This window comes from Paenibacillus phytohabitans, from assembly GCF_013141775.1.
GTDB classification, from domain to species: Bacteria; Bacillota; Bacilli; order Paenibacillales; family Paenibacillaceae; genus Paenibacillus_AQ; species Paenibacillus_AQ phytohabitans.
On record NZ_WHOB01000037.1, the window covers coordinates 57340 to 115010 of the forward strand.

Annotated in this window: 57 protein-coding genes (2 of these 57 only partly in view); 11 read left to right on the forward strand and 46 right to left on the reverse strand. The window is 47.2% G+C overall.

The features are described 5' to 3' along the window. On the reverse strand, positions 1 to 958 hold the 5' end (the start) of the coding sequence (locus GC101_RS13670; protein ID WP_171717707.1) for a 3-keto-alpha-glucoside-1,2-lyase-like domain-containing protein. It extends 2651 nt beyond the left edge of the window; 958 of the gene's 3609 nt are visible here — the first part of the coding sequence; the start codon lies at positions 956 to 958; the stop codon falls past the left edge of the window. A gap of 328 nt (positions 959 to 1286) precedes the next feature. Between GC101_RS13670 and GC101_RS13675 the strand changes: the two genes are divergently transcribed. Beyond that, entirely contained in the window at positions 1287 to 1832 is a 546-nt protein-coding gene (locus tag GC101_RS13675) for a MerR family transcriptional regulator (RefSeq protein ID WP_171717708.1), read from the forward strand. A gap of 94 nt (positions 1833 to 1926) precedes the next feature. Here the strand turns inward: GC101_RS13675 and GC101_RS13680 are convergent, their stop codons facing one another. The 13 genes from GC101_RS13680 to GC101_RS13740 form a co-directional block, all read right to left on the reverse strand. Then, entirely contained in the window at positions 1927 to 2307 is a 381-nt protein-coding gene (locus GC101_RS13680; RefSeq protein ID WP_042140525.1) for a hypothetical protein, read from the reverse strand. Between the two features lie 205 nt (positions 2308 to 2512). Then, entirely contained in the window at positions 2513 to 3223 is a 711-nt protein-coding gene (locus GC101_RS13685) for an ABC transporter permease family protein (RefSeq protein ID WP_171717709.1), read from the reverse strand. Then, positions 3220 to 4065 carry an ABC transporter ATP-binding protein gene (locus tag GC101_RS13690; protein ID WP_171717778.1) on the reverse strand — a complete coding sequence of 282 codons (846 nt, stop codon included), beginning with the start codon at positions 4063 to 4065 and terminating at the stop codon, positions 3220 to 3222. Before GC101_RS13690 ends, GC101_RS13685 begins: the two co-directional genes overlap by 4 nt. A gap of 104 nt (positions 4066 to 4169) precedes the next feature. Next, positions 4170 to 5105 (reverse strand): LytTR family transcriptional regulator DNA-binding domain-containing protein, encoded by a 936-nt coding sequence (locus GC101_RS13695; RefSeq protein ID WP_171717710.1) that lies wholly within the window; start codon positions 5103 to 5105, stop codon positions 4170 to 4172. Between the two features lie 102 nt (positions 5106 to 5207). Continuing rightward, positions 5208 to 5615: a collagen-like protein gene (locus GC101_RS13700; RefSeq protein ID WP_171717711.1), complete on the reverse strand. Its 408-nt coding sequence runs from the start codon at positions 5613 to 5615 to the stop codon at positions 5208 to 5210. A 178-nt stretch (positions 5616 to 5793) separates the two neighbouring features. Then, positions 5794 to 6216: a VOC family protein gene (locus tag GC101_RS13705; RefSeq protein WP_171717712.1), complete on the reverse strand. Its 423-nt coding sequence runs from the start codon at positions 6214 to 6216 to the stop codon at positions 5794 to 5796. A gap of 76 nt (positions 6217 to 6292) precedes the next feature. After that, positions 6293 to 7345 carry a sigma-70 family RNA polymerase sigma factor gene (locus GC101_RS13710; protein WP_281365874.1) on the reverse strand — a complete coding sequence of 351 codons (1053 nt, stop codon included), beginning with the start codon at positions 7343 to 7345 and terminating at the stop codon, positions 6293 to 6295. Continuing rightward, a complete protein-coding gene (locus tag GC101_RS13715; RefSeq protein WP_171717714.1) occupies positions 7321 to 7731 on the reverse strand; it encodes a DUF4303 domain-containing protein in 411 nt (136 codons plus the stop codon). The genes GC101_RS13710 and GC101_RS13715 overlap by 25 nt, the downstream gene beginning before the upstream one ends. A gap of 42 nt (positions 7732 to 7773) precedes the next feature. Continuing rightward, positions 7774 to 8520: a hypothetical protein gene (locus GC101_RS13720; RefSeq protein ID WP_171717715.1), complete on the reverse strand. Its 747-nt coding sequence runs from the start codon at positions 8518 to 8520 to the stop codon at positions 7774 to 7776. A 14-nt stretch (positions 8521 to 8534) separates the two neighbouring features. After that, positions 8535 to 9545 (reverse strand): hypothetical protein, encoded by a 1011-nt coding sequence (locus tag GC101_RS13725; RefSeq protein WP_171717716.1) that lies wholly within the window; start codon positions 9543 to 9545, stop codon positions 8535 to 8537. A 68-nt stretch (positions 9546 to 9613) separates the two neighbouring features. Further along, entirely contained in the window at positions 9614 to 10186 is a 573-nt protein-coding gene (locus GC101_RS13730; protein ID WP_171717717.1) for a hypothetical protein, read from the reverse strand. Between the two features lie 31 nt (positions 10187 to 10217). After that, positions 10218 to 11426 carry a hypothetical protein gene (locus GC101_RS13735; protein WP_171717718.1) on the reverse strand — a complete coding sequence of 403 codons (1209 nt, stop codon included), beginning with the start codon at positions 11424 to 11426 and terminating at the stop codon, positions 10218 to 10220. After that, entirely contained in the window at positions 11416 to 11859 is a 444-nt protein-coding gene (locus GC101_RS13740; protein ID WP_171717719.1) for an SMI1/KNR4 family protein, read from the reverse strand. The genes GC101_RS13735 and GC101_RS13740 overlap by 11 nt, the downstream gene beginning before the upstream one ends. Before the next feature lie 151 nt (positions 11860 to 12010). Between GC101_RS13740 and GC101_RS13745 the strand changes: the two genes are divergently transcribed. Next, positions 12011 to 12640 carry a pentapeptide repeat-containing protein gene (locus tag GC101_RS13745; protein WP_246354327.1) on the forward strand — a complete coding sequence of 210 codons (630 nt, stop codon included), beginning with the start codon at positions 12011 to 12013 and terminating at the stop codon, positions 12638 to 12640. 27 nt (positions 12641 to 12667) lie between these two features. On the opposite strand, the gene GC101_RS13750 is transcribed toward GC101_RS13745, so the two are convergent. The 7 genes from GC101_RS13750 to GC101_RS13780 all read right to left on the reverse strand — a co-directional run bounded on the left by GC101_RS13750 (position 12668) and on the right by GC101_RS13780 (position 19533). Next, the gene (locus GC101_RS13750) at positions 12668 to 13174 is read right to left on the reverse strand and encodes a hypothetical protein (RefSeq protein ID WP_171717720.1); all 507 of its coding nucleotides are present in this window, start codon (positions 13172 to 13174) and stop codon (positions 12668 to 12670) included. Positions 13175 to 13304: 130 nt separating this feature from the next. Then, positions 13305 to 13670 carry a GntR family transcriptional regulator gene (locus tag GC101_RS13755; RefSeq protein ID WP_042140539.1) on the reverse strand — a complete coding sequence of 122 codons (366 nt, stop codon included), beginning with the start codon at positions 13668 to 13670 and terminating at the stop codon, positions 13305 to 13307. After that, a complete protein-coding gene (locus GC101_RS13760; RefSeq protein WP_171717721.1) occupies positions 13667 to 14323 on the reverse strand; it encodes an ABC-2 transporter permease in 657 nt (218 codons plus the stop codon). Before GC101_RS13760 ends, GC101_RS13755 begins: the two co-directional genes overlap by 4 nt. Beyond that, complete coding sequence (locus GC101_RS13765) at positions 14316 to 15170, reverse strand: ABC transporter ATP-binding protein (protein ID WP_171717722.1); 855 nt, start codon at positions 15168 to 15170, stop codon at positions 14316 to 14318. Before GC101_RS13765 ends, GC101_RS13760 begins: the two co-directional genes overlap by 8 nt. A gap of 104 nt (positions 15171 to 15274) precedes the next feature. Then, on the reverse strand, positions 15275 to 16531 hold the full coding sequence (locus GC101_RS13770; protein WP_171717723.1) for an acyltransferase family protein: 1257 nt from the start codon (positions 16529 to 16531) through the stop codon (positions 15275 to 15277). A 146-nt stretch (positions 16532 to 16677) separates the two neighbouring features. Beyond that, on the reverse strand, positions 16678 to 18201 hold the full coding sequence (gene mqo / locus GC101_RS13775; protein WP_171717724.1) for a malate dehydrogenase (quinone): 1524 nt from the start codon (positions 18199 to 18201) through the stop codon (positions 16678 to 16680). 186 nt (positions 18202 to 18387) lie between these two features. After that, a complete protein-coding gene (locus GC101_RS13780) occupies positions 18388 to 19533 on the reverse strand; it encodes a hypothetical protein (protein ID WP_171717725.1) in 1146 nt (381 codons plus the stop codon). A gap of 212 nt (positions 19534 to 19745) precedes the next feature. Here GC101_RS13780 and GC101_RS13785 point away from each other — a divergent pair, with 212 nt between their 5' ends. Together GC101_RS13785 and GC101_RS13790 are read left to right on the forward strand one after the other, a co-directional pair. Continuing rightward, entirely contained in the window at positions 19746 to 20816 is a 1071-nt protein-coding gene (locus GC101_RS13785) for a bifunctional transcriptional activator/DNA repair enzyme AdaA (RefSeq protein ID WP_171717726.1), read from the forward strand. Next, entirely contained in the window at positions 20800 to 21576 is a 777-nt protein-coding gene (locus GC101_RS13790) for an isocitrate lyase/PEP mutase family protein (protein ID WP_171717727.1), read from the forward strand. The genes GC101_RS13785 and GC101_RS13790 overlap by 17 nt, the downstream gene beginning before the upstream one ends. Before the next feature lie 70 nt (positions 21577 to 21646). Here GC101_RS13790 and GC101_RS13795 read toward each other — a convergent pair whose 3' ends face one another. Next, positions 21647 to 24565 (reverse strand): S-layer homology domain-containing protein, encoded by a 2919-nt coding sequence (locus tag GC101_RS13795; protein ID WP_171717728.1) that lies wholly within the window; start codon positions 24563 to 24565, stop codon positions 21647 to 21649. 146 nt (positions 24566 to 24711) lie between these two features. After that, positions 24712 to 25881, reverse strand: a complete 1170-nt coding sequence (locus GC101_RS13800) for a discoidin domain-containing protein (protein WP_171717729.1) — start codon at positions 25879 to 25881, stop codon at positions 24712 to 24714. A 292-nt stretch (positions 25882 to 26173) separates the two neighbouring features. Here GC101_RS13800 and GC101_RS13805 point away from each other — a divergent pair, with 292 nt between their 5' ends. Both GC101_RS13805 and GC101_RS13810 read left to right on the forward strand, forming a co-directional pair. Continuing rightward, positions 26174 to 26524 carry an AbrB/MazE/SpoVT family DNA-binding domain-containing protein gene (locus tag GC101_RS13805; RefSeq protein WP_171717730.1) on the forward strand — a complete coding sequence of 117 codons (351 nt, stop codon included), beginning with the start codon at positions 26174 to 26176 and terminating at the stop codon, positions 26522 to 26524. Beyond that, positions 26521 to 28230, forward strand: a complete 1710-nt coding sequence (locus GC101_RS13810) for an ABC1 kinase family protein (protein ID WP_171717731.1) — start codon at positions 26521 to 26523, stop codon at positions 28228 to 28230. The genes GC101_RS13805 and GC101_RS13810 overlap by 4 nt, the downstream gene beginning before the upstream one ends. A gap of 40 nt (positions 28231 to 28270) precedes the next feature. Here the strand turns inward: GC101_RS13810 and GC101_RS13815 are convergent, their stop codons facing one another. Continuing rightward, positions 28271 to 28414, reverse strand: coding sequence for a hypothetical protein (locus tag GC101_RS13815; protein WP_171717732.1), 144 nt, complete (start codon positions 28412 to 28414; stop codon positions 28271 to 28273). A gap of 52 nt (positions 28415 to 28466) precedes the next feature. Continuing rightward, positions 28467 to 29264 (reverse strand): DNA-binding protein, encoded by a 798-nt coding sequence (locus GC101_RS13820; RefSeq protein WP_171717733.1) that lies wholly within the window; start codon positions 29262 to 29264, stop codon positions 28467 to 28469. 216 nt (positions 29265 to 29480) lie between these two features. Between GC101_RS13820 and GC101_RS13825 the strand changes: the two genes are divergently transcribed. Next, entirely contained in the window at positions 29481 to 29738 is a 258-nt protein-coding gene (locus tag GC101_RS13825) for a helix-turn-helix domain-containing protein (protein ID WP_171717734.1), read from the forward strand. A 52-nt stretch (positions 29739 to 29790) separates the two neighbouring features. On the opposite strand, the gene GC101_RS13830 is transcribed toward GC101_RS13825, so the two are convergent. Further along, on the reverse strand, positions 29791 to 30243 hold the full coding sequence (locus GC101_RS13830; protein ID WP_171717735.1) for a VOC family protein: 453 nt from the start codon (positions 30241 to 30243) through the stop codon (positions 29791 to 29793). Positions 30244 to 30384: 141 nt separating this feature from the next. Between GC101_RS13830 and GC101_RS13835 the strand changes: the two genes are divergently transcribed. Then, positions 30385 to 30855 (forward strand): pyridoxamine 5'-phosphate oxidase family protein, encoded by a 471-nt coding sequence (locus GC101_RS13835; protein WP_171717736.1) that lies wholly within the window; start codon positions 30385 to 30387, stop codon positions 30853 to 30855. Between the two features lie 98 nt (positions 30856 to 30953). Here GC101_RS13835 and GC101_RS13840 read toward each other — a convergent pair whose 3' ends face one another. From GC101_RS13840 to GC101_RS13890, 11 genes are all read right to left on the reverse strand, one after another. Continuing rightward, complete coding sequence (locus GC101_RS13840; protein WP_171717737.1) at positions 30954 to 36437, reverse strand: S-layer homology domain-containing protein; 5484 nt, start codon at positions 36435 to 36437, stop codon at positions 30954 to 30956. A 324-nt stretch (positions 36438 to 36761) separates the two neighbouring features. Beyond that, positions 36762 to 37430, reverse strand: a complete 669-nt coding sequence (locus GC101_RS13845) for a type 1 glutamine amidotransferase family protein (RefSeq protein WP_171717738.1) — start codon at positions 37428 to 37430, stop codon at positions 36762 to 36764. A 21-nt stretch (positions 37431 to 37451) separates the two neighbouring features. Beyond that, a complete protein-coding gene (locus tag GC101_RS13850) occupies positions 37452 to 38306 on the reverse strand; it encodes a DUF2785 domain-containing protein (RefSeq protein ID WP_171717739.1) in 855 nt (284 codons plus the stop codon). Positions 38307 to 38400: 94 nt separating this feature from the next. Further along, positions 38401 to 39321, reverse strand: a complete 921-nt coding sequence (locus GC101_RS13855; RefSeq protein ID WP_171717740.1) for a helix-turn-helix transcriptional regulator — start codon at positions 39319 to 39321, stop codon at positions 38401 to 38403. Between the two features lie 52 nt (positions 39322 to 39373). After that, positions 39374 to 41965 carry an FtsX-like permease family protein gene (locus tag GC101_RS13860; RefSeq protein WP_171717741.1) on the reverse strand — a complete coding sequence of 864 codons (2592 nt, stop codon included), beginning with the start codon at positions 41963 to 41965 and terminating at the stop codon, positions 39374 to 39376. Continuing rightward, entirely contained in the window at positions 41962 to 42645 is a 684-nt protein-coding gene (locus GC101_RS13865; RefSeq protein WP_074100000.1) for an ABC transporter ATP-binding protein, read from the reverse strand. The genes GC101_RS13860 and GC101_RS13865 overlap by 4 nt, the downstream gene beginning before the upstream one ends. Positions 42646 to 42669: 24 nt before the next feature. After that, the gene (locus GC101_RS13870; protein WP_171717742.1) at positions 42670 to 43608 is read right to left on the reverse strand and encodes a VanZ family protein; all 939 of its coding nucleotides are present in this window, start codon (positions 43606 to 43608) and stop codon (positions 42670 to 42672) included. 101 nt (positions 43609 to 43709) lie between these two features. After that, complete coding sequence (locus GC101_RS13875; protein WP_171717743.1) at positions 43710 to 44711, reverse strand: sensor histidine kinase; 1002 nt, start codon at positions 44709 to 44711, stop codon at positions 43710 to 43712. Continuing rightward, positions 44712 to 45395, reverse strand: coding sequence for a response regulator transcription factor (locus GC101_RS13880; RefSeq protein ID WP_042141824.1), 684 nt, complete (start codon positions 45393 to 45395; stop codon positions 44712 to 44714). 50 nt (positions 45396 to 45445) lie between these two features. Then, the gene (locus tag GC101_RS13885) at positions 45446 to 47689 is read right to left on the reverse strand and encodes a U32 family peptidase (RefSeq protein ID WP_171717744.1); all 2244 of its coding nucleotides are present in this window, start codon (positions 47687 to 47689) and stop codon (positions 45446 to 45448) included. A 162-nt stretch (positions 47690 to 47851) separates the two neighbouring features. After that, the gene (locus tag GC101_RS13890) at positions 47852 to 48187 is read right to left on the reverse strand and encodes a helix-turn-helix domain-containing protein (RefSeq protein WP_042218645.1); all 336 of its coding nucleotides are present in this window, start codon (positions 48185 to 48187) and stop codon (positions 47852 to 47854) included. 142 nt (positions 48188 to 48329) lie between these two features. Here GC101_RS13890 and GC101_RS13895 point away from each other — a divergent pair, with 142 nt between their 5' ends. After that, entirely contained in the window at positions 48330 to 48716 is a 387-nt protein-coding gene (locus tag GC101_RS13895) for a HEPN domain-containing protein (protein WP_171717745.1), read from the forward strand. A gap of 17 nt (positions 48717 to 48733) precedes the next feature. On the opposite strand, the gene GC101_RS13900 is transcribed toward GC101_RS13895, so the two are convergent. The 3 genes from GC101_RS13900 to GC101_RS13910 all read right to left on the reverse strand — a co-directional run bounded on the left by GC101_RS13900 (position 48734) and on the right by GC101_RS13910 (position 50722). After that, on the reverse strand, positions 48734 to 49069 hold the full coding sequence (locus GC101_RS13900; RefSeq protein WP_171717746.1) for a hypothetical protein: 336 nt from the start codon (positions 49067 to 49069) through the stop codon (positions 48734 to 48736). 20 nt (positions 49070 to 49089) lie between these two features. Beyond that, on the reverse strand, positions 49090 to 49386 hold the full coding sequence (locus GC101_RS13905) for a hypothetical protein (RefSeq protein ID WP_039295952.1): 297 nt from the start codon (positions 49384 to 49386) through the stop codon (positions 49090 to 49092). Positions 49387 to 49777: 391 nt separating this feature from the next. Then, the gene (locus GC101_RS13910) at positions 49778 to 50722 is read right to left on the reverse strand and encodes an MBL fold metallo-hydrolase (protein WP_171717747.1); all 945 of its coding nucleotides are present in this window, start codon (positions 50720 to 50722) and stop codon (positions 49778 to 49780) included. 186 nt (positions 50723 to 50908) lie between these two features. On the opposite strand from GC101_RS13910, the gene GC101_RS13915 reads away from it, so the two are divergent. After that, positions 50909 to 51322 (forward strand): MerR family transcriptional regulator, encoded by a 414-nt coding sequence (locus tag GC101_RS13915; RefSeq protein WP_171717748.1) that lies wholly within the window; start codon positions 50909 to 50911, stop codon positions 51320 to 51322. A 99-nt stretch (positions 51323 to 51421) separates the two neighbouring features. Here the strand turns inward: GC101_RS13915 and GC101_RS13920 are convergent, their stop codons facing one another. The 4 genes from GC101_RS13920 to GC101_RS13935 form a co-directional block, all read right to left on the reverse strand. Next, the gene (locus GC101_RS13920; RefSeq protein WP_171717749.1) at positions 51422 to 51826 is read right to left on the reverse strand and encodes a VOC family protein; all 405 of its coding nucleotides are present in this window, start codon (positions 51824 to 51826) and stop codon (positions 51422 to 51424) included. Between the two features lie 73 nt (positions 51827 to 51899). Further along, complete coding sequence (locus GC101_RS13925; RefSeq protein ID WP_171717750.1) at positions 51900 to 52847, reverse strand: helix-turn-helix transcriptional regulator; 948 nt, start codon at positions 52845 to 52847, stop codon at positions 51900 to 51902. 44 nt (positions 52848 to 52891) lie between these two features. Beyond that, on the reverse strand, positions 52892 to 53371 hold the full coding sequence (gene rlmH / locus GC101_RS13930; protein ID WP_039295905.1) for a 23S rRNA (pseudouridine(1915)-N(3))-methyltransferase RlmH: 480 nt from the start codon (positions 53369 to 53371) through the stop codon (positions 52892 to 52894). A gap of 228 nt (positions 53372 to 53599) precedes the next feature. Then, on the reverse strand, positions 53600 to 53959 hold the full coding sequence (locus GC101_RS13935; RefSeq protein WP_171717751.1) for an ArsR/SmtB family transcription factor: 360 nt from the start codon (positions 53957 to 53959) through the stop codon (positions 53600 to 53602). 528 nt (positions 53960 to 54487) lie between these two features. Between GC101_RS13935 and GC101_RS13940 the strand changes: the two genes are divergently transcribed. Further along, the gene (locus tag GC101_RS13940) at positions 54488 to 55900 is read left to right on the forward strand and encodes an MFS transporter (RefSeq protein WP_171717752.1); all 1413 of its coding nucleotides are present in this window, start codon (positions 54488 to 54490) and stop codon (positions 55898 to 55900) included. Positions 55901 to 55997: 97 nt separating this feature from the next. On the opposite strand, the gene GC101_RS13945 is transcribed toward GC101_RS13940, so the two are convergent. Further along, positions 55998 to 56165, reverse strand: a complete 168-nt coding sequence (locus GC101_RS13945; RefSeq protein ID WP_063776434.1) for a CxxH/CxxC protein — start codon at positions 56163 to 56165, stop codon at positions 55998 to 56000. A 103-nt stretch (positions 56166 to 56268) separates the two neighbouring features. Continuing rightward, positions 56269 to 57671, reverse strand: the 3' portion of a protein-coding gene (locus GC101_RS13950) for a M3 family oligoendopeptidase (protein ID WP_171717753.1). Its footprint extends 382 nt past the window's final position; only the last 1403 of its 1785 coding nucleotides appear in the window; its start codon lies off the right edge, out of view; the stop codon is at positions 56269 to 56271.

Here is a 57671-nt window from a genome sequence, read left to right on the forward strand (position 1 = left end):
AGCCTTCCTTCCGCGGCGGATTCACCATCTTGCGGCTGCGCATCTCGATCCCTTTCCCGTCAATGGTGCCGCGTCCGCGCATCGTAATATTGCTGGAATTCACCGCCGTGGTGATGAAATACGTTCCATCGGAGATCGTATCCTTGCGGAAGTCATTCCGGTAATCCTCGCCCCTGCCCGTGCCGACAATGACAGCTCCGCCAGCCAGGTAGAAGGTAACATTGCTTTTCAGGGTCAGATTGCTGCTCTTATACACGCCCGCCGGAATGTACACCGTACCGCCCCCGGCCTGATTGGCGTCGTCAATCGCCCGCTGGATCGCATTCGAGGTTATCGTTGCCCCCGTTGTGTCTGCATGGTACGGTGCAGCAGTTACATTGTAGATTCCCGGACCGGAGGACGCGGGAATATTCGTCTCCAGCGGATCGGCAGCGATGACGAGCCTTTTCCGGTGCTTCGTCCGGTCGGTTTCATCGTAATTTTCATTAGGGTCTTCATTGATATCTACAATGACATAGGTCGAGGCAGACAGGGTAAAGGTCAGCTTGTTCTTGCTCCCGTTGACGGTCCCCTGGATGTTCTTGGCCAGCGGGCTGATCGAATACGATTCAATCGGCTTGTTGCCCAGCGTCGTAACTTCAATACTGACCGTTCCGTCGAAGGAGAACCCGGCGTAGTCGTATTCAGACTGATAGTTAATGACGGGAACTGCTTCATTATTCACTTTCAGTGAAAAAGCACTGGATGCAGTATAGATCGAGGGCATCGGGTAGTTCTGGATGACCGCGGGTCCGGCTGCTGCCTGCGGCACAGATGCAGGATCAGCCGCCTCTGTGGTATCCGCTGAAGACACCCCGTAGTTGGCAGGGCTTTCGGCCGCACCGGCTGTCTGCGGGATGAAACCTGTGAATGTGACTGCAAGCGCTAGTAGAAGACTCATTACTTTTCTCGTAAGCATAAATACCTCCTCTAGATCCATATTGGCTCCTTATGCATGGTGATACGGGCAGGACAACCCCAAATAAGTAACCGCTTTCATAACATGCCCTCACATACGGAGTTATTCCTTACTATAATCCTGGTCCATGAAGAAAGGAGCGTGGCAGGCCCACTCTCCAGGGATACAATTATACTGTGCTGTATGAAATACACTGCTCTCTGGAGAGCAGGAAAAGTCGTAATAACACTTTGCTTAGCGAATCAGCACTTCCTTTGTCACCTGTGCAGGGGGCCGCCAAAGAACAACGAATTACTCATAGAAGGACTACTAAACTGGAGGGATTGAAATGGAAATTCTGAAAACAAAGGAAGCTGCGGAGCTGCTGTCCGTTAGCCAGACTACGATCAAACGCTGGGCGGCCATGTTCCCCGATTTCTTTCCAAAGGACCGTCTTGGGCATTATACCTTCTCGGAGCGGCAAATCAGCCAGCTCAATCATATTAAAGACCGTATTAATCAGGGGGAAGCGCTGGAATGCATCCATCTGGATCTCACGAATGACAACCTGCCGGCGGGCCCGCTGCAAGAGAATCTAAGCCCGGATACAGACGGTGACCCTATGAATAAAATATGGTCCCGGATCGGGTATATTGAACACGCACTGGATCAGAAAGCAAACGAGGTAGTTTCGGTACAGTTGCTCCAGCAGCGTGCCGAACTTGAGGATATGCGTGTAATGATTAAGCAATTATCCGCAACGCTGGAAACGATGCAGAAGCCCGGCAGTAAGTCCCTCTCCACGTATGAAGAGCTTCATCCGGTTGCCGCTGGCAGGCTGACGTCTCCGCCAAGGAAGCGCGGTCTATTGCGCTCTTTTTTCCCATTCCTATAGCCCTATCGAACGCTACTCTGCCGCCTCTTCACACAAAAAAGGTGCGACAAGCCCGGTTCATCACCAGACGCTCGCCGCACCTTCACTCTCTAGCTTAAATTAAGGCGTTGAAATGGCCATCCGCATCCACCGTCGCTGTCCGGGGATCGGTGAGACCGATACCCTTGAAGCCTCCCGTTCCTTCATTGCGCCAGAGGGGGAGGTGATCCTGAAGCGGAGATGCCGGTACGAAATTGGCAGGGGTGCTGCTTCCGCTCTTCAGTACGAGTTGGGACTCCAGCAGCCGGATTTGCCGCTGCAGCTGCTCCCGCCGGTACGGAGTCTGCATCTGACTTCCCTGTGCCGCATTCACTTTATCCAGTTCCATCATCAGCTGGTTGCGCTGTTTCTCCAGGGAACTGACATCACTCTGTGTACCGCCATAGGCCGCTATGGGCTGTACGGAGCTAATGCCTGATACTGTCTGTGCCGCCATGATCTTTCCCTCCGTTTCCTTGGCTCCTGCTCCAAATTCAGCCAAATTCGTAAGTTCTAATCATCTTTATTACCCAGCGTGCCCCGTTATGACAACATCAGAACTGCAACTGGACAATAATCGTCGTATAGTCTCAGCCGGCCGCTTGTTTCGGCCCTACCAAAGACCCACCGGAGGCTGGCTAAAGTCCCTTCCGTCCAGTCCCCTACTCGTCCTTCAACCGCCGCACATACAGAACAACCGACACAACCGTTAATACAACCGTCCATGCCAAAATAATGAGAAGGGGTTTCAAGACATCGCCCGTCGTATATCCTGTATCGCCTAGCCCCAGCAAATGCACAAGCTGGCTGCTTGGCATGAAATCCAGCACTTTGAAGACCGGATAATCCTTGGCCAGTACGGCTCCCCAGGGTGCACCGGTGAATATGAACGCCACCGGGAGTATAGATAATGAGGCTTCAAGCACCGTCTTGGAGAATAAACCGCAGATTGTACCGGCTGCTGTGTATAGAATAATCGAAAGAATGATTGCTGCCGTAAACGTTCCTATATTAGCCGGCTCATAGCCCAATATATACGTTGAAATAGCCAGAACAACAGCGGACATGACAAAGACCAGGCTGCTTTTACCGATCAGAACATCCAGGGTCGTGGCCGGAGTCAGCATTAATGACCTTAAAGTGTTACGCTCCTTCTCCTCAGCGATCAGGCAGGCTTGTGCCAGACTCGTCAGGATCACTAACGATGTATTCAGAAGGAAACCGATCGCTCCAGGTAAGGCTGAGCCTGCACTTCGAAAAAGAAATGCGAAGAGTATAGGAAACACCAGAATAATCGAGATCGCGTAATTGCGCGAGAACTCCTTGTAATCCTTCACAAATATCGCCCGGGCCCGTTTCAATGAGATACTCATAGCAGCTCACTTCCTGTCATTTTAATGAAAATATCACCCAGACTGGGCTCTTTCGTCTCGATCCGGTCAATGAGCCCCCGCTTCATCCAATCCGCGATCCGATCCGCCGTCTCCCCACCGATTGGAAGCTCATAGGCTTCCCCATTGGTTAAGTCAACACTAACTGCATGCTTCCGGTGCTGCCGTTTAAGCTCCTTCGGTGAGCCGATAACCTGAATTTGTCCCTGATACAGAATGGCTACACGGTTGCACATCAATTCTGCTTCCGCCATATCATGCGTAGTCAGAAAAATCGTTGTCCCTTTCTCATTCAGGTAGCGCAAGCCTTTATAAATATGCGCGGAGTTCACCGGGTCCAACGCCGAGGTAGGTTCATCTAAGAATAATAATTCCGGCTCATGGATAATCGCGCAGGCCAGCATAACACGCTGACGCATCCCCTTCGATAGGAGATTAACTTTCTTTTTGCGCTCCCCGCTTAAGTTCACAAACTGCAGTACCTTATCGACCGCAGCTTTGGGAAGATCGTATAACTTACGGTACAGCTCCAGATTCTCCTCAACCGATAACCGCTCATAGAGGCCGCTGTTATCCGTCAGAATGCCGAAGCGCATCTTCTGGGCAGACTGCCGCATCCTCTCCGCCGGCTGGTTAAATACACTTGCCTGTCCGCTTGTCGGATTTAGCTGTGCCGTAAGAATCTTGATTAATGTTGTTTTGCCTGCGCCACTCGGACCGAGAAACCCAAAAATTTCTCCCTTAGGAATAGAAAAAGATACATCTGCTAACGCATCCTTTGGTCCAAAGCTCTTGCGGACACGTTCTACCTGGATAACCTCCATGAACTCCACATCCTTAGCGTTGATGGCATAAATATATAAAGAATGCATGCTTCCTGCCATCAAAACCCGCCGAAATGTAGCTGTAACCGGCTGAATGGTACCCTTTAAATGTTCAGCAGTGTCTTTAATTCCTGCAATTTCGAGCGGGATAACGGAACCACGGCATCCTGGCTTGTGTTTAACCGCAGGCTGTAGCTGTTCTTCGTCCAGGTAATAATCTCTCTTACCTTTTGCAGATTAACAATGTAGGAGCGGTGACACCTGAAGAACCCGAAATTCAATAACCTCTGCTCCAGCTCGGTCAGCGTCAGCGCACAGTCATAATTCTCCCCGCCCACATGAACAAGAATCGAACCCTCTACACTTTCTATAAAATCGATCTCAGGCGGATTAAATAAAATCACCTTGTCATTGCGTTTGGTAGAGATCTTCTGCAAGGTGATATTAGGCTCGTCCTGTTTATGTACATCCTGCTTGTCCTCTTCGGAGTCCCGGATATCGAGCGGATGGAATCCGGACCCGTTCAACCGGTAAATGACATCACAGGAAATCAGGGCATCCTCTAAATTCGAAGTTAGAATTAAAAGCTGCTTTTCTCTCGACAAGTCATCCAGAATCCGTTTGAATTGACGGCGGTCCTGTTCTTCCAGGTAAAAGTAGGGCTCCTCCAGGACAAGTGCGGGCTGATACGCAAAAAAGACACGCAGCAAGGTTACATACACCCTTTTGGACGGGCTGAGATCCTTGATTTTTACCTTCCGTTCTTCTTTTAATGCAAAATACTCCATGAGCGAAGCGGCATGCTCCTTCCTCTCCGACACATGAATTAAAAATGTGATTAGCTCCTCTACCGTTAAACGCATGTACTCGCCCTGCTGCACCCGAAATAAATAAAACCCGGCGTGCTCCGCTAATTGATTCATTACAAGCTGCTTCCGCTTCAAGTCCGTTATAATGCCAACCGGCTGGCCCGGTGTCATATTGAATTCGATCTCCGGCAGGAATAATTCCCCGCCTTCATACATGGGTTGAAATTGCATACCGTCCTCCTGGTCATTGCTGCTATAGATATATATGCCAATTATATAAGTACCGCAACAAAGAGAACAGCATAAGGGCTGTTCTCTTTGTTGTCTGCCTTATTAGAAGCAGGTGAACGAGCTGACCCGGTTCAGATCAATGCCGAAGTACGTCCAGAAGAAACCGGTCCATCTGAACCCTGCAATTGAACTGCGTCCGACGAATATCGGGAAGAACCAGAATTGCTCACCGTTGTTCAGCCAAATGTATGTGTTGCGGAACAGGCATCGTCTGATTCCCCCGGCGTCGATGGCGAAAGTGGTAGCCGGCATTTGCGGTACGAATTGCGGTGGAGGGGCCGATGGCGCTTGAACGCCCCCCGGTCCGCCTCCCGGAGGTCCCGGAGTCCCCGGAAATCCTCCGGGACCTCCACCTGGAAATCCAGGTCCTCCAGGTCCTCCCGGCACGCCAGGTCCTCCCGGAATCCCCGGAAATCCTCCGCCGGTTCCCGGTGTTGGAAAAAACCCCATATGTGATCGCTCCTTTCAAGTGAGTAGGCATAATCATCATATGCATTCGCGGAGAAGGCGCTTGGGCGGATGCCCATAGTAACATGCGCCTGACGTAAATTCAGACTTCACACAGAATAACTCCACAACTATCAAAAAAGAGCCGCACCCTCATCGGGTGCAGCTCCTTATCCGTCATTCAGTCTTCAAGCTCCGTATATATTTGAAAGGTCACGCCGAATTTGTCCGTTACATCACCAAACCCGGGGCTGAAGGGTTCTTCTTTAAACGGCATATTGACCTGACCCTCCTGCCGCAAGGCTTCATAGATCCGCTTGGATTCTTCTACATCATTCGTTGTAACGCAGATAGTAACCCGTTTCCCGGTTTCGACAGGTGAACCGCCTGGAGCATCGGATAACATAAGCTCCGTACCTCCAACCTTTAGCTTGGCGTGTGCTACAAGACTCCTCAGATCGTCCGTGAATGTGCCCGGCATGTCCGGCATGTCACCGTAAGTCATCATAGAGAGGACTTGTGCGCCGATGGCTTGTTCATAGAACTGAATGGCTTCCTTTACCCGGCCCTCCAAAGTAATGTAAGGGGTAAGTTTTACCGTCATAAGATTGTTCCTCCTTGAGTTTGGATTGAACCCGCATTTGTGATTCATTAGTATAGACGATAAGGCCGCCGCAAACTCATCGGCCGATTGAAAAATTCTGCCTCGCGTCCAAATCTGCCGGTAATCCAAATCGCAGAAATAACTCAGGATCAATGAAATGATGGATATGAGCGATCTTCCCCTGTTTCAGCTCCGGAATATGAATGCTCCACGGAACCAGCCTTCCATCCGGTCCGGCGGGTACATACTGGGCAAAAGCGGGGCAATCCCCGTTAGCCCGGACCGGCAGCAATCTGGAGCCCAAACAATGGCTGCGTGTAATAGTGTAGAATGACGACAGATTAGAGCTGCCGCGAACCCACATCGTAAATGGCGGCATCGACAAGCTGCCGTTCTCGTGGAATAAGGCCAACAATGCATCAATATCATACTGTTCGAAGGCTTCCATATAACTTGCAAGCACTTGTTGATCTGCCTGGGCATCTCCCCCTTGTAACTCCTCGGACCGGAGATTGGACCGGGCGATACCCGACCGGGCCCGCTGCACAGCACTGTTGACGGCTGCCGTGGTCATTCCCATCGCATGTGCTGCCTCGTTAGCCGACCACCGGAAGACATCAAGCAGGATCAGTACAGCGCGTTGCCGGGGCGGCAGTATTTGCAGGATCGCAATAAAGGATAACCGGACGGTCTCCCTGCTGACCACGATGTTGGCCGGGTCGGTAGCATTATCGGGGGCCGGCCATATCCAGGAATTCCGGGGCAAGCTGTCACTGGGCTCCTTAATAATAGCCGCGGGTTCAGAGAGATCCATCGGAAGTGCCCGCCGCTTGGCATTCCTCAGCCTGTCCAAGCAAACATTAGTGGCAATCCGGTACACCCAGGACTTACGCGAAGAATCCTGCCGGATCTGGTCCCAGCTCTGCCAGGCGCGGAGCAAGGTATCCTGCACAGCATCCTCTGCTTCAAAGATGGACCCCATCATCCGGTAACAATATCCGGTTAGTTCAGAGCGCAGCTCCTCAAGCATGTCTATTCCATGCTTTTGGCTCATATTACGTTTCCTCCTTTGGGGTCGGCTAGAGTTGCCGGAAGCGGATGCTGCTACTCGGCGGCTTCCGCCAGCCAGGCTTGCATAGCCGGAGAATCCGCATGGTTCAAGCGCAGGGCGATTTCAGTATTGATCTTATCCGGCGGCATGACCTCCATAAACAATTGTTTGACGCCGCCAAAATTCTCATCCCCGTAGCAACAATAGGGTGAATCGGCGTAGGACCATTTGATGAGCTCCGCAATCGTTGCTTCCGGCGCGCCGCTTTCTTCTCCTTGTCTGGCTGCTTCCCGCTCCAAAGCCTCCCATGACCAGGCGGAGAGGCTTGGCGCATGTCCCTCGCCGGTAGTATATAGCGTACAGTAATAGTAACGTTCACCATTTTCAAAAAGAGTCCGAAAAGACGTTCTGGCAGCATCGGCAATCGCTAACGTCAGCGACTCCATTGCTTGCATCGGCTTCATGGCATGACTCTCCTTTCCGTTAGCCGGGCAGCACCCAGATGATCAGTTATTGTCTGAAACCGCTTCGCACCCATTCGACAAGAGCCACTGCTCCATAACAGCAAACGCCTGCTCTGCATCCTGTTCATAGAAGACAGCCACCTCTTGCTGGTAGGCATAATTCAATCGTACATAGCCGCCCAGCTGCCGGTAGAACAGGAAGCAGGCATAGGCATTCTCAATGGACAAATCCGGCGGAAATTCCTTTTGGCATAATTCGGCCAGTCCGGGCAGCGTAAGCAGTCCCTGCCCTTGGGGCAAACGCAGAAAGTGATGGCTCCGGGTACCCGTCCACGGTTCATAATAGACGGGCTCCTCCTGGCTTCTCCCATACACCTGGCGATATATTTCGTCCAGCACCAAGGCGTACATCGCTTCATCTTCCGGCTCCCGTGCCTGCAGGGAAATCGCCTCTACGCGCTCCGCATGCCGGGGCAGCCAGAGCAGACCGGCCATCCGGGGATGCACGGCCAGAAAATCACCATCCACCGTTGTGCCTATAACAATACACTCGCCGATCTGCTCTTCAGTAATAGGACTGTCATCGTCATGCTCCCATAACCCGTACTCCGCAAAAGGCTTAAGGACCTCCGCATCCGGAAACTGGACATTCATCCACCCTCTATAAGTCCCTTCACCGAATCGCTGCAAGAACCGAAGGTATGCTGGTGGATACACAGTAGCAGCTTCCTTCGCAAGCACCTGGTTCTGGCCCTCAGAGAGCGGTTTAGGCCGGGATACGATGTACATAAATACTTCCCCCTTTATTGATAACCCAGTGCCGCTAAGGATTGCTGTATTTCCCGGTCTGCTTTACTTTTGAACGTTGCAAACTCTACAGAGGATAATGAACCCGGAAGCTTCTGATGGATAAAGGAATCATAATCGATCGCTGTTCCGAGAATGCGAAGGGTGTGCAGCGAAGGCAGCTGGTCCATTCCCGTCAGACGGGTTAAGCCTTTACAATTCCTGATCGACAGCTCCTCCAGTTCATTCATTTGCCGGTCAAAGCTGATTGTATGCAGCTGGATTTGATCCTCAATCACAAGTCTCTCCAGTCCTTGAAAGGCCGTAATATTAGTCAGATCATGAAAACCCCGGACCCGGGTGATCTCCAGGTTCCCGATGGTATTCTCTTCAATTTCCTGAATATTCTCCCGGCCTCCAAGCAGAATGCGCAGATGCTCCAGCTTCCTCAGCCGGTTAACGAAATGCAAGGGCTGCTTGCTGACTGAATGCAGCGCGAGATAATTCAAGTCCTCCAGATCACCTATAGCCTCAAGGTTTTTAACCTTGCCCCCTACATGAAGCTCCTCCAAATCAGAGTACTCTTTGAAATGTTGGAGGTTGAGCATCTTTTTATCCGACATAATCGTTAATTTATTCAGAGTGCGCAACGTATCAAGCCCCAGAATTTCCGGGTTCTCCAGCTCGTATATGCCTATACTTAGACTGCGCAGGTGCTCCAAGTGGTCCAAGGCATCGGTGTGATGGGCCTGAGTGAGGCTATCGAGGTGCAGCATTTTGACATTAGGGACCCGCAAGAGCGTATGACAATCAAAAGACAGCGAATAGTGGGCATAGAAGCGAACTCCGAAATTCTCATCCCAGCGCGCACAAAGCTCATCCACTTCTTCCAATATAGTGCCATAGAACTCGGGGTGTGAGAACTGTACAATGACCTGATTGCCACTGCGCAAATCCTGCTCCATCTGTATCCGGTCCAGCGTAGCCGGATTATTGATCAGAATCCGTTTTTTCCATATTTTCCGCACACGTGATCCTCCTATTTATATAATCCGCTATGCTTTCATTTGTCCATTTCTGATTCACCGGCACTCCTTCAAAATTCATATTTCTTGAAGCGTTCTCCGAGCGTTTCTTCGTACGGGACCCACTCCCAATCGCACCACAAAGACATGCCTCCAAGCTCTGACAGCTTATCTACGGCTTGTTCCGGGCTGGTAATCCCAATAAAGCCGTCAAAATCCTCATGGCGGATATCCAGCGCCTGCTGCAAGTAATCATCATTAATCCGCTCTTCCCGGAGTTGTTCATATTCATCCCTCGTCCACTGCTCACAAAAGATTCTTTCAGCCTGAATGTCTCCATTCTCGAACAACGACAGCTCGAATATCTCCTCATTTATATATCCGGCAGTCATCACTGGCTCTCGGGTAAGCCGGGACAGCGTTCTGCCGATCTCCTTGACCGTACCCCATACAAAATAGTCATGGAGCACGCTGATCCAGTTCTCATTGCTTTTGCTTACATACATTTCAACTTTGCTCTCTGGAGCCTCGTCCTTTGACTTGCCTAACACTGAAGCATGCCCTTCGCTTAGCTCCCTTAAAGCCTCGACAGTCTTCTCAAGATTGTTCGACTTGATATGCAAATTTGCAAATGATCTCCCCACGGGGTGAACCCCTCCTTCATGTCCTCATTCTTCAGTAATCGCGCGCTGCATCGAACCAGCGCTGGGCCATCTCCTCTGTTACAGGCTGGCCAATTAGATGTTCAGACTGGCTGAGTTGCCATACCGCTTCGCTAAGGTCTTCGCGTTCTGTGGTTTCGATGCCCTTGAGGGTATTGAAGCGTACGGTAAAAGCAGTAATGGCAGCCTCTGCATCGTGGAAGCTGCGGGCCTTCGCCAACGCTGCCTGGGCAGCGCTGTACGCTTCGTTAGCCAGCTTGGCCAGACGTTTAGGCCAGGACGAGAACGGGCGGCCATACTCGGCCGTCCACCACTCCGGCTTTCGCAATTGGCTCACCGAAGCATGCTCGGTCCACGGGCGGGTGTTAGCGCGTGCTTTCATTTGCTGCCTGAGGCGCTTGCCCGCAAGCTCTTCCACATTGTAGGCAATAAATCTGTCAAGCTGCGGCCAGGCATCCAGAGGCGGCAAATCTCCCAAATCCGGCATGAAACGCAGCTCCAGATTTCTTAACCGGACATGACGGGCCAACAGGTCCAGGCCGCAGAAGTCCCCCCACAAGCTCAGTGAGGCAAGGTTCGGGAACCGGTCCAGACACTCCAGCGAGATGGGCTGCCCCAGCGGCGCATTCTGTAGCGTCAGGCTTGTCACTTGGTGCAATTCACCCAGGCCGGGCAGCAGGAACGGAGCATCATTCTTGCGCCTGCTAGTGCGTGGCGCCAGTGTCAGAGAAGATGGCACACCGCCCGTAGCCGACAAGTGTGATAGATTACCGGACACACTCAGGCGGAAATCCCGCTCCGGAAGCCGCAGGCTCAGGTGACCCCCGGACGGGGCCAGCTCGATATGCAAGCCATGAATAATAGACTGGCTGGCATCTGCTGCCATGTCTGCAGACAGGATTGGCGCCCACGTCAGCTCTTCAACCGGACGTTTCCGCGCCCAGTCAAAGAAGCCCGTATTATCTCCTGTATAGTGTAGAAATCGCGGCCAGGGCGAGCCGGCCGGCGTGGCGAAGGCATCGAATACGGTCCAATCAATCTGCGCGTCAGGCTCAACATGAAGCTCGGCCTTCTTCCCCAATTCCGCAGGTCCGATGGAAAGACTGCCCACACCGGGCTGAATGGCGAGAGTGTGACTTCGCGGGCCTGTCAGGTCGATGGGATAACGGCCAGCTTCTCTAACCGAACCGGCAGGAGGACGAGCTTGGTTATCACCATTCATAGAAATTATCCTCGATCAATTCCTCGAAAGAGTCTGCTAATAGCTTGCTCTCCCCGCTATCGTGATAACAGATGGTAACCTTTCCTGCCGGATCAATGAGTATCGGATCGCCGGAGCCATCCATGGAAATAACATAACAGGTTGCTAGAAGCTCTGCAAAAGGATGGTTCTTAAATTGCTCCCGGAACCCCAGCGTCAAATCAACAACTGTTTCGTTCCCGAGGCTAGAGCCATTCGAAAATGCATGTATTGCAAGACCTGCATATGCTCCCCCAAACATTTTGATAAAGTCTATGTAGTCCTCATGAAAGCTTACATTCAGCTGCTGCTGTGCTTTAACGATTTCCTCTGGGCTCGCCGGAATACCTAGTAATGATCTGTTATCCTCCCGGTGGAGAAAAACTTCCAATCGCTTCATTAACGCATCCTTCATAGATAATCTCCTTCCAGCCACAGGTAATCCTGCGCCTCTGGCTACAGTCATACTAATTATATAAACTGTATGGAGCTCTTTTTACCTTTTTTGGCAAAGTCAGCATTATTACGTATAATCGCCATAAGAACTATGCATCAGAGGAGGATCTATGTTGAACAAGAAGTCACTCATTGCAAGATGGAACGATGACCAGCTTAATGAAGTGAACCGGCTACTCGCCGCTGTTACAGGCAAACCTAATCTGCATCAAAAAGACCGCTCTTTTCCATCCTCCCCCTATGGGCAAAATGAGGCTGGGCTTGAGGATTACCGGGGAGTTACCCTGACTGAGACCATACAATACCTTACAGTACAGGATGCCGATCTGTCTTATGCACGTTTCGATGATTCTGCAAGCTTGAACACCTCAACCTTTACAAATTGTTGCTTTGACGGGGTTAAACTGGATAGCAGATATGTGACTCATACCTTCAGCCACTGTTCTTTCCGGGGAGCCAAGCTGAATAATGCCAGGATCAGCAAGGAGTTTACCAATTGCGATTTTACAGGCTGCAACTTAAGTAAAGTGATAGCGAACGATGTATCCTTTACACGCTGCCGTTTTGCCAACGCTAACTTTCGCGGTGCCTTATTGTTGTATTGCCGGTTCGAGGAATGCAGCTTTGATGGAGCTTTCTTTCAGGACGGCTCGGTAGCCGGAAGCCGCTTTACGGGAGAGGCAGGCCTGCTCCCTGTTTGGGGCAATACGATACTGGACAATGTCAAAATCTATGAATGATGTCTGCTTGAAGCAATGAGCAGCCTGCTATTTCAGCGCCATCCCATACCAGTTACCCTTCAGCTTATCCAGCACGTATTCAGTAGTATCACTGTCATAATCATTTACGAGTATATCGCGACTCTCGCAATACACAATATCATAGGGTTTCCCATAGGCGCTCTCCCAGTCAAACAAAAATTGAATCAGACTCTGTCCGTCCTGCTTGCTGTATCGCAGAATACTCAGCTTGCCTTCTGACAATACATCAAGCTCACGGAGCTTGCTCTGCAGGCTCGCGTTCACAATTTCATCGAAGTAATCTACAGAAGCGTTGCCGCCGTTATCATAGAGTATCGTAACTCCGGTATCGTTCCGTCCCTCCTGCTTACTCATCAGTCGCTCGGCCTCATCTTTCACAGCTTCAAACAAAGGTGAATGCTCCTTGAAAATATCATATTTCGCCCTGTAGTACATATCAGTAAAGACGTACCCTGCCGCCACAATCAATACTATCGCGGCACTGCCTATAAAAAGAAGTTTTTTGAAGCTCATGAATTCACCTCCGTTACAATAGCTCCAGCCTACTACCCTTAATCATAGATTAAGCGCTACAGCCAAGCCCGGCTACAGCAAAACGCACAAGCGAATGGCTTGTGCGTTTTGCTTATACCGGCTTTAGCTGTCAATAAATCTTCTTCAGCAGACCCATCACTTCATCCAGGGTGAGGCCAAAGGACTTGTAGTAGGAGGTGTCGCTCTCCATTTGCTTCAGGATCATTTCATTGCGTATCCGCAGCATCTCCTCCTGCGAGAATTCGGCTACAAAACATCCTTTACCTGTTACCGTGTTGATCAGACTGCTTCGCTCAAGCTCTTCCCAGGCTTTCTTAACGGTGATCACACTAACATGCAGCTCCAGGGCTGCCTGCCGGATGGGCGGCAGACAATATCCGCTTTCCAGCTCTCCCTTCAGAATTTGTGCACTGATCTGTTCGTACAGCTGCTGATAAATCGGTTTCTCCGATGTATTCGAAATTGTTACATTCATAATATCTCCACTTTCAGAAATCTCTTTACCGCTATCTTATAGGCAATCAGCGTGAATGCAATGAAAATGATAATACCTGCGATCAGAATGGAAAGCTGCAGCGCCGTATTATCCGTCCCGGAGCCATAGAAAATGTCATTTACCCAAGGACTTTGGATTCCGGCCCATTGGGCCAATCCGGCAAATAGTATAGCAGCCGTGGTGGATGCGGTCGTTGCCGCGCCATACTTATACGCCGTCTTGTAATACATGGATATAAATAGGATGTTGAAGATGGCCAGCATGATGAAACATAAGCCCCAAAAACCCATATGCGGTGGATAGAAAATGTAAGTCAGATGAGGGTACAAGCGAAACGTAAATATACTGAAGACCATGGCAGCGAGAAGATGCATGAGTTCAAGAATGACGACAACGATTATCCGGGAACTCACGATGTCTGTTTTGGTCACGGGCATCAATGTGCTGAACATCAGATCATTCTGGCTTTTGAATCCGCCAAACATGTTCGGTATCGTTATGAAGCAGAAATACAGCGGGACGATAAAGTAGACCCAACCGGGAATAAGCATCAATCCCCCCATAATTAAGGGTAATACGAAGAACCACGGGTTTACGCCTAATTTCAAATCCTTTATCACCAAATTATACATATACATTCTCCTTTTTCGCAAAGTAGATCATGATTTCATCAAGACTCGGCGTGGTTGCCCTCAGGCTGGAGGATGGATCAATGTCTTTGGTATGAATCAATCCGGTAAAGCCGAACGAGTTGATTTTGTATGAAATCAACTGCTCCTTCACTTCGCTTAATTGGGCTTCGCTGCCGCTGAGCAAACGGTAGGACTCCTTTAATTCGTTTTTCTCGGAGCTGGCAATAATTTGCCCTTGTTCAATGAAGGTTATATAATCCGCACATCGTTCTAAGTCGGAGGTAATATGAGTAGAGAAAAGAATGCTGATCTCGCCGCCAATGATGAGCTCCTGAAAGATATCGAGCAGATCGTCTCTGGAGACCGGATCAAGTCCGCTGGTCGGTTCATCCAGGATGAGCAGCTTTGCGCCATGCGATAAAGCAAGGGCCAAGCTGTACTTTACCTTCATTCCCCGGGACAGCTCCGCTATTTTTTTGTTCTCATCCAGCTTGAACCGCTTGAGATAATTGTAGTACGTTTCATCATTCCAATTCTTATAGAACTTCTTGGTAATATCGGTCAGTGTCTTGATCTTGCTGCGTGTATAGAAATCAATATCACCGAATGCGCATCCGATTTCCTGCTTCAATTCAATCTCGTGATCAGCGATATTCTTGCCAAGAATGTATATCTCGCCGCTATCGACATGAACCATGTTCAAGATCGATTTGATCGTGGTCGTTTTACCGGCGCCATTGGCCCCGATGAACCCCATAATATAGCCCTTCTCCAATTGAAAAGATACATTCTTGATCTGAAAGTGCGGATATTTTTTATTTAAATTTCGAATATCTAATGCCAGCATACCCTACCTCCTCAACAAATTGTGTATTCCGTATATACACAATGTATCACGAGTCCTTGGCAAAAGTCAACGGGTACCACAAGCAGCACAGCATGAGCGCTGACTTATGCGGCACTAACCGATGATGCCTCCTTGTGCTTGCGCCGGAAGAACGGCATGCCTTTGGACCAATGGATGAACGGCCGCTCTATGACATAATAAGAGACTGCCGCCGCCGCATACGAGATGCCGAGGACGGTTACACTGATGCCGAGCCAGCGCCACACATCCCTAATCCCGGAATAGTGATAATCCGCTATGCCATACTTCTCGATTAGTGTGATGAACAAGTAATGCCAAATATACAGGCCGAACGAAATCTTCGCGGTAAACCGGAAAAAGCGGTTATCCAGCAAACGCCCTACGATCACGCTGAACGGTGCTGACAGCAGTACGATTCCGAACAAAATGGCATAAGCCGGGAAGTAATAGGGCTGGTGCTGGAGGCTGAAGTCAAATTCGCCCTGGTGGCGCATACGCCAGATTAGTAGACCGGCAAGACCCAAAGCGGCGGCTCCGGCTGCATCGAACACCCCAAGCTTGCGTAACCGCTCCACCTTAGCACCAAGCTGCATGAACGCGGTCGTTATACCGGCAGCCAGGATGCCGATAGCGAAGTGGCCGAAGAATCCGACCGGATTGTAATTCGGCATCCAGTATTTTGCACCGCCAATCTGGCCATAATCCCAGCCCCGGCCCTGCCCGCTTGGCGTAAACCACTGATGGACGAGGGAGTTTATGGCAAGCACCAATCCAAACGCGGCCACCCAGAACAAGATCGCTTTTCCGAACGAACGCCGCTTGCCGAGCACAAACAATACAGCCATAAACACAGGCATAAGCAAGTAGCTAAACACCTCGAAGCTGATCGACCAGAACGGCCCATTCAAGTCAGACGGGAAAAAGGTTGTATAGTGAAAGCCTGACGTAAACGTGAATCCCGTTAGGATTCGCCGCCACAGGAACTCCGTAGGAATGTCCAGCCTCCATACGAGCAACAGACAAACCAGGAATGATACATAGAAGCCGGGCATAATTCTTGCAGCGCGGCGTACGGCATACGTCCGGATGGACGGATACGGCTTATTTTCCAGGTAAGCGCTCCAAAAGGGGAACGACAGCAAAAATCCGCTTAACAGGAAAAACAAGCTGACCCCGCTGTTCCCAAGCAAGAGCACCGACTGCACTTCTTGAAGCCAGGGCTTTTGTGCGGGCATCGCCAGCTTTTGTGACAGATGATGCAGGATGACGGACAGGCAGGCGATCGCACGAATGCCATCCGCTCCTGCTAACCGGGTACGGCCTAACTGAATCTTGGACATCAGCTACATTCCCTCTTTCCCTCAATAACTTGATTCCAGGCACTCACATATTTCCATAAATAATAGAAAAACCCTTCAACGCTTCGAGGGAATAATTCCGCGCACAAAAAAAGAACCTTCCGCACCGGGAAAGTTCTCACCTGCTCCTATGAATGCTTTACCTTAATCTGCTGCACAGGCTCCCCTGGTCCATTCGTCAGCCCTAGCGACTCTGCTGCTAAAGTATTGATTTTGTTCAAGAGCTCTGTGTTGCCCTGCAGAGACAGGCCGTAGGAAGGGATCATTCGTTTGATCTTCGGCTCCCAGGCCTCAATATGCTGCGGGAAGCATTTGCTGATGACCTCCAGCATGACAGAAACGGCGGTAGAGGCCCCAGGAGAAGCGCCCAGCAATGCGGCTATTGAGCCATCGGCACTGCTGATTACTTCCGTACCGAATTGAAGTGTACCTTTGCCGGCAGCCGTATCTTTAATAATCTGTACACGCTGGCCCGCCACCACCAGATCCCAATCCCCGCTTTTGGCGTTCGGAACAAATTCCCGTAAGGCTTCCATCCGCTGCTCTTTCGACAGCATGACTTGCCCGATCAAATATTTGGTCAATTGCATATTCTTGGCGCCTGCCGCCAGCATCGTGACGAGATTACCCGGCTTAACGGAGGTGACCAGATCGAACATGGAACCATACTTCAGAAACTTGGGCGAGAAGCCGGCAAACGGTCCGAAGAACAACGATTCTTGCTTGTCGATCACCCTTGTATCCAGATGCGGAACAGACATTGGGGGAGCACCGACCGCTGCTTTACCGTATACCTTGGCATGATGCTGCGCCACAATCTCCGGCTTCCGGCACACCATAAACAGTCCGCTTACCGGGAATCCGCCAATCCCTCTGCCCTCCGGAATACCGGATTTCTGCAGCAGGTGCAGGCTTCCTCCCCCGCCCCCGATGAAGACGAATTTCGCCGTATGCCGCTCAGCAGCGCCGTTGCCGGCATTCCGCACCTTAAGCTCCCAGGAGCCGTCTTTCGTGCGCTTAAGGTCCTCAACCTGATGGTTGAACCGGATATCGACGTTGTTGCTCTGCAAGTGGCCGAACAGGATGCGTGTCAGCGCGCCGAAGTTGACATCTGTTCCCGACTCCATCCGGGTAGCCGCCGCGGGCTGGCCTAGTGTCCGGTTCTTCATCATAAGCGGAATCCATTTCATCAGCTGCGCCGGATCAGCGGAGAATTCCATGCCTTGAAACAGCGGATGTCCTGAAAGCGCTTCAAATCTTTTTTGTAAAAAGGTTACATCCGTCTGTCCTTCGACAAAGCTCATATGTGGTACGGGTACGATAAATTCCTGCGGATCTTGTATGCGTCTGCTGTTCACCAGGTAAGACCAGAATTGCTTCGAGAACTGAAACTCCTCATTCACCTTGATAGCCTTGCTAATGTCGATAGATCCATCCGGCTGCTCCGTGGTGTAGTTAAGCTCGCACAATGAAGAATGCCCCGTTCCCGCATTGTTCCATTCATTGGAGCTCTCCTCCCCGGCACCCGCACGCCGCTCAAACACAGTGATTCTCCAATCAGGCACTAATTCCTTAAGCAGTGAACCCAGTGTTGCACTCATGATTCCGGCACCAATTAAAATCACATCTGTTTTGGTCTGTTGGTTGCTCATATTCTACCGTCCTTCTACCCTACGATTTGCAGGAAGGATGCAGGCACTCCTGCTCTGGCACGCATAATTTGGCCACACACCTGCTTGGGATCAATTCTGATCTTAGTGTATCACTATTGAATATAAATTTTAAGATTTATCTAATATTTTATGAAAACAATGTTTATGGAAATGCTTCCTAACCGTTCAGTCTGCGGTGAATTGCTGTGTTGAATACACGCCTTCCTCATTCTTGCCGTTAGACGAATAGTATTCTTTTTTCACTGATCCGTCTGTTTTGGTGTAGCTGATTGCAAAAACCTGGCCTGTTTCAATCAGCATTGGATATTGCTCGTAAGTAAGAACATTGTCCACCTGTGGCAGGTCTTTAATATCTTCATACGCATCCTCCAACCGCCAAAACTCCCGATAGGCATAATCCTTGAACCCGCTCAAGTCCTCCTTTCCAAAATACGATGCTGCATACTTCTTGCCCTGCAAGGTAATGGAATCTACTCTGGTAGGTTCAATATCTTTAGCAATCCTGCTTAGGTCTTCGTTATGAAGGTTAACGCCATAGTGCTTCTGTAATTGATTGGCCATACAAGGGACGGATTGGGTACTATAGTCCATTCCATCAAGCTCGGTATGTGCTGAGCCGTAAATGCCCATGACGCTCTCACTGCCCAGCTTTTCAAATTCACGGATAAAATTTGCAGTCATCATGTTTTCCCGGTATACGCCATCATCCTTGCTGTAAAATAACCGCCCTTGCTGGATCGCTTCTTTTGTTAAAGTATACTTCTCCGATCCTGTCAGATCGTTAGCCTCAAGATAAGATAAGAACCGGCTCCCGGTCGAATCATACTGATGCCCGATATCTGTGCCGTGGAAAACCGTCTCAGGACACTCGCTTTTTATTTTTTGGTAAAAGGCCTTGGTATATGGACTATGAACTGCGGTTCCCTCCCAATCCTCATAAATCTGCTCCAGAAGTTCGTCATTGTCCGAATGCATCCATAGGTTCAAATATTCAGCGGTAAAATAGGACAGCTCGACGAACAAATGTCTCATACCCTCGTTATGATAGTATTCAGACCATAATTCATACTCCTTGTCCATAGTCTTGGCATTGCCATGTGCTTCACCGTACAGATAGATGCTGCCGGAGGCTTGCGTCACCACTGGTGTTTCCTGGGTTGGCTGCACAGACATGCCCGCTGTCTCACTTACAGAGGAGTTGCTGCAGGCTGCAAGGCTGCTGGCCGCCATGGCAATGATTAGGCCAAGCAGCACAGGGCGTGCAAGCCTTATTGTCGCTTGGGCTAAGCGGGTGATGTTGTTGTCATTCATAAGTTGGATCTACCTTTCATGGTTAAGAATTTCTTAAATACCAATTTCAAATCATTACCATTAATCATAAAATAAGAGAGACACTAGCGCTGCAGCAAAACGCACAAGCCAGTGTTTCCCCATTCGAATACAAAATAAGTGCCTGATTTTCGGCTACGGTCATCGTTAGCAAGGGGTATACTAAACTCATCCTTAAATATGTAGGTGTGATCATGATCCATAATGAGGAACGTAAAGCCGAATATTATCAAGCTCTGCTCGAGAAAAAATCTGACTACGAAGGTGTCTTCTATGTCGGCGTCACCTCCACCGGCGTATTTTGCCGTCCGACTTGTCCCGCCAGGAAACCAAAGTACGATAACTGTGAGTTCTACGAGACCGCGCAGCAGGCACTGCTGGCTTCCTTCCGCCCCTGTCAGCGCTGCCGCCCCTTGTCGCATCCCAATCATGTCTCTGATATCGTCCGGCTGCTTGTCGAGGCCGTTGAGCAGAACCCGGAGAAGCGCTGGAAGGGACAAGACTTCAAAGAGCTATCCATTGATGAATCCACTGCCCGCCGTCAATTTAAAAAGCGCTTTGGTATGACCTTCGTTGAGTACGCCAGGTCCCGTCGAATGGGACTCGCTTTGAAGAGCATCCGGTCGGGAGGGAAGATTATCGATACACAATTAGCCTCCGGCTATGATTCCAGCAGCGGATTCCGGGATGCCTTCTCCCGCATTATGGGCGCAGCGCCTACTCGGTTAGAGGATAGCCTTATTCTTAGAGCATCGTGGCTGGACACGCCGCTCGGCCCCATGATGGCAGTAGCGGACGACAGTGGGCTGTATCTCCTGGAGTTCGTAGACCGCCGGGGTCTGGAACGCGAGGTTGAACGGTTAAGGACAAGATTAAAGGCGGCGATTATACCCGGACAGACACCCCCCATTCAGTCGATGGAGAGAGAGCTGAGTCAATTTTTTGAGGGAACGTTAACCGAATTTAAGACGCCTCTCCATCTGGTGGGATCGCCTTTTCAGAAGAGCGTGTGGGAACAGCTAAAGAAAATTCCACCGGGCGAAACCCGTTCTTACGCAGATATCGCACTGGCGCTTGGCAAGCCCGCCGCCTATCGTGCGGTAGCACAAGCGAATGGAGCCAATCAAATAGCCATCGTCATTCCCTGTCATCGCGTAATTAACACCAGCGGCAAACTCGGCGGGTATGGCGGCGGAGTCGCACGCAAAGAATGGCTGCTAAATCATGAGAAAATCGGAGGTCAATACAATGAAAAGTCAACTTGAACAGGCACGGAAGCTTCACGAATTGCACAGAAGCGGCAGCCCGCTAGTCCTCGTCAATGCCTGGGATGCCGGAAGCGCACAAATTATTCAAGGAGCGGGGGGCCAGGTTATTGCTACCGGCAGTTGGTCTGTAGCTGCAGCGCATGGATACGATGATGGGGAGAAGCTTCCTTTCGAGCTCGTTCTATCCAATCTTCAGCGGATTAGCAATAGTGTAGATCTGCCCATTACCATTGATATAGAAGGCGGTTATGGACCTTCTCCGGAGATTATCAAGAACAATGTGCTGAGAATCATCGGGTGCGGAGCCGTAGGCGTCAATCTTGAAGATCAGAAGATCCATGAACCGGGACTACACTCCATAGAGGAGCAAGTCTTGCGTATCGCAGCTGTGCGGGAAGCCGCTGAGGAGGCATCGATTCCTCTTTTTATTAATGCTCGTACCGATATCTTCTTACAGACCGCCGCCCGCGAGCATGATGAGACTCACCTGGAAGCTGCCCTTCAAAGGGCACACGCCTATGCCGAAGCCGGCGCTCACGGAATCTTCGTGCCGGGCTTGTGTAATGAAATGCTGATCGAGAAATTATGCCAGGAGTCTTCACTACCTGTTAACGTTATGATCTCCCCGGATTCACCCCCTCTCCAGAAACTGGCATCGTTAGGCGTTGCCCGCATCAGCTACGGTCCGCGTCCCTATTTGATTTTGATGGATGCCTTAAAACAAGCTACTGTGAGAGCCCTGGATTTACAGGAATAGTCATCATCCTAACCTAGGAGATCCCCAAAAAAACGGCTGGTCAGGTTTCCCTGATCCAGCCGTTTTTTGATTATTTTAATATTACATTATCGATTAGCACTGCCGTATCGTAGACACTGTCACCTTGATCCCAAACGTGGAACCGAAGGACGATGGAGCCCATGCCCGCAAATTGGCTTACATCAAATTGTACATGCTTCCAATTCGTCATGTATGCTGTATGATCCCCGCCGTAGAAATCAATGGCTACTTGGTTCTCATCAATCCAATAGGCTGTGGATTCATTAATGGACTCAGTGCCGACAATAACGGACTCACTGCCATAGACACTAGAGGTTACTGTATTCCCGCCATTCAAGTGAGAGGTAATGAGGGAAGCCGTGTTGATGTATACACTGGAAGTTACCGTTGCTCTGAAGGTGTCATTGTATTTGCTTCCAACGTACTCCTTTGGTTCCTCAGAAATGAAATTGTAATCGAACGATAGGGTTGTTGCTCCTGCCGGAACAATGAAACTTTGCTCGATATAACTATCCGAATTGTAGTCATATCCTCCTTGATCATTGTTTTCAAACCCAAGGCCTGTGCTGATAATAGCCATGTAGTTCCCCTCTGTCGGCTTAAGCGGCCCCAGCTTGGAGATTACCCGGACATCGCCGTTTCCATTCCAGCCGGTCCAGCTTCCGTTCTCAAAGGTTCCGTTGATGACCCCTTCGGTCTTAGCGCCAATGCTGCTGCCTTTCATGGCGAATGCTGCCAGTCCATCGTTTGCTCCATGGGCATCCACTGCTGCCTCAAAGGCTTTTGCGGTGGTCATGTTCTCATCGATTAAAGCGGTGAATACAGATTGAGCAATAGCTTGATCATAAGCAAGCTTTACATAATCGGTATATCCATAATAAGTTGCAGCACCATTATTGATAAAGGCATCTGCCATTGAATCGTTGTAAGCACTGCGGCAGCTGCCATTATATACAATGGTATCAGGAAGCATATCGTTGTACCGTGTAATAAAAGAAGGCGTAATAGCATAATAACCGGATATAATAGCCAGTCTTCCCTTTTTCAAGTCCAGCTCATATGTCTTTTTGTTCTCTGTCGTTGCCTTTTCCCCTGTCAGGAACATGACCTGCGGTCCTGCATATTTGAAATCAATGCCGTATTTATTATGGAGCTTTTGGAGCACTATTTCATCATAGTAAGTATCTCCATGAGTATCCAAGACCACAACGCCATATTGATTCAGCCCTTTAAAGAAGTTAACACCCGCTGCCGTGTCCTTTACTCTTTCCACCAGGAAAGGGTAACTGGACTGGTCAAAGCTATGATATACCGCGTCATACACGGTCGAGGACGGAAGTGTGCCGAAAAACGGAGAAACTACTGCAACCCGCTGGCTTCCAATGGTACTCACGGTTTGTTCCACGTTTTGCGTCAGCGCCTCAGCCGCCAATACCGTACTCGATGCAGCCTTTTCTAAGGTGCTGCTTAGCCCTTTGGTATTCTCGGGCGCTGCAGATATTCCCCCTAGAATCCCATTGTCCAGCAAATACCAGATGCTTCCTCCGTCACCCGAAAGCCCGGCATGTTCTACTTCGTCTTGCGTTTGAAGCCAAGCCACCGTTTCTTCTTTTGCTTTTTGCAAATCACCATATGAAGCAGCTAGTTGATCAACCTTACTCTGTGTATTATTTTCAATGATTTCTGTTTGTGCAAGCTGTTCATCCGTAAGATGCTTCATTACAGATAATTTGAAGACCGCGCTGCTTGGCACATCTCCTGCAAACGCCTGCAGATTTATGTAACCCTCTGTGCTTTCAGTCAATACAGCTTTGCCACTGTAGAGCCCGTCTGCCGCAAGACTGTCTCCATGGACTTCCAAACCGTCATCGTACAGCGAGATGATTTGTGAAATCACTTTGCCGCTGTCATCTACTTGATAAACACTAGCACTTACCGTTTCTGCTGCATTAATCGATGAGCGGAATATAACTTCGGTTTGCTCTTCCACATAAATAGCATCTGTATTCTCTCCCTTCACCACAACCTGAAGAGCTGGTGCTGATACCGGTGCCGGGGTTGCCGGTATAGGAGGTGTAGGTGTCGGCGTTGGTGTCGGTTTCACCGGTGCTGGTGTTGCCGGTTCAGGCGTTCCCGGTGCTGGTGTTGCTGACGCTGGCGTTCCCGGTCCTGGAGCCCCCGGCGCCGGTGCTGACACAGAGGTTCCACGGTCAGTTGGTACCGGGGTGACCACAGGGGTGACAGTAGGGGTAACCTCAGGATTCTTACCCTTATTCGTCTCTTCAGCAAGAAGCTGTTTGGATTTGTCGACATATACTGACTTATTGGTTGTGAATTCATAAGCCAGACGAGCCAGAGCCTGGCGCTCCGCACGCTCTTTCGGTTTGAATTTCAGCGTGCCGTCACTGCCTTGGACACCATTGATGAATCCATTTTTGAAGGCAAGGGATACTTGTGCTTTTGCCCATTCGGATACTTCTGCGATATCTGACAGCTTGTTATCCACCGGAAGCTTCTTCGCCGTTTCATCCAATTCGAAAGCCCGGATGAAAAATACGACCAGCTCTTCACGGGTAACATTAGAATTCGGACTGAAGGTGGTCGCCGATGTCCCCTCCGTAATGCCCGCCTTTACCAATGCCCCTACATAACCGCGATACCAGCTGTTCGCGGCAACATCTTTAAACGGTGCGGCTTGATTGCCGTTTACTTCTAGACCCAAAGATAGGACTATGATCTTCGCCAGTTCGGCGCGCGACATCGCCTTTGTTGGTTTAAAAGAGTTATCTTCATACCCGGAGATGATTCCTGCTTCAGTTAATGATTGAATTTCCTTTTGCGCATAAGAGCCTGCAATGTCTTTGAACGGAGCGGCCTGCCCAAACACCATATGTGGCGTAAGGGTGCTTAGTAACAGGGCAAACACAATCACCAGACTGAGTTTACGGCGTGTTGCTTGGAATAACATTGTTTCTTCCCCCTTCTCTCTCTAAAAAATCAGAAGCGTCGTCGCTCTACCGAGTCCCAATGATGGTATTTTAAACCATAATTCGACAACTTCTTGATTTTACAATAGGTCCAGGGCAATTGACAATATTTTTCCGCCTCCTACAGTCAAATAGAACCTGGTCCGTATACCTCAAACTCAAAGATTCTGGCCGCAGGGTTCGTGGTTTGTGTAGGCGCCGTTACGTTCAGCTTAATATACCGGGCCGATACTACTGTTATATTGTTTACCGTAATACCAAGCGTATTATTGGTTACGTTGACCACCGTGCTCCAGTTCGTACCATCGGTGCTGACCTGAATATTGTAGGCCTTCGTATTATAAGAGGCGGTCTCTCCCCCTTCCGATGCATGCTTGATGACAAATTGATTGACTTGCTTCACGGAGCCGAGATCGATCTGCAGCCAGCGGCTGCCGGACTTGGAGCACCATTTGCTGTCATTGATGACGCTGCCTTCCACTGCTTTGTCCGCAGTCTGCGAGGCGTTGCATGTACTGTCAACCGTCGCTGGTTTATTTAATGCTAAATTTGGAGGTCCGTATACCTCAAACTCATAGATTCTTGCCGCAGGGTTAGTGGTTTGCGTAGGCGTTGTAACGTTCAACTTGATATATCTTGCTGATACTGAAGCGATATTATCTACCGTTACGCTTTTCATATTATTGGTCACTTTGACTACTGTACTCCAGTTCGTACCATCGGTGCTGACCTGAATATTGTAAGCTTTCGTGTTATAGGAAGGGGTCTCCCCGCCTTCTGCTGCATGCTTGATGACGAATTGGTTCACTTGCTTCACGGAGCCAAGATCGATCTGCAGCCAGCGGTTGCCGGACTTGGAGCACCATTTGCTATCATTGATGACGCTGCCTTCCACGGCTTTGGCCGCAGTCTGCGAGGCGTTGCACGTACTGTCAACCGTCGCGGGTCTGTTCAATGCCAAATTCGGAGTCAATGTAGTAGCGCCGCACAGCATATTTGCTCCCGTAGCCGCCCATTTTGCATACAGCGTTAGATTTCTGGTGATTAGATCTGACCCATTATAGGCTTGCGTCAGCGCACTGTCGTAGTACCAGCCTGCGAAGCTGAAGCACTCCTTCACCGGAGTATACTGAAACACCAATTTACCTCCGGACGCCGATACAAGTTGCGGGGCAATCGTGGAGCCTCCGTTCGTCTCATAAGTCACGACTAGTTGCGTGGGAGTCCCCCCTTGATCGCCTCCGGCAATTACAGGAGTCCCTAACGTCATTAACGAAACGATGATAGCTACCACCATCAAGTACCCTCTTATTTTCGCCGTAATCCTTTTCTTTCCCTCACTAATTCCTGAGCCTTCCATCATTTGAGCCCCTTTCTCCTACCTTAATGATTACGGATTTTCGCACCATTCATAAGGGTATTCACAGTAACGCGGAAGAATGCTTGTTTATCGCCGAGCTAGAACAGTATTTTTAGACAAATTTTAGACAAATAGCGGATTGTAGACTTTAGCAAACACCACTCATTGATGATATGATTAGTATGAAACATCATACTGGTGCAGATTTATCATCTAAGGAGAGATTAGAATGCAGCAAAAAAAAGAAAATAGTCACGGATTCGGGCATGGCAAAGTGCTGGGAACAACCTCAATGGGCGAGCGGGGACAAGTTGTTATTCCTAGAGAAGCAAGGGAAGAGCTTGATATCAAGCCAGGTGAGAAATTCATCGTTTTCGGAAATAAGCGTAAGGGCGCTGTCATTCTGGTCAAAGCCGAAATGTTCAACAAATTTGCCGATTTCTTCATGAGCGCTTCGAAAAAGTTCGAAAGTATGGCCCAAGCGATCTTTGATAAAAGCACTACTACTTCAGAAGATGAAGATGATGCTCAGGAGCCTGTGACCGCTGAAAAAGGACCTGAGGTAGATGAAAAAGAATGAGCGAATTCTTTAAATTAATGAAGGATCTCCGGTTCAGAAGAACCATGCGGATGATTTTTAAGTTCGCCTGGGATTTCTGGTGGCTGGGCAAGCAAAAGTATTTTATTCCGGGACGGCGCTTAGAGGCGAAAACAAAAGCCTTATATCGAAAGCAGGCAGCGTATTTTACGAAGACCGCCATGGACATGGGTGGCTTAATTATCAAGCTTGGGCAGCATGTTAGTGCGCAGGTGGATATTTTGCCGAAAGAAGTTATTGATGAATTGTCCAAGCTGCAGGATTCCGTAGAATTCGTAGATTATTCTGAGATTAAGCACAAGGTAGAGAGCGAACTCGGAGTATCCATTAGCGAAATTTTTGCTGAGTTTAGTACAACTCCTATCGCAGCAGCTTCCTTAGGACAGGTGCATCGGGCGACCTTACGAACAGGTGAAGAAGTCGCAGTGAAAGTGATGCGTCCCGGGGTCGAGGACATTATCGCCATTGATTGGAGATCCATACAGGTTGCTATTTCGTTATTGAAACGCCAGACGAAGATTGCAGACTTCATGGACCTGGATGCGGTGTATGCTGAGTTTCACGATACTGTTATGGACGAGCTCGATTATGAGCAAGAGGGACGAAATGCAGAAGAATTCCAGCTGCAGTTCATCCATCGGGATGATATCGTGGTTCCAGGCATTCATTGGTCCTATACCACTTCGAAAGTTCTAACCATGGAGTTTCTGGAGGGTGTAAAAATCAACGATTTTGCCCAGCTGGATGCCTGGGGTGTGGACCGGACCCAATTAGCGACATCGCTGATAGAAATTTTCGTAGAGCAGATTCTATTAGAAGGTTTCTTTCACGCAGACCCGCACCCGGGCAATGTTCTCGTCCAGCCTGACGGCACCATAGCCTTAATCGATTATGGAATGGTCGGGCGAATTGCCGAGGATATGAAGACGCAAATGGTAGCACTGCTAATGGCGGTGTATTTAAAAGATGCTCACGGCGCAATCGATGCCCTTACCCGTTTGAGATTTTTAAGACGGAATGTAGATTTAGAGGTATTCGCAAGGAACCTTACGTTATTATTTGAACAAATCAACGGGGATACGTTTGACCTTAGCTTCGTGACGTCAGGTGACAATGCTGAAGAGTTACGTGATTTCCTCTATTCTCAGCCTTTTCAGTTACCGGCAAACACAACATTTTTGGGAAAAGCCATAGGCACGGTGTATGGACTTTGTACCGGACTGGACCCCGGACTTGATTTGATTGGGACCGTTAAGCCTTATGTCGAAGAGGTTGTGCGTAGGGATCTCCGGGGAAATGTCTTCTCTAACGTTGTAGATGAAGGCAAGAGCATTCTCAAAGGAATCCTTCCTACGACCAAGAAGTTCATATCTGCAGTAGATAAAATGGATAGCGGAAATTTACGGGTAAAGCTATCGAGCTCCTTCGAGCAAAAATTGATCGACACGCAAAATAAAAATACACAGCGGATTATTGCAACAATCATCGGGGCGGTATCCCTTCTGACTGCGGCAAACCTGTGGAATGAAGTGAATCATATGGTTTCTTATGGGTTGGGCACTTTGGGGCTACTCATTATGCTTAGCCAACTCAAAACAAGAGGACGCCGCCGTGCCGAAAGACACGCCAGGCAGATGAACGCCATGCGTGAGCGTAGCAGATTGGAAACGCCGAAGTCTAAGCACTAGCAAAACGCACAAGCCAATGGCTTGTGCGTTTTGCTTTGCTTCATAATAATTCTTTTAATACATTTTTCGCCTCCCGTATCTTCTCGTCATTGGCCTCACGGAGCATACCTACGATATCCTGAATATCGCTCTCTGCTGAGGTAACCATAAACTTCTCATTCTGATACGCGAACAACTGTACCAAATTAAATTCAAGCGCCTCCTGCGATAGCCTTATCCATCACGGTATTCACCATTCACCCCTTAATTAGCGCCTGAATCTCGCTGACCTGCTCCACCGTTGCCCAATCGCGCAACGATTCGAAGAGCGCCAGACTTCTTGTAGCATGACTGTCGTTCCCCGACCGATAGGCCAGTTTCACAGCCTGCACTATCTGCTCCATTGCGTCCATCATTCTTCCGGCCCGCTTATGGTAAAGCGCCAAATGATGACTGAAGCTATAACAGTGTTCTAGATTTTCATCATCCTCATATGTACTGAATTCAGCCGTTTGCTCCGCGAACATCTTCAGCAACTCGTCCACATCCAACCCATACCGCAGCGTTGCCTGCAGAATCACATCCAGTCCGGGAAGTACTTCTTCTGGATTCTCCCGCAGAAAGGCAGTATAAGAATTCAGAACTTCTACCTGCCCAGATATAAGTTCAAGTGCATATCCGTTTGCTTGCGCCAGAAACCGGAATTCCTCTACAACTTCCAAGCCGTCCTCACCAAGATCCTCCAACCAGCCCATCTCGGCATACTTATCAATATACACCCGTGCCTCCTCATAATTCTCCATCTTTAGATAAGCCATCCCTCGGGTCAGATAACTGAATCCGTAATAATAGACCAAGGGATGTCCCAGCCCGATTCTCAACAGTGGCGAAGACTTAGCCTTCCGATACTGCTGCTCCTGATATAGATACTGCACACATTCGTATAATATCTCCGATGTCTCAACGACCTTGTCCCACTTCTCCAAGCGGCAAGCCATCTCTATCATCTCCACAATAACATCAAGGTTGAGTGATTTTAGAAAGGATGGGCGCACGGGTAGAGCCTCCTTTGGACTATAAGAATAATTTTCATTTTATGAAGGTACATTATCTGTGCGGTATGTTTTTGGGCTGTGTAACGTGAATCATGGAGAGACTACTGAGGAGTACAGAATGCCGTAAATATGTATATATTTTACTTTTTGTTGAATACTTTATCTGTCAAGGCTATTATATCAGATTGATAATGGACTTAAAAGGGGTTATTTTCCTTGAGTGAACCGTCCAACATCATTAAACGGGTTATCGGAAAAACCGTTAAAGCTATACGTATCAAACAAGGTCTTAGCCAAGAGGATCTGGCGCATGAATGCAATGTCGACCGATCCTATATTTCCATGATTGAGGTTGGCAGAAACGAGCCTTCCGTCACGAAAATATTTGATCTCTGCCAGGGACTGAAAATTAAGCCATCCGACTTTTTTAAGCTGATTGAGATAGAATATGATAAAGCGCATGAAAACGGGTGAACGTAAATAAGAGCGGGACATAAAGCTGTTAGCTTATGCTCCGCTCTTATCTTTATTTATTACTGAGTTGTTGCGCCAAACCGACCAGAATTCCTTCGGTTCCACGAATGTAACAGAGCTTATAAGAGTCCTCGTACTGAACTACCTCGCCAACGAGCTGAGCACCATACCTAGTGAGTCTGGATACCATTTCGTCAATGTCTTCAACGGTGAACATGACACGTAGATAACCGAGAGCATTTACAGGAGCAGTCCGGTGATCTGATATAGCAGGCGGATTGATGAATCGCGAAAGTTCAATTCGGCTGTGGCCATCCGGGGTAACCATCATAGCAATCTCTACGTATTGAGAACCCAGTCCGGTTACGCGGCCAGCCCATTCACCTTCGACGGTGGCTCGCCCTTCGAGCTTCAGGCCAATCTCCTCAAAAAAAGAGATTGCCTCGTCCAAAGACTCTACAACAATGCCGACATTATCCATTCTTAGTAATTTGTTTTCTGCCATAGTCTCATCTCCTTATCATTATTCATGATGACATAGATACGGGCGATTTATTATTTTATCGTATCACTCTTCACATGCACCAATATTTTACAATGATAAGCTTAACAATGTATACCTTATGACATTTTAGGAGGTAGTATAATGAGCAAGTACAACGAAGCCATGAAGCTGCTGGAAGAACAAGTGGGTAACAAGGACGGCCTGATCACTCTGTCTACCATCGCGCTGGAACCCGGGGCCAATGGTATAAGCCGTCCCGCCGCCCGCATAGTGGACGCCTATTATGAGGACGGCGCGTTCTACACCGTCACTTATGCGACCTCAGGCAAAATGCGGCAGATCGCCCAGAACCCCGAAGTCGCCGTTTGTATCATCGTCGAAAACTTTACGGCCGATGGTATCGGTGAGAACCTGGGCTGGGTATGTGACGAGAATAACGCCGAGATGATGACTAAGCTGCGCACTATATTCGCCGATTGGTATAACGAAGCCAATAACGACGAAGACCCAAACACATGCCTGCTGCGCATTCGCCTGACAAAGGGCCTGTGGAATGATGCCCATAAAGGGATCAGAAATGAGATTGATTTTATCAATAAGACGGCAAATTAAGTGATCTATGTGATAGAACAGTCAGCAAAAAAGGTTCATCGCAGCAGTCCGCCGCGATGAACCTTTTCATAAGAACCAACTAAATGATAACATCTACATTAGAACTTTATAAAACCCGTAAGGCCTGGGAATTGACTTCCCGGAAATCCCGGAAAACCTGGAAATCCCGGATTTTCACCCTCTCCACCTTCTCCGCTTCCTTCGTCAGGCAAGATAAGCTCATAAGTCACATTTTGTGCCGGTACTAAGTTCATAGCATACTCATCAATTTCCGGTGCCCCGTCTAACGCCTTCCATCCAATTCCAGTCACTCCTAATCCCCAGACAGATTTACTTGGAATCGTGAATTGTACGCCGAAACGATAGGTTTCCTCGTTGATTAGCTTTTCTTCTTGTGTAAATGGATCAATGTAGATAAATTTCACTTTATACACATTTCTATCATAATATAGCTGGAGCGTCGTACTGCCATCTTCATCAACCACTCCACTGCTTATGGTTGCATAATCGGTACCCGTTCCTTCTAGAGTATAGAATCCAGAGTAGGTTTTATGGGTTGCAGTTACCGTGTCCCCTACTATTCCTTCTAGCTCTTCTGTATCCACTAATTCAAATGGAGCATCAATACCCGTACCTCTTTGATAATGCTCCACCGTATACTTTTGACGTTCTGCAGCCTCCGTCCACTGTGCAGTGTAGGTCAGATTTTCCGCTGGCATTTCACGATTCTCTGACGGAATTGCTGGTGACCAGCCTGCAAAAGTATAACCTTCACGCGTTGGGTCAGATGGTATTTGATAAGGCATTCCTGCACTTAAATAGCTTTTTCCAGAAACACCATCAGCAAAAGTTCCTTCATTCGAATCAAACGTTAGCTCATATTTACGCTGTAGATATTGCCTCACTACAAGCTCATTTTTAGGACGTTCCGGATCTACTACAATTGTATAATCTGTTGGAAGACCCCAATCATCTGCTAACTCGTACTCATTGGGACTGTTATAATAGCCTGCCGCTTGGGTACGTGCATTGAACACTTTGTAGGCAGTTGCCAGATAAATTTCACTGCCCACTTTCGAGAATTCTCCTTCGTAGCTGTCTCTTGAATAATATTCTACAAGTACCCTCATATCCTTCTTCAAATCGAAATAGGCCGTGTAGGTTTTCGGTGTAGCCGGAACAAGATTATCCATTGATTCCCAGCCAAGGAAAGTAAGACCTTTAATATTCGTCACATAGCTCGGAACATCCAGACTGGCCCCATACTTCATATATTCAATATATTGCGTTGCGGCAATGGGTACATCATCTGTTGCCTTCGAATAGTCAAGCTGGAAGGTTAGCTCGATCATTTCGCGTTTATATGAGTACTTGATTACAGTTGATCCGTCTGCCTTAATAACCACTTGAGTCTTTTGAGGCGTAATGAATCCTGGGATGTCTTTCGGACCTACTGAAGGTACAGCATTCGTTGTTCCTCTTAATTTTTCTGTATCAACTAATGTGTAGCCATCATCATATAAATTTTCAGTATAGGTTTCTACCAGATACGGCGTATCCGTAGCAGGTTGAAATGCAGCATAGAAATTAAGATCTTTGGCATCCATTACAGTTGGAAGCGGAACCTTCCATCCTATCGTTCCCAGGCTCTCATTATACCAGCCTATGAATGTATACCCTAGCTTGGTAGGATCCGGGATCTGAGGAATCGCCGACAAATATTTACCACTAATTTGCCGCATAATTCTCATATCAGAAAGCGGTAATTTTTCATCAAGTTCCTTTAATGTCATCGTATAGCTGTCTTTAAGATTATCATATGAGACTGTATAGGTACGAGTCAGAGGATCAGAACCTAATGATGCGCTTGGCCCGTCATAAGTGATATATAATTCTGTATCATATCCAGTTTCATCATCACGATCAGGTGTGATAGTACGGTTGCGAGGATCATACCTGAAGTTGTCCCTATTCGAGAAACTGATTCTAAAGTAAGAAACATCTTGTGGAGAAGAAGTCAGTTCACCATCGTGTAAATCCATCTTATCCATCATAAAGTATTCAAGTGGTAATTGATAAGATATCTTTCCAAACTCACCATGCATCTCTATCGGCTCAACATCATCCTGTTCGTAAGAGAAATCCAGGATCGCGTTACGTGTACCCATTTCAAATAGAGGCTTCTCATAGGTCGTCGAGTAAGGTACGACCGAGAAGGTTCCCTTAAACGCCTGCGCAATAATTTTTATTTCTAAATATAGCCCGATCTCTGCATGATAAGCCCCTTTCATACTAGAAATCGCAGGTTTCCCTTCAGTCCTCTCATAATGATAATAGAAGAAGCCCCATAATTTTATATACCCTCCTAGCTCTGCTTGCACCCCTATACTATTAAGCTCCGTGGATAAGGCACCAACCTCTACCGTAAGACGAATCCCGGCTCTTAACCCTAATTCACCCATCGCATAGAAGGTAAAGTTATACTTTTCAGGTACAAGCGTAGTTTGAGAGTTACTAACCTCAGCTGCAATGATGCGCATATTAAAACCATAGCGTTGACCATTTTCATACGTATATATAATTCCAACCGAGATATTAACCTTTGCACTAACTACGAACTCTGCCTTAAATACAATCTCAAAAATACCATTAACGACTCGCACTTGGGTCCTAAATATTTCTTGTGTAACGATATCAACCCAATCAATATCTTCATTGTCCAGGAAATCTGCATATAGATCCGGTAAGCTGTCCGAGATCTCATCAATTTCCGTATCTGTGTACTTTTCAGACTCTTCCATAACCTTCTTAATTTGTCTTGCGACGTTAATAACATCATCACTCTTCCAATCAATATCTTCCTCTTTCTCGAATAGTCCGAGATTGGCATCGAATCTTACGGCCGTATACGTATATACATCAAGATTGGCATATACTGAATAATCGACGGGTATTGAGAAAAACCAGAATTCTTCCCAGTAAATATTCCCACCGGCGCTAAGGTTAACTGAAAATTCTTGCTCAAATGTCCCTGTTAATTTAATTTTAATTTCGTGATTTGCACTAACCTCGATGGTTACCTCTGCTTCAATTTGTAAAGCGGCGCGGATACCTGTTTTTCCTTCGAAGTGGTTTAGGTTCGGTGAAATATCTACCTTTACTTGTTCAACAGATACTTCCACCTTTGCGCCGGCTATCTTCATCAAGCTAGTCCCTGCAGCTGCATTTTCACTGAGATACTGAATATCGCTATCACTGAACTGGTTATCTACATTAAGCTCCTTAAAGCTGTCTGTTTGCAGTGCCATCGATGCAAGATAGCCTGAAGCGCGCTGTGCAAATCCGCTATCCATTGCTTCACTAGTCATCTCTGCTTCCAGTTGGGCAATGCTATCATCACTAAGCAGCTTTTCATTCTCTACTTTTTGATCTTTTTTATAATAATCGAATGAGCTACGCATTGCTTCTTCGCTAATAGCCTCATAAGTAATCGTATACGTATTATTAGCAAGATTAACTGCTCTGATCTGTGCATAGTTGAGAAGCTGAGAGGCCTCACTCAATTCCCCTGTATAGAATGCGATGAAATCTCCTGGCTCGACGGTAAGATCTTCTTTGAAATTAAAGCCCGCATACTTTGCATCCGAGAAATCCATCGTTGATTCAGATACCGTGATTGAATTATTGTTCGGATCACCATCCGTATCCTCAGCAGCATTTACGGGTAAAACATCTGGTACAAAAATAATATCCGCTACATCTGGCGCGCCGTAATGATACTCATTGCCATTTTTGATTGAAAAAATTTGGACGTAAGAAATGTTTCCTTCATCCTCTAACGGCGCGCTTCCATGATGCTCACTTGGATTAGCACCGTCATAAATGGCAACGGTATCTCCTACTTCGATCCCACCGCCATCATGAATGAAGTAGCCATCCTGATAGTCGTTTACGGTTGTTTCCGTAGTTCCCTTATTGATATCATACGTATATAACGGGTTCGCAATAAACTTAGCCTGCTGACCGTCTTGACTCATCAAAGACACTTCAGATGCACTTATAAATTTCAGGTCCGGATTGAATTTAAGATTGTTGACTTCAGCCTTAGCTGTCGTAAAATCAACTTCCCTTGTGGATGAATCATATTCCGTATCGCCTTCTTTGAATACCAAAGCATCTTCAGTCAATACGAGCTTGAATGTACCTCCCTCAGGAAATTGCTTATTCTTGTTATTGGCAGTAATAATGTATTCATTATCCACCTTAGTTATGGAAATACCTGAATACTTCACAAAATCAAGATGCGTAGATGCGCTAAACTTAATCGCATTCTTAATCATAGATTCTGTTAATTCTCCAGAGCTATCAACGACTTTAATTGAAAATGTGCTTGGCTGATCCAGCTTACTAATCACAGGTATACTTTGAACTTCGAGTGCCTGATCCGATAATCTTTCGAATTTGGCATATAGTGTCATGTCACTGGTTACGATTGCATCTAAAGAAACCTCCGTAGTAAACTCACTATCCGTATACCAGCCTAGGAACGTGTAATTTTCTTTTTGCGTAGTTGGTAATTCGCCTAGTGATTGACCTGCAACAACGTACCTATTCGCTATAGCGGTTCCGCCATTTGTATTAAATGTAATGGTGAAGGTTCCGCTAGTTGATGTTGGAGATGGAGTTGGTGTAGATACCGGTGTAGATGTTGATGTAGATGCAGATGTTGATGTTAATGTCGGTGTTGATGTCGGTGTTGGTGTCGATGTGGATGTTGGGATCGCTGTTGATGCCGGTGAAGTGTTTTTCTTAATCACCTCATTACTGCGCATGACAAACGAAGCCGCTTCAGCACGAGTTGCATTGAAGGCTGGATTGAAATTACCGCTTGGGTCGCCATTGATTAGACCAGCTCTCCATAATGCTAATACAGCATCCTTTGCCCAGCTTGAAACATTACCAATATCGTTTGGCTCTGTATTAATAGTATTTCCTGTTTGATAGCCGATGTTAAATTCCTCGAAATATCTAACCATAATAGTAGCCATTTGCTCTTTAGTCACCGTACTGTTTGGTGCAAACTTACGATTGCCTACCCCTGTTACAATACCGTTCTTATTTGCCCATTCTACGTACGGTGCATAATAAGAACCCGCGGACACATCCGTGAATGAAGAGGCTGAGGTGTATTGGGAAGAATCAATTCCTGCTACACGTCCAAGAACAGTAACGAACATTGCACGTGTCATTGTGCCTTGTGGTGAGAAAGTGTGCTCCCCTGTACCTTGGAATAGGCCATTCTGATACACATAATTTGCTGCTTCGAAGAACCAATTGCCTTGCTTCACATCATTGAAAGAACTTGCTGTATTCCCATTCGTCAAATTCGGTGCGTCGGCAACCGGATTGATATTTTGCGCGATATTACTCCAGCCACTTGATAGCTCATTGGATGGAGGTAATTCCAACGATTCTGTTCTAGACTCACTAGGATTGCTCGTTTGCGCCGATGTCAAACCTGGCGATACTAGGGAGACCAACAATAACACTGCAAACATTAAACTAATAATCCGTTTGTACAAAGACTATTCCCCCTAATAAATGAATTACATGAAAAAAAACGACTGACACCCTATTACAGTGTCCAGCCTCTTGTGCATCCAATTGTTATCTTCATTTATGTTAGCATAGCAACTTAACCCTCATCTGAAACTTAAAGAAAACTTTAACTTTATCTTAAATAATGGAAGGTAGAAATACAGCGAAAATGATGTTCATCTAAAAAAAATAGCGGCGAAAGAGAGTTTATCTCTTCGCCGCTTACCGGGATACTCTGGATACAGGTCCATATTGAGAGGTGACTAATTATTATTTGAGCGTTTCATTTCGGTAGCCCTTCTCCCTAATTAGAGCGTCTCAACCAATTTCTGAATCTTGGAGCGGGAAATTAAATATAAAGGACCCATTGTTTCGATTTTGCCGTCCTTTACACGTATAGCGCTCTCCTGTTCTGCCGCATAGACATCGATCTCTTCAGACAAGGGGAACAGGTAGCCTTGAACAAACATGGCGTAGCCACGCTTAGAATGAGATTCATAGGCAAAATGATCAAAGCCAATCCCCTCATAAATCGTACTCGTTTCAACTTCATGACCAGTGTCATTCAAGCTTAACCACTTTGCAGACATGTTTAGCGCACCGGCGCTGGCACCCAGTATAACGGCATCGCTGTTCTTAATAACATCCGATAATTCATAATCCGCCAAAAAATCGCTCTGCAAAATAGGATACCCGCCGCATAAAAAAATGACAGAAGCGTTCTGAATGAACCTCTGGGCATCCTCCTTCTGCATACGGTAATCAATGAAATGATATTCATCAAAAGTAATGTTAGCCTGATTCAGCCATGTCCATTCAGAGAGTTCATCAAAGTTAATTGGCTCATCTGTGTAACCAGACGGGTCAGCGCTAATCATAACAAGCGATTGTCTGTCTTGTATATCCTCCTGCAAACAATGGACCAGCTTCTCTGGAAAAAAATGATTAAACCAACTGAAATAGTAGTGAGTACTCAAACTTAATTACCTCCATATGTATTAATTAGCCTCTGTAAAGTGGTTCAATTTAGCTTCAGCCGTCAGCATGGCGCCGTTAAGAATAAGATTATTCCCGTCATTGTGGGCCCTCGTTCTAAAATATAGGCTGCGCACAAAATTTTTCCCGTTTACTCTGGCGACTCTCTGTGCGCGCGTATCCGGCCATTCCGTACACAGCGACAAGCTATGAATCCAGTCGGCAATCTCCTGCTGCGGAAGCAGTGCTTCGCTAATCATCGTATCCACAATGCTGGCCATGCGCTCGTCTTCCTCCTCGTCAAATATCCGGACACCGTTATGCAGCATCCCTGTAATCGCCTCCAGCACCTCGCGCTGCACTGCATTATCGCTTTCCGGACAGCGGATCAGCTCCTCGAGGGCATCTGCCCCGTGAGCCGCGGCATGAGCCCAGCCTTCGACTGCCAGATAACCGCGCAGGTCCTTCTCCTCCTGGTAGTAGCGAAGCAGCGAATGATGTAGATGCTGGAACTCATTTGGAGTCAAGAATGAATTATTCCTGTGCCGCTGTACAATAAGAACGATAGGCAGAACCGCAAACGCCCTGGTGAGTACACTATGGTCATCCTCGCTTCCAATCCGATAGAACAAATGCCGGTCATCCATCAGGACAGCCAAAAGATGCTGCATTTCCGCACTTGAGAACTTATTATCGCGCTTCAGCCATATGTGAAAAGTGGAATAGATATGCTCACGGAGCTCCGATTCCGGATCGCCAATATGCCGCAGCATCAGACAGGTAAAGTCTTGTAATCTTTCTCCCTCACGCAGGATATAGCGTTCCTCCTCCAATCTTTGCAGCTTCCGTATCAGTTCTGTTCGTGTGTCCTCGTGCATTTCGTCGGTTCACTCCTAGCCTAGTTATAGCGGGCGTTATGTATTCTATCCGCCGATATCCCCACTATAGAACACAATGACTGACACCAGGGCGTCAGTCATTGTAGGATAGAAGCATATTCTGCATATATTGCTGCAGCTCCGCCCGTAATTCACGAGGCTCCAGCAGCTCGCACTCCTTGCCGAAGCTTAGAATGAATTTCAGCAGACCCTCCTCATAAGGAAAAGTATCTGAAACCAGGTAAAAGCCATCTTCACCCCGGCTAATCTTCTCTTTCTCAAAATACTCGGTAAGCTGCGCGCCAATTCGCGAAGTGAATCTGAGCACAACCTGTATGTCCCGCTGCGAATAGCTTTGCTTAATAACCTCGGCGATTCGGTCATCGGGCAGCTCTCTTTTTACAAAAGGCGGCCCCTGTCTCAGTTGCTTAATCCGCACGAGCTTGAATCTGCGGTAGTCCTCTCTGACCCGGCAAAAGCCTATCACATACCAATGGCCGTGGCGAAAGTCAATCCAGCTTGGCTCTACCGTTCGCTCCAGATATTCCATATCCCTGTTGATATAGTCGAACACCAGCAGCCTGTTATCCGTGATGGCCTTGCTTATGATCCCAATGTATTCTTTAATTTCCTGCTCCATGCTGAAATGGGACATATCCAGAGTCAGTTTGTGCTTATCGGACTCCCGCTTATAGGTATGCTCAACCTTTAGCATGATGTCATTAAAAGCTTCGTTCCTGCCAAACAAGCCGTGTAAATTCTTCATTACAGCTACAAACGTATGAGCTTCATCCCGGTTTAAAAAGAGGCCGCTTATATTATAGCTGTCCATAATATAGTATCCTCCGCCCTTGCCGCTGGAGGAGGCAATTGGTATGCCGGCTTCGCTTATTTTTTCGATATCCCGGTAGATGGTCCGCAAGGATACCTCGAAATGCTCGGCAAGCTCCTTGCCCGTTACCGTACCTTTACCGGAGATGATCAGCAGCATGGAGAGCAATCGGTCAACTCGCATGATTGTGTGTGACGCCTAAGTAACGTCTCCTCCTCTGGGTGAAGTAAGTGAATCATATATTCTCTTGCTTTAATGCATCAATAATATTCTCCTTTTTTACTTTAGCTCCGGAATAAACAACCGCAGAGCTGACAATGACAAATACACACACAATGACAGACAGAATGCTCATCCAGGGCAGGGTGAACCCATAGCTGAATTTGTTCGCAAATGCTTTATAGATCAGAAACATCACGGCGAAACTGACAGGAAGCCCATACAAGAGCGACTTGACCCCATAAAAAACACTCTCATAGTTCAGCATTTTTGCAAACCCCTTTGGCGTCGCGCCTACGGATTTCAGCATCGCAAATTCCCGTTTGCGAAGAGCCAGCCCTGTTGAGATTGTATTAAAGATGTTCGCAACGGAAATCGCAGAGATTAATACGATAAAACCGTAAGAAAAGACGTTCATCAGCAGAATCTGTTGTTCTTCTCTTATTCTGGATTGATATACATTGTAGACATTCAGATTGGTCTCATTCATCGCTTCAATTTCCTGCTGCGTTTTCACCGGTTCCGTGCTTTTCAAATGGAGGTACATCGAAGCGTTAGCCAGCTCCTCGCCGTCTGCTAGCCGATTCATGACGCGTTCCGACACGATCATATTTAACCCGCCTACGCCTACCGGGCTCATCCCCATCGGTGCCTTATCCGTCAATGCGGCAACTATCACTTTATTTGCCTTCGTTTCTTCCCCGCTCTCATTAAAAAAACTCGTTAGCTCGATATGTTGACCGATATTCGCATATATGGACTTCGTCTGAATATATTTACCCGTATCTATATCTTTGTAATGAATCGTATCCATCACGATTGCGGCGGGATGATCCAGATCCGTAAGCTGTTCGTAATCTGCGTGAGCCGCTCTGGCATAGGCTTGCAGGCTCGAATCATTCAGTGCATAGAGCTTAATTTCGTAAGGGTATTTCCCGTCCTGCAGCATACTTTTATCCTGCTTAACCTTCTCTTGCAACTCGTCGGCGATGCTTGCTGCATCGACCCAAGCGTTCCTGACTAACTCATGACTGACGCTATATTCCGTGACGCCATTCAGAGATACAAGTGATTGCATCAACCGGTCATCTAGTCTTTCGCCATTACTGGACGACACTTCAATATCGTAATTGATGCCTTCCAGCGACAATGCCAGAGATTGTGTCAGGCCAGTCGTGAAAAACGATATCGTCAAAAACAAAACGATGCTGATGACAAGCGAAAAAAGAATAACATGATATCTTCGTTTGTTCCTTTTTAAGTTTTTCAGCCCGATTTCTGCTTCGATTCCGAAGAGCTTACGAATGATCTTCGACGTCTTCACTGCTTTGGCCGTAAGCTTTACGTCAGTGGTTTGGCGAATCGCGTCCATGGGAGATACCCTGGATGCTTTAACCGCCGGGAGATACGCCGAAACGAAAATCGTCAGCATCGAAACAAGACAAGTAATCAAGAGCAATAACGGCGTGACGATAAGCCTCAGCTTTTCACTAGTCCATAATGCCCCTTCAATCATTGTGTTCATGAACGAAAAGGTGATTCCGATTCCGGCAAGACCGCATAAGATGCCAATGGGAATGCTGATCAAACCAATGACGATACCTTCAAAAAATACGGAATTTCGCTTCTGCCTTTTCGTCGCCCCCACGCTCGCGAGCATCCCTAAATGGCGGGAACGTTCCGAGACGGATATCGCAAAAGCGTTATAGATGAGTCCAACCGAGCCAATTATAATGGCCCCCATAATGATTGCCGATAATGAGAACATCATGCTGGATGAGGCTCCGCTGCTGGACAAGCCATAATAACGAAGCAAATCGTTATTAAATTGGACAGTGTCAATTTGGTTTTTCTCAGCCAGCTTCTCCGCATGTGCGAACAAGAACGGATTGACCTGCTGCAAGACCACCGACGCATCGACCCGATCGTCCCCTCCGATGATATGATCATCGACATAGCTAATGATCGTATAAGCCGGGGCCCAAGCCGTTTCCGACACCGGACGTTTAATGAAGCCTACCACCGTATAATCCTTAATTATGCTATGCTGTAATGTCTCGGTCAATGTGCCGTCTTCCCTGCGCAGCGGTTCCGTCTGATCCAGGGGATGATCGCCCCCTTGTTCGAATCGGTCGCCGACGCGAAGCGTTAGACGGTCGCCGATTTCGTACTTCATTTTGCCATTTGTTGCAACAGACTCGGAGATCACAACCTCCTTGTCCGTGTGCGGAAGACGCCCCTTGCTTATTTCAATCTGAAATTGTGTGAACCCTTGCACATCATATTCCTTAATGAACAAGTACGGCTTATTGGAATTTTGTCCCCCTTCTAACGGGGCATACCCAAGGTCTCTTGTGATTGCAACCGTTTTGGTTGCATCATCGCCCTTTATCGCCGCAAGCTGTTCCTTGGTTATATCTTGATACTGAACATGCCACTCCCCTGTATCTGTGATCGTTTGTCTGATCATTAAATCCGCAAAGGAAAAAATAAGCGTAATGACAGCGGTCATCATAGATACCGAAATAATTACGCCAAGAATAGTCACAAGTGTTCGTCTCTTGTTCTGCTTCAGATGCCGGATGGTTAATGTATTGACAATATTCATCGCCTTATCACCTCGTCTTTGGCAATCCTCCCATCTTCAATTGAAATGATTCTGTCGGCTTGCAGGGCGATCCGTTCGTCATGCGTGATTACGATCAGTGTCTGATGATAGGTCTTATTCAGCATTTTCAATAAATCGACGATCTCGCTGCTATTCCTGCTGTCCAGATTCCCGGTGGGTTCGTCGGCCAGCATGATTGCAGGATTGCCGATGATCGCCCTGCCAATCGAGACACGCTGCTGCTGTCCGCCGGATAGCTGATTCGGCAGATGGTTTAATCGATGCTGCAAATTCAACGTGTTCACAAGATCAGCCAATTGCTTTTGATCTACCTTTTGTTGATCCAGCAAGAGCGGCAGCGTAATATTCTCTTCCACCGTCAGGACGGGAATCAGATTGAAAAACTGGTAGATCAGCCCGATTTGCCTGCGTCTGAAGATGGCCAGCTGCGTTTCGTCCAAGGTATACATATCCGTATCCTGAACATACACTTTCCCGCCAGTCGGTCGATCCACACCGCCCAGCATATGAAGGAGTGTCGATTTCCCCGATCCGGATGGTCCGATAATTGCGACAAATTCACCTTTTTGGACCGAAAAGGAAACATCATCAAGCGCCTTCACCGCCGATTCGCCTGTGCCGTATATTTTGGACAAATTTTCAATTGTTAAAATCTCCATTGTCATCCCTCCTTCCCTAGATGCTCAATTCCAGGTATATACCATCTCTCTATATCCAACATCCCAAAGGGTTTCATTCCCCTCAATGGTTATCTTAAGCTCATTAGCCCCGGTGAGATAAAGGATCCTATTATCCGGCTCATGGAGCTGATCTTCTGCAGATACAGACAGGAGCTCATGCCCGTCAACGGTAACCTTAATGCTGCCCTGAAAATCCTTATGATCAGGAATTCCATAATTCAAGCTAAGATACAGCTCTCCCTTATTGCCTAGCGAATACGTATATGTTTCCTTCTTTTTACCTTCGATGCCATACACATTATATTGGGGTGTCACGTCTTGACCGCCAATCTTAAGACTGTCCTGTTTGGTTCCCGTTAATCGATTTCCGGTACTATCTTCCCATTCGTTTATCGCTACAAAAGGGGCCAACTCTTTGGTGAACACTTGATCAACTACTCCTAAGACCCCCCACACGCCGAGCATTAAGACAACACCGGCAAATCCCGTAGCAGTGATATTTCTCCGGTAGTTTTTTGTACGGAAGCCAATCTGGTACGCCCCGAATCCAATAGCAGCGCCCAATGAGTTCTTTATGACGTCGTTCGTGTCAAAGCTGCCGAGGAAGGTTAGCGCCTGGATGGTCTCCACCACAAGAATGGACAGGATAAACCCTGTCATGAAGCGAACAAAGCTGGTGCGGTATAACAACGGAAGCAGTATGCCAAAAGGTATGAAGGCTGCAATGTTTCCAATACCCACCAAGTCCATCAGTGTCGGATGTAGAAGATCGGAAAGACCCGGAACCCTAAAAAAATCGTCCGGCAAAAAAATAAAGGTGTACTGACTGGTTTGATCTACAGTATCCGCTCTGCCGAAAGCAAAAAACATAAAATAAAGAATAATCAGGGCGTAGCCTATCGTGATAAAAAAAGTAATCTTGCGCTGCTGCTTCACTTGCATGGTTGTACCTCCATCGTTTATCTGATGAATATCATTTTATCTGTCCAAAATGACTTTACAGTGACGTTGGAGGTGACAGTTCAGTCACTTACGGAGTGCTGTTAAATCACATGCTTATAAAATTTGATCCGAAACTCTGTACCCCTCCCGCTGTCGCTCGTTACATCAATCACGCCGTTCTGGCTTGCAATGATGCTGTGAGCCATCGCAAGCCCTATACCGATGCTTCCTTCATTAGCATTTTTTCCTTTATAAAAACGTTTGAAAATATAAGGCAAATCCTCTTTCGGAATGCCCTCTCCGTTGTCAGCAATAACGATTTCCGTAAATAGCACGTTGTCGGAAAATGTGATGGTAATTGCACCGCCCTCAGGTGTATGCTCCACTCCATTTTTCAAAATATTGATAACCGCTTCAGCAGTCCAACGGAAATCGCCGGCAAAAGAGACGTTGTCATCCCCTGTGATGGAAACGGTCTGTCCCTTAATATCCATCGGAATCATAACCGGCTCCAGTGCCTTTTGGATTAGGGTTTCCATGTGTATTCGATCTTTTTTGAACGGGATAGTTCCCGCTTCCATTTTCGCTAGCTTTAATAAGGATGAAACAAGCCAATCGATCCGTTCAAGCTGAATGCGAATATGATGGGTGAACTCCGTTCTTTTGAGTGGAGGCAGATCAGGGGCGCTTAACAGATCTGCCATGACTGTCATAGAGGTGATCGGTGTTTTGAGCTGATGTGAAATATCGGAGATGGCATCGGTCAGTTGAAGCTTATCCCGCTGCAATAGCGAACGATGTTCGGAGAGCATGCGTGTCACCTTGTAAATATCATTCTTTAAGATGCTAAGCTCACCTTCTTGATTATCGCGAGGGTCAAGGGAGGCCTGGCCGCTGCTAATCTCCCGCAAATAGACGGACAGCTTCTCTAGCTCGTAATATCTCCGTTTCGTGAATAATACAGCTGTGCCGGTAAGCAGCACGGATACAATAAAAACCAGGGCTGCGGCGACAGACGAAATGAAAGCAGCAATGACGATCGCCGATAAGCTGATCGAGCCCATGACGAGTAATAATATTTGATTTTCCCGATTGCGCAGCATCTAATCACCAACCTTATAGCCTAAACCGCGTACCGTTTTGATCAGAGCCGGCTGCTCTGGATTATCCTCCAGCTTTTCCCTTAGCCTTTTGATATAGACCGTTAACGTGTTGTCATTCACGAAGTCGCCGGCCACATCCCAGATTTGCTCCAAGAGCTGATTCCTGGTGAGGACCTGTCCAACGTGGTTGCCAAAGATCAGCAATAAGCGGTATTCCAAGGCGGTTAGCGAAATTTCGGCACCGTTTTTATATACTTTGCCTTCCAGCGTATGGATGCGCACATTGTCAATGTCAATGACCGCTCCGGCATGGGACAGCTTCTGGTATCTCCGCAAGACGGACTTGATCCGGGAGAGAAGCTCGCGAACCCGAAAAGGTTTGGTAATGTAATCATCGGCTCCCATATCGAGTCCCATCACGACATTGACCTCATCATCAATCACTGTTAAGAAAATGACCGGGATATCCCGTCGTTCCTTCACCATCTTGCATAATTCATAGCCAGTTCCGTCTGGAAGCTGTAAATCGAACAGGCACAAAGTGAACTGATCGATGTCTTCGGCGAGCACCTTTCGGGCTGAAGCGGCATCATGGCAGAGAACGGTCCAATAACCCTCTTGCTGCAGCGAATATTCCAGTCCCGACGCGATCGTCTTATCATCTTCAACTAATAATATTTTCATCTGAAGGTCATCCTTAGGATTGATTTTAGAACATTTAATGAATTCCACGACTACACAATCTCTTTATTATAATGCCCTCTTGTGTCTGTTTCCTGATCAAAGACAGCATTATCTATTGAGTCATTTAATTTGCCTGAGGCCATATTAATGACTTTCACAACCTGCTCTTTGGATTCAACTGTGAAGTTTAATCTGAGCGCCTCGATTCCTTTGATGTTTGGCAGCTCATCCAACAGATTAAGCGTCTTCCCGTTAAGGAGAGTCGTTGTACAATCATCATGGGAAATGATAGGGAACGTTCCGTGCTCATCTTTTAACTCATAGCTCTTCGTTTTGCAAATTCTGCATTGATTCATTTTTTTCATCGGACAATATTTCGTAAACATCAAAGGAGCCCTGCCATATACAACCATTTCCAGTGCAGGATAGCCGTCATTTTCTTTAACATAGGCATTCATTAAATCTTCAATTTGGCTCTTATTCAATTCATAAGATAAAGTGACTCGTTTTGCACCTAATTTATATAATTCATAGCAGCTAGTGGCATTAATAACATTTAGAGAATAGTCCGTAACAAACGGGTTTGTTTCTCTATAGTGATTAATCCCCCCATATCCTCCAATTAGTAGCTGTCCTTCTTGTTCCTTATAATCATTCTGATTTCTTCTAACCACATTTTCGTAATAGATTTCCTTAATTCCACAGCTCACGCAAGCATCGTACTGTTCCTTAGTCGTTACAGAGGCCGTAAGGTATGGCTTTACAGGGGCAAAGCTTATTTTTTCTTTTGCTTCCACAGCCTTGGTTCTTTTCTGCTGGCTGTTAAGCTTTAAGTCATACAAGCCCAGTACAATATCTCTTCTTGCTGCATTTAACAGTTTAGCTGGAATAAATGCATTGCATTCCTCATACTCGACATGATTAAGTTCGAATATCGTATCATTTAATCTTGAGAATTGCTTGATTACCTGGTCTTTTGTTGTTGGATTATTAATGGCTTCGCCCAGTATTTCCTCGCTTTCATAGGAATAATTAAAGCCTAAGCCTTCCGCATCTATGACAAGCTTTGAATCTGGACATGCATATACTCTAATATCGAGGTTAAACCGCTTAAATTCTTTTTCCAGTGATGCTTCTAATTCTTTGTTATAGAAATAATCCTTCGTTTTATAGACTACATCTCCCTTAGACATCTTTTCTTTGATTCTGATATAGCAGACATCCTCTGCTTTGTTGATTAATTCGCCCTCTTTATCGTACAGTTTGGCAACCGTTAGATTAATATCTTCATTGTTGTGACTGATTCGAATGGTATCGTTCTGATTTAAAGGACGTGTAAGTGTTATTTCATACATGTCTTTAACAATCCCGCTGATTGTTCCAATTTCATAACCAAAGTTATTAGGTTTTAAGATGTTTGTAATATTTCTCCTGTCTTCGTGAAACAAATACCCTTTAGTAAATGTTCTATTGAATGTTTTTTTCAGATTTTCTTTGTCTTCTTCGGTTATTTTATGATCTAAGGCCTTGCGATATTTGGATACAACATTAGCAACATACGTAGGCGCCTTCATTCGGCCTTCTATTTTTAAAGAATCGATTTCTTTTAAATCATCGATATAATCGATGGTGTTCAAGTCCTTAGTCGATAGAATATAGCTTTTCCCTAAAGATGTATCTGTTGTCTTATCGATTAGTTCATACTCCTTACGGCATGAACCCACACATCTTCCGCGATTTGCGCATCGATTGCCGAGCAATCCTGACATTAGACAATTCCCCGAATAAGATACACATAAAGCACCGTGAACGAAAATTTCTAAAGGGATTTCAGCTATTCTTTTGATCTCTTTTACTTTTTCAATCTTGACCTCACGGGACAGAACAACTCTTTTCGCACCAAGTTCTTTAAATAATAAAGTTCCGTCTACATCGTCTATTCCCATTTGAGTTGAACAATGTGCTTCCATATCAACAAAGTTTTTAACGATATAATCGAAAGCAATCAGGTCCTGGACAATAATTCCATCCACACCGATTTCATTTAATTCCTGTATCTGCTCTTTCATCTCTTCAACTTCGTTTTCAAAAACGATGGTATTCATGGCAACATAGATTTTAACGTTCCTCAGGTGCGCATACGTAACAGCCTCTTTTAACGTTTCTAAATCAAAATTAGATGAGTATGCGCGTGCACCAAATTTTTGCATTCCTAAGTATATTGCATCACAACCATTAGATATTGCAGCTTTTAAAGCCTCCATATTGCCTGCTGGAGCTAGTAATTCAGTCATAAATTATCCTTACCTCCTACTTCTTTAACCGCTGAAACTCAGCACCATTAATCATAAAATAAGAACTACTCTTAAGCTACGGCAAAAAGCACAAACCAATGGCTTGCGCTTTGTTTTTAATCAACCTCATTCCCTCTGATAAGCTTGCTTCATAATTATTTTTTATAATAATTCCTTGAGTACATTTTTAGCCACGCGTATCTTCTCATCATTAGCGTCACGAAGCATACCTACAATATCCTGAATATCGCTCTCAGCTGAGGTAACCATAAACTCTTCATTCTGATACGCAAACAGCTGAACTAAATTAACTTCAAGCGATTCCGCTATCTTATGTAAATTCAATAAAGAAACGTTCTTCTCACCACGCTCAATCTGCCCTATATATGAAAAATGAAATCCGCCTTTCTCCCCCAGCGCCTCCTGAGACAAGCCCCGCTCTTTCCGAAGAGCACGAATCCGGGTTCCGACGAGCTTCAGTATTTCCTTATCCATCACGGTGTTCACCTCTCCATGTCAAAAGTGTAGACAAGTTTCATAAAGGTAAACACCAAACAATAAATATTATTATTTATTTTAATATCTATAGGTATTATAATTGTGTAATACTTTTCCAAAAGCGGTGTAGGAGGCCTTCACTATGGGAAGAAGCATGCAAGAGAAAATTAACGATTATACTGAGCTTGCTCAATATCACATAAAGCTAGCTCATATTATGAGAAATCATAAGCAGTATAAAACTGCGTTCTTTCTTTGTCATTCAGCACTTAACTCTATGATTCGTGCGTTATACATCTATGAGCATAAGACAGAGTTTGGTACTGAGATATCATTAAGTGATCTATTGCTGCTAATACATCCAGATTATAATCCTGGGCTTGAGATTGTGGTGTTTGTCAGTGAGTTGAATTTTATCGTTAATGGGGAGGGGAAGGAGTTAGAGGTGATACAAGATGAGGATATGAAGAGAGTTATGAGACGGGCGGCTGAGGTTTTGGAGGAGTTGTGCTGGAGGATGGGAATTTAGGAAATTTCGAATACATTTTACAAGTCGTATCTCCGGTGGTCTGTATGGTTCCGAATACGATTCTCTAATATGCCTAAGGTTTCTTCGATATTAACTTCATCGTCATACTGAAGAATCTCTATATAATGATGCACAATTCCTGAAGCTAACAGTAAATTCTCACTATTTTTTTTAACATGTCCCCTGTCTTCTAAACGTTGAATAGAAGTTATAATGGATTGCTCATCCAGTCCCATATTTACTAACTCTTTTGTTTTCTTTTGAATATTCATTAAATCTACTTGTAGTTCATTCTGGAAACGAAGTTTTAACATACAAAGTGTTACCAAAGCATCTTTCCTATTATCGTCCATTATCTTAGCTCCTTAATGAATCAAACTATAGTGACTATTGCAATATCCTTTCCTGCCCAGAGATTAAAGCTATAACCTGTTTTGAGTAATTGCCATGGTGCTTCGTCAACTATAAAAGCTACGTCAGCATAAGTATCCCACGTACCCTCAATATGTCTTGTTACCCTAACCAGCACCGTCCACGTATCACCATAAATTGTCTTATCCTTAATTTCACCATAATTTACAACGATGTCACGCATCCATTCGTTTACTGGAAACCTGCTGGGGTCTTTTTTCCAACTTATATAGGCTTTAATGAACCTTCTGTTGTCCATGACAATCCTCCATGTTTAGTATCATAATATACCTCACAAACTGAATAAGATGTACATTCTTCGTTACATTTCTTCTTTAGAGCTCTATAATTCCAATAATCCATTATTTTTTTCCTATCAATCCAAGTTGCAGTCTAGACTGTGAAATTTGGTTTTAGGATATAAGGTATGCCCTCAGTAGCCTGAAACAATCGGCGTGGTGTTATCCAATCTATAAATCTGATAAAGGTCCATATAGTCAGTGTTGAGTCTTTTCGAACTTTTATATATCTCGGTCATAATTACGCCCTGATCTCTCTTCGCTATATCCAGACCTATATGGCCGAGCTTCACATACTCATACTTATTCCTCTTTTCTATATTTATTTTGCAAACAGTGTTGCTTGTTGTCTCATCTGTTGTTTTGAACAAGCATACTGTTAAAGAGCCAGCGAAAGTTCCATGTGAAATACTGGGGCAGATGCCAATCCTCATAGCCTTTTAATACCCCTTGTTCCAGCCAGTAAGACTCTGATTTACCGCTTTTTACAGCCCCAGAAACATAAGTGATCGTTTTCTCCAAAAAGCGTATGACATCCGTGATTCGATCTGAATTAGATACATCTCCATGTCCCGGAACGACAGTATCGACCTTGAGGTCTTTTTGAATACGTTTAAGGATGCGTATCCAAGCGTATGGATTACCGTAGGGTATGACCGGAATGGTCTTAGTCGATATTAAATCACCAGCGATCAAGGTTTGCTCTTCTGGAACGTACACAACAGCATCACTTAAAGAATGACCGCCTCCGTAAGATAAAACTTCGATTGATCGCTTTGTTCCTTGAATAACGAGTTTATCGCCAAAAGTTATCGTGGGGATCACCCTGCAAAGGGAAGGAATGGCATCATAAAGGGCCCGCTGTACCGAAAGATCATAGTCGATTTCAGTTAGCATGTGGGGATCTCTTTGCTTTGAACGTACATGATTTAGGCTGGTTATTAACTTTTGAATGTTTTGCTGCATGAAATTAACATTCACTTCACCCATATCAGACAGCAAATCTCTTGTCCAAACGGTAGATATAAATTCGCTTTTCATAAATTCCTGATTGCCGTTGACATGATCTCCATGAAAATGTGTATTCACTACATATTTAACCGGTTTGTTTGTTAGTTGTTCAGCAGTATGACGTAACAAAGCACCAGAATGCGGCAGGTTGGTTGTATCCACTACAACGGTTAAATCCCCAAGATCAATAATTGCTGCATTCCCCAGAGAACCGCTGCCTGGAACCGAAATAGCACCCCAGATCCCTTCCGCTGCTTGTTGAATCGTGAAATATTCGTTGTTCATTGTTACACCCCTTAGTGTTTATTCCTGCACTTCAATTCGTAAAGTTAACTTACAAGTTAGAGTCAACTAGAAGTCAAGAAATTTCTCAGGGGGAAGTTAGGGGCAATTGTAACCATTAGCTTGAGTTGACTGAAAGCTGTATAATATTTTTCAAAACCAGCATTAAAAAGGAGGGACAGAAATCGGATGCTTACGATAAGTCAGGTGTCAGAACAAACGGGATTAACTCCTTATACGATTCGTTATTATGAAAAAATCGGGGTCCTACATGAACCCAAGCGTAGTAATGGAGGGGCACGTGTCTACAAAGAAAGCGAGGTTTCCTACATTCAATGTCTAAATAAACTAAAAAAATTGGGCTTATCACTTGAGGAGATTACGGAATTTACTCGTGAGGGCTGTGTAATGGATAAAATACAACAAGGGGAGAATCCTTCTAATTATAATCCTACCTTAAAAAAGCGGATTGAAATCCTTGAGAAGCATCTGATGGGACTGGAATCCAGGCGGCAAGAAATTGATTACATGATTTCTCTCGCCGAAGAGAAACTTACTCTATACCAAGAACTTACGAAAGAAGACATAGTAAATTCTAGATAATAGCGGCGTAATCCTGCGTGAACACTGCAGGGTGTCTGATGTAGAAAATCAGACACCCTGTGCCAGTTACGCGACATGACCCTCATGAAGATCAGTTAATCAATGCCTGCCACTGAACCGTTTAATCGCTTCCTCGGTCACCGGCTCGAAGAGGTTTACCAGGTTTCCGTCGGGATCACGAAACAGCATAGAACGGTTCCCCCACGGCATCGTGGTCGGTTCTTTTACCCAATCATAGACAATTGGCTTCAAGCGTGCGTATTCGGCTTCGACATCGTCGACGCGGAACTCGATGATGACAGTGTGATTGCTCGCTGCCACTACGGAACCAGCGCCGAATAGCTGCGCCGTTTGGGAGTGGCCGATTGCCAGGGTACATGCCGGCATAACGAGTTCGGCAAAAACAGGCGCGGGGTGCACCGCCGAAACACCCAGGACTTTTTCATAGAACTCGGCGAGACGATTCACATCGTCGGTAATGATGCGTACAGAAGCAAAATTCACAAAATATCATCCTTCCTATACTTCTTTATATTTACATACCCGATAATAAAACAACGCTACTGACAGCGTTATGTCAGTAGCGTTCTGAGATTTTTCGGGCTTCCTCACGAATCTTATTCCGGAATGATTCAGGCTCCAATACGATTACACCCGCCCCCCAGCCGAGCACCCATTGCATCAATTCATCCAGTTGGCGTACGCGTAAAACCACATCTAATCCAGCTTGATGCTCTTTCATTTCTTCAATGTAATGATAGTTGGATTCCTTCACCTTATCTGCGAGGTCATGATTAAATCGAAGATGAACGCGCAAGTGGCGATCATCCGGAGGGGTATACTCTCTTAAGTCAAAATGCACAGGAAGCTCGAATCGCTCTTCCAGTTCTACAAGTTCAGTCATTCGGGCCAATCGGAAATGGCGTATGTCGTGGCGTATGTCGCAATAAGCCACGAGCATCCATGATCCTTCAACGAGTACGAGGCCATAGGGAGCTACGGTGCGATCGCTATGGTGGTTCCCCGTAGAATCGGTATTTTTCTTTAAATAATGAAATCTGATCTTTAGCCCATCTAATATTGCCCGGCGAATCTTATCAAGATTATCCCTTTCATTTGACAGAGCTTCCTGTCTGCCCGGAGCAAGCAATCGCAGCGCCTTGCGTATACGGGAGCTCTCATTGCGGACACCGTCTGATAAAGTGGCCTCGATCTTCCTCCGAGCAGCCTTAGCTCTGTCACGATAATCATCATCAAATCGAAGCTCGATAAAATCCGTCCCTATGAGTAAGGTCACGGCTTCCTCTATAGTGAAGCTGATCGGCGGCAGAAAATATCCCTCCATTAAGGAATACCCTGTACCTGTAGTGCCTATAATCGGTACACCTGCTTCGCTGATCGCCTGAATATCCCGATAAATGGTCCGTACACTGGTTTCAAACAGGGCCGCCAAATCTTCGGCACGTACCACTTTCCTGCCTTGCAACTCCAGCACGATGGCTAATAAACGGTCTGTTTTATTCATTGCTGCCCCCTCGAAACGGTATGCTGTGCAACAGAAACTTGCCCCTACTTATGATACGGTTCCCCCCGATTGATCTTCACCGCCCGGTAAACCTGCTCCACCAGCACCAGCCGCATGAGCTGATGGGGCAGCGTCATTCGGCCGAAGCTCATGCGCTGCTGGGCGCGGCGCATTACCTCATCGGAGAGCCCGTGGCTGCCTCCGATGACGAAGACGACATGGCTCGTCCCGTAGGTGCCGAGCCGGTCGATCTCCGCGGCAAGCTCTTCCGAGCTCCAGAGCTTGCCGTCGATCGCGAGCGCAATAACATGCGCCTCGCTCTTGATATGCGCGAGGATACGCTCGCCCTCGCGCACCTTCACCTGAACAACCTCTGCATCGCTGAGGTTGTCAGGTGCCTTCTCATCCGCCACCTCAATCATCTGAAACTTGAGGTATGGCGTCAGCCGCTTGGCATATTCTGCGATGCCGCTGACCAAATACTTTTCCTTCAATTTGCCTACGCCGATAATCTGAATGAACATGTCTTCCTCCTGTGGGTTATGCTTCTATATACCTGTACCATTCGCTGAAATTCCGCCGCTCAATCACCGTTATCTCATTATATAAACAGCAAAAGGACGTATCCGCTACGTCCTTTCTGCTTAAGGTTATCCTCTATGTTCTACCACATTTCCGGGTAAAAATAAACCGGAAACCGCCTTTCTATTCCTATATCCTAGCTCTTCAGCCATCTTACAGTTCGTTCTCCTCTACCCCTGCTCTTCCGCCACTTGCTCCTGCTCCCCAAATCCCTCACCCGGCTCAGACATCTCATAAGCCTTCAGTACCGAATCCAGCAGGCCGGGGAACCGCTCGTCCAGGTCCTCTGTCCGCAGTGACAGTATACGCTGCGTGCCCTGCACCTGCGTATACACCACGCCTGCTTCGCGCAGTGTCCGGGAATGATGGGTCAGCGTGGACTTGGCAATCGGCACCTTGAAGCAGTTGCAGGCCTGTGCGCCATGCTTGCGGATTTCTGACACTACATATAAACGGACCGGATCGCTAAGCGCATACAGCACAGAGGCGAGCTGAATATCGTTACGGTCCGGATGATGGAGCTGCTTCATTAGTAAGACTCCTTCGGAGTAGAGTATTGTACTTAATCTTCTATGATTTCTTCTATCTATCCTCTAAATATATAGATTAAACTTCAAAATCTACACTTTAATAGATGCTGTGAATATATAAATGTTGTACATTTTGCAACTTTGGTTCATAGATAGTTACCTGTTCGGGAGGATTGTTGCACTAAATACAACAATAATCCGGAAAAGCCGCTTGAAACAGGTGAAATCCTGCATTTCTTACAACAATATAGGATTTGGGCCGATTTTATGAGAGAAATGTTGTATTCTGTGCAGGATTTCAGGTTAAGGTTAAGTTGCCTGACCATTACCCCGGAAAGCCGTTATATTGAGGACTCCTTAGCAACAGTAGCCTCAGGACGTCCAACAAGTTCTTCAGTTCAATCTATATAATTGCATTTTACATCAGCCCATGCTATATTTCAATTGTTCGTAAGTAATCGAACTATAAAATAAAAATGTTCAGTTTTTTATTTTAAATAAGTCCAATAACAAAGGAGTGGCCCTTAAATGACCTCATTACATACATCTGAGGATAGTACAACCGATTCAACCGCTGCTCCGCAGGCAACTCTTCCACGCGAAGGACTGCTGACTCTACTATTCAGCGTTGCTGTTGTTCTCGTCATTATGAATACAGCGATGTTCAATCTGGCATTGCCTGATGTGACCGAGACCTTCGGCATCACAGCAGCATCCGCCTCCTGGATTGTTACCGGGTATTCCATCATGTTCTCTATTGCCTCAATCACATACAGCCGTCTCTCTGACTTCCTGCCGATCCGCCGGCTGCTGGTTATCGGGCTGCTTACGCTAGGGCTTGCTGCTGTGGCCGGTTTCTTCAGCACCAACTTTATCTTCCTGCTTATTGTGCGCATTCTGCAAGCTTCGGGAGCAGGCGCAGTCATGTCCTTATCGCTCGTCCTGTTCACCCGCTATGTCCCGCAGGCCCGCCGCGGCAAAGCAATGGCGACAATCATGTCCGCCGTCTCGCTGGGACTGGGTCTCGGTCCGGTAGCAGGCGGTTCCATCGTTGAGTATCTCGGCTGGACCTGGCTGTTCGCGGTCACGGCAGCTATTCTGCTCCTGGTACCGCTGTTCCTGATCCTGCTGCCTAAGGAAGTTCCTACCCGCGGCTCCTTCGACATCCTGGGCGGTGTGTTCCTCGGTGTCGGCACCACCGGTCTGCTGCTGTTCCTGACCAGCGGACTGTGGGTTGCTCTGATCGCCGGAATTATAGCAATTATCTTGTTTGTCGGCCGAATCCGCACCACTCCTGATCCATTCGTGATGCCGGCGCTGTTCCGTAACCGGTCCTATCTCGTGCTGGCCCTGGTTGGTGTCGCCTCCTACCTGTGCAGCTTCGCCACCTTGTTCCTGCTGCCGCAGATTCTGGTTCACCGCTTCGGCTTCAGCGCAAGCCATGCTGGACTGGTAATCTTCCCCGGCTCGCTGCTGGCGATCTTCGTCTCCCGCACCGTGGGGCGGATCATTGACCGCTACGGCAATGCCGGAATTCTGCGCCTGGCACCGTTCCTGGTACTGGCCGCGACCGTACTGTTCGCCTTGTTCGCCGGGCGGTCGTGGGTTGCTGTCATGCTCGTCTATATGATTATGAGTCTCTCGTTCACCGTACTGTCCAGCAGCGTATCGAACGAAATCTCGCGCATTCTGCCTGCTTCGCAGATTGGCTCCGGAATGGGGCTGTTCCAGCTGCTGCAGTTCTTCAGCGGAGCCTTCAGCGTGGCGATGGCCGCAAGCGCTCTGGAATGGCAACGTGGTCTACCGCTCCAGACGGCTTACTCCAACATCTACTGGGGATTATCCATTGCGGCAATCGTCGCAATTGTATCAGCCTTTATATATGGGCGCAGCAGCCAGAGCAGCTCGCTGGCCGAAATGGCGGAAGCAGCAGACGCCTAAAAAGCTTACGCACTCTCTCTGCCCGCAGAACCCGGAAAGCCCAAACACCCCGCAGCCATCCACGGCTACAGGGTGTTTTTTCTAATCTCAGCAGTCCTCAGACCACCAGATATTCCGCATTCTGCTCGCATTCCGCACATTTCGCCGGCGGGTCCCAGTCCGAGAACTCCGTCTCCTTCAGATCCACTACATCGGGTGCATCCTCGTATTCGTCCACAAATTTGTCGATGGCCAGCTCTACGTGTTCCTTACACACTACATACATTCAATCAAGCATCCCTTTCTGTGCCGCTTCGGTGTATACTTCTACTACTGTTCTACCACATTTCCCGGCAAAAAGGAACCTTCCGCAGCGCAAAATCCCCGCCTTAGTCCCGCCCCGTAAACTTATCAATATCCCCGGCAATCAGCCCGAGCGCATCCTGCCAGAATGCCAGTGAATGTACATCGATATCCATCAGCTTCGCGGCATCTGCAATACTCCGGGTACTGGTCGCTGAGAGGAACTGCTCATAGCGTTCTACGAAGGCCCCGCCCCGCTTCTTGTACTGCGCATACAGCCCTTTGGAGAACAATAATCCGAAGGAATACGGGAAATTCAAGAACTCATTACCCGCCATATAATACCCGGCTTTGCTGATCCACTGGTAAGGATGAATCGAGTCCGGCAGCACACTTTCACCGTAAGCCGCATGCATGGATTCCAGCATCAGCGCGTTCAGCTCCTCCACAGACAGAGCACCGGATTTCCTGCGGGCATATAACCCGCTCTCGAAGCCATACCGGGCATAGAAATCAACAATATAATACCCGGCATCCGAAAGACTCCGCTCCAGTATGGCAGCCGCTTCACCCGCAGGCAGAGACTGAAGCAGCTCCACATGAATCAGACTCTCGCAAAAAATCGAAGCCGTCTCGGCAATCGGAACCGGATATTCCGTGTTAACCATCGTTTCCCCAGCTAAGCGGCTGCTGTGGTACGCATGACCGATCTCGTGGGCCAGCACACTCACATCTATATAATTGCCATTGAAGCTGGTAATGATCCGGCTCTCCCCAACCGGGAAAATATCAACGCACATCCCGAAGTTGCCTTTACCGCTCCGCGGCTCGGCATCGATCCAGCGCTGCTCAAACACCTTACGGGCGAACGCGCCCAGCTCCGGGCTGAACCTGCTGAAGCCGGCAATAATCATCGCCTGGGCCTCAGCATAAGTGATGCGCTCCGCAGCAGCTTCCGCCGTCCCGACAGGCGCAAAAACATCACAAAACGGCAGCCCTCCCCCATGCCCCAGCAATGCCGCCTTTTTGGCATAATAGCGCTGAAAGTCCGGCAGGCTCTCTTCGATGGCCTGAAGCATCACCTGAAGTGTCTCCTGATCCATCCGCGATGCTTCCAGCACTTTATGCAGTGGTGAAGCATATCCCCTCAGCTCATAGACGGCCGCAGCCTCCCCGGTTACGGCATTAATGCAGGCTGCACTCTGCTCAGCTACACTGCGGCAGGCCTCATGCTCCGCTTCTGCCGCCGCCCGGCGTACCGCAGGATCGGGATCATAGGCGAGATTGCGCAGCTCGGCAAGCGACACACTCCGGCTCACCCCGTCCAGCTCCGCCTCGACCCGCAAGGTAGACAGCGTCTGCATGTACAGCCGCTCCCACGCCTTGGACCCCGTCGCCTGCATCCGGGCAATCACTGCTTCGCCTTCCTCGCTGAGTAAATGCTCGGATTTACTCTTAAGCTCGCGCAAGTAGAAGCCGTGCTGCTCCA

What these genes read in the sequence shown, in the direction of transcription:
- GC101_RS13720 (WP_171717715.1), bottom strand. Translation starts at nt 8,520, where the DNA reads ATGTACATCGTATCCCGGCCTAAACCGCTCTCTGAGGGCCAGAACCAG.
- GC101_RS13810 (WP_171717731.1), top strand. Translation starts at nt 26,521, where the DNA reads ATGAGCGAATTCTTTAAATTAATGAAGGATCTCCGGTTCAGAAGAACC.
- GC101_RS13905 (WP_039295952.1), bottom strand. Translation starts at nt 49,386, where the DNA reads ATGGACAACAGAAGGTTCATTAAAGCCTATATAAGTTGGAAAAAAGAC.
- rlmH (WP_039295905.1), bottom strand. Translation starts at nt 53,371, where the DNA reads ATGTTCATTCAGATTATCGGCGTAGGCAAATTGAAGGAAAAGTATTTG.
- GC101_RS13830 (WP_171717735.1), bottom strand. Translation starts at nt 30,243, where the DNA reads ATGGCAGAAAACAAATTACTAAGAATGGATAATGTCGGCATTGTTGTA.
- GC101_RS13895 (WP_171717745.1), top strand. Translation starts at nt 48,330, where the DNA reads ATGGGAAGAAGCATGCAAGAGAAAATTAACGATTATACTGAGCTTGCT.
- GC101_RS13745 (WP_246354327.1), top strand. Translation starts at nt 12,011, where the DNA reads ATGTTGAACAAGAAGTCACTCATTGCAAGATGGAACGATGACCAGCTT.
- GC101_RS13760 (WP_171717721.1), bottom strand. Translation starts at nt 14,323, where the DNA reads ATGTATAATTTGGTGATAAAGGATTTGAAATTAGGCGTAAACCCGTGG.
- GC101_RS13680 (WP_042140525.1), bottom strand. Translation starts at nt 2,307, where the DNA reads ATGGCGGCACAGACAGTATCAGGCATTAGCTCCGTACAGCCCATAGCG.
- GC101_RS13805 (WP_171717730.1), top strand. Translation starts at nt 26,174, where the DNA reads ATGCAGCAAAAAAAAGAAAATAGTCACGGATTCGGGCATGGCAAAGTG.
- GC101_RS13935 (WP_171717751.1), bottom strand. Translation starts at nt 53,959, where the DNA reads ATGAAGCAGCTCCATCATCCGGACCGTAACGATATTCAGCTCGCCTCT.
- GC101_RS13755 (WP_042140539.1), bottom strand. Translation starts at nt 13,670, where the DNA reads ATGAATGTAACAATTTCGAATACATCGGAGAAACCGATTTATCAGCAG.
- GC101_RS13800 (WP_171717729.1), bottom strand. Translation starts at nt 25,881, where the DNA reads ATGGTGGTAGCTATCATCGTTTCGTTAATGACGTTAGGGACTCCTGTA.
- GC101_RS13855 (WP_171717740.1), bottom strand. Translation starts at nt 39,321, where the DNA reads ATGCGAGTTGACCGATTGCTCTCCATGCTGCTGATCATCTCCGGTAAA.
- GC101_RS13685 (WP_171717709.1), bottom strand. Translation starts at nt 3,223, where the DNA reads ATGAGTATCTCATTGAAACGGGCCCGGGCGATATTTGTGAAGGATTAC.
- GC101_RS13915 (WP_171717748.1), top strand. Translation starts at nt 50,909, where the DNA reads ATGCTTACGATAAGTCAGGTGTCAGAACAAACGGGATTAACTCCTTAT.
- GC101_RS13785 (WP_171717726.1), top strand. Translation starts at nt 19,746, where the DNA reads ATGATCCATAATGAGGAACGTAAAGCCGAATATTATCAAGCTCTGCTC.
- GC101_RS13850 (WP_171717739.1), bottom strand. Translation starts at nt 38,306, where the DNA reads ATGCACGAGGACACACGAACAGAACTGATACGGAAGCTGCAAAGATTG.
- GC101_RS13865 (WP_074100000.1), bottom strand. Translation starts at nt 42,645, where the DNA reads ATGGAGATTTTAACAATTGAAAATTTGTCCAAAATATACGGCACAGGC.
- GC101_RS13860 (WP_171717741.1), bottom strand. Translation starts at nt 41,965, where the DNA reads ATGAATATTGTCAATACATTAACCATCCGGCATCTGAAGCAGAACAAG.
- GC101_RS13875 (WP_171717743.1), bottom strand. Translation starts at nt 44,711, where the DNA reads ATGCTGCGCAATCGGGAAAATCAAATATTATTACTCGTCATGGGCTCG.
- GC101_RS13705 (WP_171717712.1), bottom strand. Translation starts at nt 6,216, where the DNA reads ATGACGGTAAAACTTACCCCTTACATTACTTTGGAGGGCCGGGTAAAG.
- GC101_RS13790 (WP_171717727.1), top strand. Translation starts at nt 20,800, where the DNA reads ATGAAAAGTCAACTTGAACAGGCACGGAAGCTTCACGAATTGCACAGA.
- GC101_RS13740 (WP_171717719.1), bottom strand. Translation starts at nt 11,859, where the DNA reads ATGAAGGATGCGTTAATGAAGCGATTGGAAGTTTTTCTCCACCGGGAG.
- GC101_RS13780 (WP_171717725.1), bottom strand. Translation starts at nt 19,533, where the DNA reads ATGAATGACAACAACATCACCCGCTTAGCCCAAGCGACAATAAGGCTT.
- GC101_RS13695 (WP_171717710.1), bottom strand. Translation starts at nt 5,105, where the DNA reads ATGCAATTTCAACCCATGTATGAAGGCGGGGAATTATTCCTGCCGGAG.
- GC101_RS13715 (WP_171717714.1), bottom strand. Translation starts at nt 7,731, where the DNA reads ATGAAGCCGATGCAAGCAATGGAGTCGCTGACGTTAGCGATTGCCGAT.
- GC101_RS13870 (WP_171717742.1), bottom strand. Translation starts at nt 43,608, where the DNA reads ATGCAAGTGAAGCAGCAGCGCAAGATTACTTTTTTTATCACGATAGGC.
- GC101_RS13945 (WP_063776434.1), bottom strand. Translation starts at nt 56,165, where the DNA reads ATGTATGTAGTGTGTAAGGAACACGTAGAGCTGGCCATCGACAAATTT.
- GC101_RS13795 (WP_171717728.1), bottom strand. Translation starts at nt 24,565, where the DNA reads ATGTTATTCCAAGCAACACGCCGTAAACTCAGTCTGGTGATTGTGTTT.
- GC101_RS13675 (WP_171717708.1), top strand. Translation starts at nt 1,287, where the DNA reads ATGGAAATTCTGAAAACAAAGGAAGCTGCGGAGCTGCTGTCCGTTAGC.
- GC101_RS13835 (WP_171717736.1), top strand. Translation starts at nt 30,385, where the DNA reads ATGAGCAAGTACAACGAAGCCATGAAGCTGCTGGAAGAACAAGTGGGT.
- GC101_RS13900 (WP_171717746.1), bottom strand. Translation starts at nt 49,069, where the DNA reads ATGGACGATAATAGGAAAGATGCTTTGGTAACACTTTGTATGTTAAAA.
- GC101_RS13880 (WP_042141824.1), bottom strand. Translation starts at nt 45,395, where the DNA reads ATGAAAATATTATTAGTTGAAGATGATAAGACGATCGCGTCGGGACTG.
- GC101_RS13700 (WP_171717711.1), bottom strand. Translation starts at nt 5,615, where the DNA reads ATGGGGTTTTTTCCAACACCGGGAACCGGCGGAGGATTTCCGGGGATT.
- GC101_RS13690 (WP_171717778.1), bottom strand. Translation starts at nt 4,065, where the DNA reads ATGGAGGTTATCCAGGTAGAACGTGTCCGCAAGAGCTTTGGACCAAAG.
- GC101_RS13770 (WP_171717723.1), bottom strand. Translation starts at nt 16,531, where the DNA reads ATGTCCAAGATTCAGTTAGGCCGTACCCGGTTAGCAGGAGCGGATGGC.
- GC101_RS13925 (WP_171717750.1), bottom strand. Translation starts at nt 52,847, where the DNA reads ATGAATAAAACAGACCGTTTATTAGCCATCGTGCTGGAGTTGCAAGGC.
- GC101_RS13750 (WP_171717720.1), bottom strand. Translation starts at nt 13,174, where the DNA reads ATGAGCTTCAAAAAACTTCTTTTTATAGGCAGTGCCGCGATAGTATTG.
- GC101_RS13735 (WP_171717718.1), bottom strand. Translation starts at nt 11,426, where the DNA reads ATGAATGGTGATAACCAAGCTCGTCCTCCTGCCGGTTCGGTTAGAGAA.
- mqo (WP_171717724.1), bottom strand. Translation starts at nt 18,201, where the DNA reads ATGAGCAACCAACAGACCAAAACAGATGTGATTTTAATTGGTGCCGGA.
- GC101_RS13940 (WP_171717752.1), top strand. Translation starts at nt 54,488, where the DNA reads ATGACCTCATTACATACATCTGAGGATAGTACAACCGATTCAACCGCT.
- GC101_RS13910 (WP_171717747.1), bottom strand. Translation starts at nt 50,722, where the DNA reads ATGAACAACGAATATTTCACGATTCAACAAGCAGCGGAAGGGATCTGG.
- GC101_RS13885 (WP_171717744.1), bottom strand. Translation starts at nt 47,689, where the DNA reads ATGACTGAATTACTAGCTCCAGCAGGCAATATGGAGGCTTTAAAAGCT.
- GC101_RS13765 (WP_171717722.1), bottom strand. Translation starts at nt 15,170, where the DNA reads ATGCTGGCATTAGATATTCGAAATTTAAATAAAAAATATCCGCACTTT.